58 protein-coding genes (2 of these 58 only partly in view) are annotated in these 57,001 nt (G+C 65.1%); 27 read left to right on the plus strand and 31 right to left on the minus strand.

The window, feature by feature from the left end:
• The 8 genes from KG104_RS11835 to fabF form a co-directional block, all read left to right on the plus strand.
• On the plus strand, window positions 1-295 hold the end of the coding sequence (locus tag KG104_RS11835; RefSeq protein ID WP_104053866.1) for an SLC13 family permease. The gene continues 1,067 nt to the left of window position 1, outside the view; only the last 295 of its 1,362 coding nucleotides appear in the window; its start codon lies off the left edge, out of view; it ends in the stop codon at window positions 293-295.
• Between the two features lie 46 nt (window positions 296-341).
• Window positions 342-1,559 (plus strand): CaiB/BaiF CoA transferase family protein, encoded by a 1,218-nt coding sequence (locus tag KG104_RS11840; RefSeq protein ID WP_207347112.1) that lies wholly within the window; start codon window positions 342-344, stop codon window positions 1,557-1,559.
• Window positions 1,556-3,067: a carboxyl transferase domain-containing protein gene (locus KG104_RS11845; RefSeq protein WP_207347113.1), complete on the plus strand. Its 1,512-nt coding sequence runs from the start codon at window positions 1,556-1,558 to the stop codon at window positions 3,065-3,067. Before KG104_RS11840 ends, KG104_RS11845 begins: the two co-directional genes overlap by 4 nt.
• 79 nt (window positions 3,068-3,146) lie before the next feature.
• Window positions 3,147-4,379 carry a PucR family transcriptional regulator gene (locus KG104_RS11850; protein WP_104053863.1) on the plus strand — a complete coding sequence of 411 codons (1,233 nt, stop codon included), beginning with the start codon at window positions 3,147-3,149 and terminating at the stop codon, window positions 4,377-4,379.
• A 108-nt stretch (window positions 4,380-4,487) separates the two neighbouring features.
• Window positions 4,488-5,456, plus strand: a complete 969-nt coding sequence (locus KG104_RS11855) for an ACP S-malonyltransferase (RefSeq protein WP_207347114.1) — start codon at window positions 4,488-4,490, stop codon at window positions 5,454-5,456.
• The gene (locus KG104_RS11860) at window positions 5,453-6,517 is read left to right on the plus strand and encodes a beta-ketoacyl-ACP synthase III (protein ID WP_207347115.1); all 1,065 of its coding nucleotides are present in this window, start codon (window positions 5,453-5,455) and stop codon (window positions 6,515-6,517) included. Before KG104_RS11855 ends, KG104_RS11860 begins: the two co-directional genes overlap by 4 nt.
• An 84-nt stretch (window positions 6,518-6,601) precedes the next feature.
• Complete coding sequence (locus tag KG104_RS11865) at window positions 6,602-6,847, plus strand: acyl carrier protein (protein ID WP_104053860.1); 246 nt, start codon at window positions 6,602-6,604, stop codon at window positions 6,845-6,847.
• Between the two features lie 89 nt (window positions 6,848-6,936).
• On the plus strand, window positions 6,937-8,172 hold the full coding sequence (fabF, locus tag KG104_RS11870; RefSeq protein WP_104053859.1) for a beta-ketoacyl-ACP synthase II: 1,236 nt from the start codon (window positions 6,937-6,939) through the stop codon (window positions 8,170-8,172).
• Window positions 8,173-8,307: 135 nt separating this feature from the next.
• On the opposite strand, the gene KG104_RS11875 is transcribed toward fabF, so the two are convergent.
• The 6 genes from KG104_RS11875 to KG104_RS11900 all read right to left on the minus strand — a co-directional run bounded on the left by KG104_RS11875 (window position 8,308) and on the right by KG104_RS11900 (window position 14,060).
• Window positions 8,308-8,811, minus strand: coding sequence for a DUF3145 domain-containing protein (locus KG104_RS11875; RefSeq protein ID WP_104053858.1), 504 nt, complete (start codon window positions 8,809-8,811; stop codon window positions 8,308-8,310).
• 243 nt (window positions 8,812-9,054) lie between these two features.
• Entirely contained in the window at window positions 9,055-9,942 is an 888-nt protein-coding gene (locus tag KG104_RS11880; RefSeq protein WP_237686952.1) for a tyrosine recombinase XerC, read from the minus strand.
• Window positions 9,943-10,364: 422 nt separating this feature from the next.
• Window positions 10,365-10,886, minus strand: coding sequence for a methylated-DNA--[protein]-cysteine S-methyltransferase (locus KG104_RS11885; protein ID WP_237688590.1), 522 nt, complete (start codon window positions 10,884-10,886; stop codon window positions 10,365-10,367).
• Between the two features lie 65 nt (window positions 10,887-10,951).
• Window positions 10,952-12,109, minus strand: coding sequence for a DNA-processing protein DprA (gene dprA, locus KG104_RS11890; RefSeq protein WP_237686902.1), 1,158 nt, complete (start codon window positions 12,107-12,109; stop codon window positions 10,952-10,954).
• A gap of 47 nt (window positions 12,110-12,156) precedes the next feature.
• Window positions 12,157-13,704: a YifB family Mg chelatase-like AAA ATPase gene (locus tag KG104_RS11895; protein WP_207347118.1), complete on the minus strand. Its 1,548-nt coding sequence runs from the start codon at window positions 13,702-13,704 to the stop codon at window positions 12,157-12,159.
• Window positions 13,701-14,060: a YraN family protein gene (locus KG104_RS11900; RefSeq protein ID WP_104161342.1), complete on the minus strand. Its 360-nt coding sequence runs from the start codon at window positions 14,058-14,060 to the stop codon at window positions 13,701-13,703. Before KG104_RS11900 ends, KG104_RS11895 begins: the two co-directional genes overlap by 4 nt.
• Window positions 14,061-14,371: 311 nt before the next feature.
• Between KG104_RS11900 and KG104_RS11905 the strand changes: the two genes are divergently transcribed.
• The gene (locus KG104_RS11905) at window positions 14,372-15,199 is read left to right on the plus strand and encodes an LPXTG cell wall anchor domain-containing protein (protein WP_207347119.1); all 828 of its coding nucleotides are present in this window, start codon (window positions 14,372-14,374) and stop codon (window positions 15,197-15,199) included.
• An 84-nt stretch (window positions 15,200-15,283) separates the two neighbouring features.
• On the opposite strand, the gene KG104_RS11910 is transcribed toward KG104_RS11905, so the two are convergent.
• Together KG104_RS11910 and KG104_RS11915 are read right to left on the minus strand one after the other, a co-directional pair.
• Window positions 15,284-16,036, minus strand: a complete 753-nt coding sequence (locus tag KG104_RS11910; protein WP_207347120.1) for an STM3941 family protein — start codon at window positions 16,034-16,036, stop codon at window positions 15,284-15,286.
• A gap of 58 nt (window positions 16,037-16,094) precedes the next feature.
• Window positions 16,095-16,796, minus strand: a complete 702-nt coding sequence (locus KG104_RS11915) for a 2'-5' RNA ligase family protein (protein ID WP_207347121.1) — start codon at window positions 16,794-16,796, stop codon at window positions 16,095-16,097.
• A 47-nt stretch (window positions 16,797-16,843) separates the two neighbouring features.
• Between KG104_RS11915 and KG104_RS11920 the strand changes: the two genes are divergently transcribed.
• Window positions 16,844-17,464 (plus strand): GNAT family N-acetyltransferase, encoded by a 621-nt coding sequence (locus tag KG104_RS11920; protein ID WP_104053849.1) that lies wholly within the window; start codon window positions 16,844-16,846, stop codon window positions 17,462-17,464.
• A 14-nt stretch (window positions 17,465-17,478) separates the two neighbouring features.
• Here the strand turns inward: KG104_RS11920 and KG104_RS11925 are convergent, their stop codons facing one another.
• From KG104_RS11925 to ffh, 14 genes are all read right to left on the minus strand, one after another.
• Window positions 17,479-17,802 carry a DUF2469 domain-containing protein gene (locus KG104_RS11925; RefSeq protein ID WP_104053848.1) on the minus strand — a complete coding sequence of 108 codons (324 nt, stop codon included), beginning with the start codon at window positions 17,800-17,802 and terminating at the stop codon, window positions 17,479-17,481.
• A 7-nt stretch (window positions 17,803-17,809) separates the two neighbouring features.
• On the minus strand, window positions 17,810-18,565 hold the full coding sequence (locus KG104_RS11930) for a ribonuclease HII (protein ID WP_207347122.1): 756 nt from the start codon (window positions 18,563-18,565) through the stop codon (window positions 17,810-17,812).
• A complete protein-coding gene (lepB, locus tag KG104_RS11935; RefSeq protein ID WP_104053846.1) occupies window positions 18,562-19,368 on the minus strand; it encodes a signal peptidase I in 807 nt (268 codons plus the stop codon). The genes KG104_RS11930 and lepB (KG104_RS11935) overlap by 4 nt, the downstream gene beginning before the upstream one ends.
• Window positions 19,369-19,379: 11 nt before the next feature.
• Window positions 19,380-20,102 (minus strand): signal peptidase I, encoded by a 723-nt coding sequence (lepB, locus tag KG104_RS11940; RefSeq protein ID WP_237685196.1) that lies wholly within the window; start codon window positions 20,100-20,102, stop codon window positions 19,380-19,382.
• 5 nt (window positions 20,103-20,107) lie between these two features.
• Window positions 20,108-20,467 carry a 50S ribosomal protein L19 gene (gene rplS / locus KG104_RS11945; RefSeq protein ID WP_104053845.1) on the minus strand — a complete coding sequence of 120 codons (360 nt, stop codon included), beginning with the start codon at window positions 20,465-20,467 and terminating at the stop codon, window positions 20,108-20,110.
• A 220-nt stretch (window positions 20,468-20,687) separates the two neighbouring features.
• Window positions 20,688-21,494: a tRNA (guanosine(37)-N1)-methyltransferase TrmD gene (gene trmD, locus KG104_RS11950; RefSeq protein ID WP_207347123.1), complete on the minus strand. Its 807-nt coding sequence runs from the start codon at window positions 21,492-21,494 to the stop codon at window positions 20,688-20,690.
• Window positions 21,495-22,091: a ribosome maturation factor RimM gene (gene rimM / locus KG104_RS11955; protein ID WP_207347124.1), complete on the minus strand. Its 597-nt coding sequence runs from the start codon at window positions 22,089-22,091 to the stop codon at window positions 21,495-21,497. It abuts the gene before it with no gap.
• Between the two features lie 188 nt (window positions 22,092-22,279).
• Window positions 22,280-22,522, minus strand: a complete 243-nt coding sequence (locus KG104_RS11960) for an RNA-binding protein (protein ID WP_104053842.1) — start codon at window positions 22,520-22,522, stop codon at window positions 22,280-22,282.
• A gap of 1 nt (window position 22,523) precedes the next feature.
• Window positions 22,524-22,922, minus strand: coding sequence for a 30S ribosomal protein S16 (gene rpsP / locus KG104_RS11965; RefSeq protein ID WP_104053841.1), 399 nt, complete (start codon window positions 22,920-22,922; stop codon window positions 22,524-22,526).
• A 216-nt stretch (window positions 22,923-23,138) separates the two neighbouring features.
• Entirely contained in the window at window positions 23,139-24,026 is an 888-nt protein-coding gene (locus tag KG104_RS11970) for a VOC family protein (protein ID WP_207347125.1), read from the minus strand.
• A gap of 88 nt (window positions 24,027-24,114) precedes the next feature.
• The gene (locus KG104_RS11975) at window positions 24,115-24,627 is read right to left on the minus strand and encodes a GNAT family N-acetyltransferase (protein WP_207347126.1); all 513 of its coding nucleotides are present in this window, start codon (window positions 24,625-24,627) and stop codon (window positions 24,115-24,117) included.
• 44 nt (window positions 24,628-24,671) lie between these two features.
• Window positions 24,672-25,418 carry an alpha/beta fold hydrolase gene (locus tag KG104_RS11980; protein ID WP_207347127.1) on the minus strand — a complete coding sequence of 249 codons (747 nt, stop codon included), beginning with the start codon at window positions 25,416-25,418 and terminating at the stop codon, window positions 24,672-24,674.
• Window positions 25,408-25,992: an NUDIX domain-containing protein gene (locus KG104_RS11985; RefSeq protein WP_181032501.1), complete on the minus strand. Its 585-nt coding sequence runs from the start codon at window positions 25,990-25,992 to the stop codon at window positions 25,408-25,410. Before KG104_RS11985 ends, KG104_RS11980 begins: the two co-directional genes overlap by 11 nt.
• A gap of 146 nt (window positions 25,993-26,138) precedes the next feature.
• The gene (gene ffh / locus KG104_RS11990) at window positions 26,139-27,722 is read right to left on the minus strand and encodes a signal recognition particle protein (protein ID WP_104053837.1); all 1,584 of its coding nucleotides are present in this window, start codon (window positions 27,720-27,722) and stop codon (window positions 26,139-26,141) included.
• A gap of 129 nt (window positions 27,723-27,851) precedes the next feature.
• Between ffh and KG104_RS11995 the strand changes: the two genes are divergently transcribed.
• From KG104_RS11995 to KG104_RS18215, 9 genes are all read left to right on the plus strand, one after another.
• The gene (locus KG104_RS11995) at window positions 27,852-29,261 is read left to right on the plus strand and encodes a glucose-6-phosphate dehydrogenase (protein ID WP_207347128.1); all 1,410 of its coding nucleotides are present in this window, start codon (window positions 27,852-27,854) and stop codon (window positions 29,259-29,261) included.
• A gap of 135 nt (window positions 29,262-29,396) precedes the next feature.
• Complete coding sequence (locus KG104_RS12000; protein WP_207347129.1) at window positions 29,397-30,092, plus strand: DUF6318 family protein; 696 nt, start codon at window positions 29,397-29,399, stop codon at window positions 30,090-30,092.
• An 8-nt stretch (window positions 30,093-30,100) separates the two neighbouring features.
• On the plus strand, window positions 30,101-30,994 hold the full coding sequence (locus KG104_RS18135) for a PKD domain-containing protein (protein ID WP_237686904.1): 894 nt from the start codon (window positions 30,101-30,103) through the stop codon (window positions 30,992-30,994).
• A gap of 48 nt (window positions 30,995-31,042) precedes the next feature.
• Window positions 31,043-31,720: a DUF6318 family protein gene (locus tag KG104_RS12010; RefSeq protein WP_207347130.1), complete on the plus strand. Its 678-nt coding sequence runs from the start codon at window positions 31,043-31,045 to the stop codon at window positions 31,718-31,720.
• Between the two features lie 167 nt (window positions 31,721-31,887).
• A complete protein-coding gene (locus tag KG104_RS12015) occupies window positions 31,888-32,559 on the plus strand; it encodes a DUF6318 family protein (RefSeq protein ID WP_207347131.1) in 672 nt (223 codons plus the stop codon).
• Between the two features lie 111 nt (window positions 32,560-32,670).
• Window positions 32,671-33,342, plus strand: coding sequence for a DUF6318 family protein (locus tag KG104_RS12020; RefSeq protein WP_207347132.1), 672 nt, complete (start codon window positions 32,671-32,673; stop codon window positions 33,340-33,342).
• Between the two features lie 110 nt (window positions 33,343-33,452).
• Window positions 33,453-34,118 (plus strand): DUF6318 family protein, encoded by a 666-nt coding sequence (locus KG104_RS12025; RefSeq protein ID WP_207347133.1) that lies wholly within the window; start codon window positions 33,453-33,455, stop codon window positions 34,116-34,118.
• Between the two features lie 155 nt (window positions 34,119-34,273).
• Window positions 34,274-34,897 (plus strand): DUF6318 family protein, encoded by a 624-nt coding sequence (locus KG104_RS12030; RefSeq protein WP_207347134.1) that lies wholly within the window; start codon window positions 34,274-34,276, stop codon window positions 34,895-34,897.
• Window positions 34,898-35,007: 110 nt separating this feature from the next.
• A complete protein-coding gene (locus tag KG104_RS18215) occupies window positions 35,008-35,697 on the plus strand; it encodes a DUF6318 family protein (protein ID WP_273545194.1) in 690 nt (229 codons plus the stop codon).
• Between the two features lie 114 nt (window positions 35,698-35,811).
• Here the strand turns inward: KG104_RS18215 and KG104_RS12040 are convergent, their stop codons facing one another.
• Both KG104_RS12040 and KG104_RS12045 read right to left on the minus strand, forming a co-directional pair.
• Window positions 35,812-36,150: a P-II family nitrogen regulator gene (locus tag KG104_RS12040; RefSeq protein ID WP_104053827.1), complete on the minus strand. Its 339-nt coding sequence runs from the start codon at window positions 36,148-36,150 to the stop codon at window positions 35,812-35,814.
• Complete coding sequence (locus tag KG104_RS12045) at window positions 36,147-37,442, minus strand: ammonium transporter (protein WP_104054774.1); 1,296 nt, start codon at window positions 37,440-37,442, stop codon at window positions 36,147-36,149. The genes KG104_RS12040 and KG104_RS12045 overlap by 4 nt, the downstream gene beginning before the upstream one ends.
• A gap of 266 nt (window positions 37,443-37,708) precedes the next feature.
• On the opposite strand from KG104_RS12045, the gene KG104_RS12050 reads away from it, so the two are divergent.
• Window positions 37,709-39,406 (plus strand): hypothetical protein, encoded by a 1,698-nt coding sequence (locus KG104_RS12050; protein ID WP_237686905.1) that lies wholly within the window; start codon window positions 37,709-37,711, stop codon window positions 39,404-39,406.
• A 97-nt stretch (window positions 39,407-39,503) separates the two neighbouring features.
• On the opposite strand, the gene ftsY is transcribed toward KG104_RS12050, so the two are convergent.
• The gene (gene ftsY / locus KG104_RS12055) at window positions 39,504-40,706 is read right to left on the minus strand and encodes a signal recognition particle-docking protein FtsY (RefSeq protein WP_104161464.1); all 1,203 of its coding nucleotides are present in this window, start codon (window positions 40,704-40,706) and stop codon (window positions 39,504-39,506) included.
• Window positions 40,707-40,839: 133 nt separating this feature from the next.
• On the opposite strand from ftsY, the gene KG104_RS12060 reads away from it, so the two are divergent.
• Both KG104_RS12060 and KG104_RS12065 read left to right on the plus strand, forming a co-directional pair.
• The gene (locus tag KG104_RS12060) at window positions 40,840-42,108 is read left to right on the plus strand and encodes an MFS transporter (RefSeq protein ID WP_104103976.1); all 1,269 of its coding nucleotides are present in this window, start codon (window positions 40,840-40,842) and stop codon (window positions 42,106-42,108) included.
• Complete coding sequence (locus KG104_RS12065; RefSeq protein WP_207347136.1) at window positions 42,105-42,836, plus strand: glutamine amidotransferase; 732 nt, start codon at window positions 42,105-42,107, stop codon at window positions 42,834-42,836. Before KG104_RS12060 ends, KG104_RS12065 begins: the two co-directional genes overlap by 4 nt.
• 31 nt (window positions 42,837-42,867) lie before the next feature.
• Here KG104_RS12065 and smc read toward each other — a convergent pair whose 3' ends face one another.
• Window positions 42,868-46,494, minus strand: coding sequence for a chromosome segregation protein SMC (smc, locus tag KG104_RS12070; protein WP_207347137.1), 3,627 nt, complete (start codon window positions 46,492-46,494; stop codon window positions 42,868-42,870).
• A 215-nt stretch (window positions 46,495-46,709) separates the two neighbouring features.
• Between smc and KG104_RS12075 the strand changes: the two genes are divergently transcribed.
• From KG104_RS12075 to KG104_RS12090, 4 genes are read left to right on the plus strand one after another with little or no spacing between them, the layout of a single operon-like run.
• Entirely contained in the window at window positions 46,710-47,738 is a 1,029-nt protein-coding gene (locus KG104_RS12075) for a 3-oxoacyl-ACP synthase III (protein ID WP_104054770.1), read from the plus strand.
• Window positions 47,732-50,389, plus strand: a complete 2,658-nt coding sequence (locus KG104_RS12080; protein ID WP_207347138.1) for an alpha/beta fold hydrolase — start codon at window positions 47,732-47,734, stop codon at window positions 50,387-50,389. Before KG104_RS12075 ends, KG104_RS12080 begins: the two co-directional genes overlap by 7 nt.
• Window positions 50,386-51,414, plus strand: coding sequence for an NAD-dependent epimerase/dehydratase family protein (locus KG104_RS12085; protein ID WP_207347139.1), 1,029 nt, complete (start codon window positions 50,386-50,388; stop codon window positions 51,412-51,414). The genes KG104_RS12080 and KG104_RS12085 overlap by 4 nt, the downstream gene beginning before the upstream one ends.
• A 59-nt stretch (window positions 51,415-51,473) precedes the next feature.
• Entirely contained in the window at window positions 51,474-52,292 is an 819-nt protein-coding gene (locus KG104_RS12090) for a serine hydrolase domain-containing protein (protein WP_207347140.1), read from the plus strand.
• Window positions 52,293-52,634: 342 nt separating this feature from the next.
• Here KG104_RS12090 and mutM read toward each other — a convergent pair whose 3' ends face one another.
• The 4 genes from mutM to KG104_RS12110 form a co-directional block, all read right to left on the minus strand.
• Window positions 52,635-53,621, minus strand: a complete 987-nt coding sequence (gene mutM, locus KG104_RS12095) for a bifunctional DNA-formamidopyrimidine glycosylase/DNA-(apurinic or apyrimidinic site) lyase (protein ID WP_207347141.1) — start codon at window positions 53,619-53,621, stop codon at window positions 52,635-52,637.
• A gap of 4 nt (window positions 53,622-53,625) precedes the next feature.
• A complete protein-coding gene (gene rnc, locus KG104_RS12100) occupies window positions 53,626-54,327 on the minus strand; it encodes a ribonuclease III (RefSeq protein ID WP_207347142.1) in 702 nt (233 codons plus the stop codon).
• A gap of 72 nt (window positions 54,328-54,399) precedes the next feature.
• Window positions 54,400-54,603: a 50S ribosomal protein L32 gene (rpmF, locus tag KG104_RS12105; protein WP_055240805.1), complete on the minus strand. Its 204-nt coding sequence runs from the start codon at window positions 54,601-54,603 to the stop codon at window positions 54,400-54,402.
• A gap of 2 nt (window positions 54,604-54,605) precedes the next feature.
• Window positions 54,606-55,172: a YceD family protein gene (locus KG104_RS12110; RefSeq protein ID WP_104053820.1), complete on the minus strand. Its 567-nt coding sequence runs from the start codon at window positions 55,170-55,172 to the stop codon at window positions 54,606-54,608.
• Window positions 55,173-55,385: 213 nt separating this feature from the next.
• Between KG104_RS12110 and KG104_RS12115 the strand changes: the two genes are divergently transcribed.
• Window positions 55,386-56,030 carry a YdcF family protein gene (locus KG104_RS12115; RefSeq protein ID WP_207347143.1) on the plus strand — a complete coding sequence of 215 codons (645 nt, stop codon included), beginning with the start codon at window positions 55,386-55,388 and terminating at the stop codon, window positions 56,028-56,030.
• Here KG104_RS12115 and KG104_RS12120 read toward each other — a convergent pair.
• Window positions 56,027-57,001, minus strand: partial view of a polysaccharide pyruvyl transferase family protein gene (locus KG104_RS12120; RefSeq protein ID WP_207347144.1) — the 3' portion only. The gene runs 291 nt beyond the window's last position; 975 of the gene's 1,266 nt are visible here — the last part of the coding sequence; the start codon falls outside the window, past its right edge; it ends in the stop codon at window positions 56,027-56,029. The genes KG104_RS12115 and KG104_RS12120 overlap by 4 nt on opposite strands.

The following is a 57,001-nucleotide window of genomic DNA, read 5'->3' on the forward strand; positions in this document are numbered from 1 at the left end:
TGTCTCTGCCTTCGCTTCCTCCACCGCCATCCTCGCGGCCCTGATTCCGCTGGCCGTTCCCTTCCTCGCTTCCGGAGAGATCGGCGCCGTTGGACTCATCTGTGCACTGGCCGTTTCATCCACGATCGTTGACGTCTCACCGTTCTCCACAAACGGTGCGCTGGTCCTCGCGAATGCTCCCGAGGGCATGGACAAGGACCGTTTCTACAAGCAGATCCTCAGCTACAGCGGAATCGTTGTTGTCGTTGGACCGCTGGTGGCCTGGCTGATCATGGTGGTTCCAGGCTGGCTCTAAGCCCTGACCGCCCGGCTCCACATCCCCGCTACAGAAAGAGACTTCCATGAGCTCCACATCCACTTCCCGCGGCCCGCTGGACGGCTACCTCGTTGTTGACCTGAGCCGCGCCTTAGCCGGTCCCCACGCCGGCATGATGCTTGCGGACCTCGGCGCCCGCGTGATCAAGGTCGAGACCCCCGGCACGGGTGATGACACCCGCAGCTGGGGACCGCCGTTCGTTGGCCCGGAAGACGATTTGCAGGCCACATACTTCCTCTCCTGCAACCGCAACAAAGAGTCAATCAGTCTGGACCTCAAGTCCGACGACGGCGTGGCCGTGTTGCGGGATCTGGTCCGGCGGGCCGACGTTCTAGTGGAGAATTTCCGGCCCGGAGTGCTGGACCGGCTCGGCTTCTCCCCGGCGCAGCTGCATGAGCTCAATCCCCGGCTGGTGATCCTGTCCATCAGCGGTTTTGGACACGACGGCCCCGAGGCCACCCGCAGCGGTTACGACCAGATCGTTCAGGGAGAAGCCGGCCTCATGTCCCTGACAGGTTCAGGCCCGTCGGACCCTCAGCGTGTGGGGGTGCCGATCGCTGATCTGCTGTCCGGGATGTACGGGGCCTTCGGGCTGCTGGCTGCGCTGCTGGAACGCGAGCGCACCGGCAAGGGACAGGTGGTCCGTACATCGCTGCTTGCCGCCGTCGTCGGCGTTCATGCTTTTCAGGGCACCCGGCACACCGTTGCCGGCGAAGTCCCGGCTGCTCAGGGGAACCACCATCCCTCTATTGCGCCCTACGGCCTGTTCTCTTGCCGCGGCGGCAAGGTCCAGATCAGTGTTGGCAGCGAGAAGCTGTGGGAAACGTTCGCGGCCACGTTCGGCATCGACACCTCCCGCCCCGAATTTGCCGGCAATGCGCAGCGGGTGCGCAACCGCCCTGCGGTCATTGAGGCCGTCGAAGAAGCGTTTGCGGAATTTGATGCCGAACCGCTGCTGGAGAAGCTGCGGGCCGCAGGCATTCCGGCCGGCAAGGTGCGGACGCTGGACGAAGTCTACGAATGGGAACAGGTGCATTCGCAGGGCCTCGTGGTCGACGTCGAACATCCCGTCCTGGGCAAGGTTGCCCTGCCGGGCCCGCCGCTGCGTTTCTTCGACGCTGAGGAAGGCACCGAAACCACCAACCGCAGCCACGCCGCACCGCCCCTGCTGGACCAGCACGGAAGCGAGATCCGGAACTGGCTGGCCGGCAGCTCCGAACAGGCCGGAGGCGCGGGCGCATGAGTGTCCAAACACGGCCCCGGCGTCTTAATGCCCGCGGCCTGCTGGATCTCGTGGTTGATCCCGGAACGTACGTCTCCTGGGACGCCCCGGTGACCTACACCGAGCACAGCAAGGCCTATGAGACAGACCTCGCCGCTGCGAGGGAGAAAACGGGGGAAGACGAGTCCGTGCTGACCGGAGAGGGGCTCGTGCACGGACGGCGGGTGGCTTTGGTTGTTTGTGAATTTGGTTTCCTCGGCGGATCCATTGGCGTTGCCGCGGCAGATCGCCTGACCGACGCCGTGGAACGCGCCACCCGGGAAGGACTGCCGCTGCTGGCTGGTCCGGCGTCCGGCGGTACCCGGATGCAAGAGGGCACTCTGGCTTTCCTCTCCATGGTGAAAATCACTGCAGCTGTCCGCCGGCACAAGGAAGCGGGCCTGCCCTACCTTGTGTACCTGCGTCATCCCACCACCGGCGGCGTCATGGCGTCCTGGGGTTCGCTGGGGCACATCACCGTAGCCGAGCCGGGTGCACTGCTGGGATTCCTCGGCCCGCGGGTTTACGAATCCCTGTATGGAGAGCCGTTTCCGGAAGGGGTTCAGACGGCGGAAAACCTGCAGGCCCGAGGCCTGGTGGATGCGGTGCTTCCGCCCGAGGAACTCGCACCCACCATCCACCGTGCCCTGTCCATGCTGCTCCCGGGACCCGTTGACCCCCTGCCGGAGCCGGCATCCCTGAGCGCGTCCCCCGCAGAGGTGCCGGCCTGGGAATCCATCACCATCTCCCGCAACCGGCAGCGGCCCGGAGTGCGCCAGCTGCTGCATTTTGCAGCCGCCGACGTCCTGCCGCTGAACGGAACCGGCCAGGGTGAAAAGGATCCGGGGCTGCTGCTGGCTCTGGCCCGTTTTGGCGAAACTTCCTGTGTGGTGCTGGGCCAGGACCGCCAGCGCGGTTCCAAGCAGCCGGCGCTGGGGCCGGCGTCCCTGCGGGAGGCGCGCCGGGGCATGCGTCTGGCCGAGGAGCTGAACCTTCCCCTGTTGACGGTTATCGACACCGGCGGGGCCGCCCTTTCCAAGGAAGCCGAGGAGGGCGGGCTCGCCGGGGAAATCGCCCGCTGCCTGAATGACCTGGTCGGGTTGAACTGTCCCACCGTGTCTGTGCTGCTTGGACAGGGCGCCGGAGGCGGAGCGTTGGCGCTGCTGCCCGCAGACCGTACGGTGGCCGCGCAGCACGCGTGGCTGTCATCTCTCCCGCCGGAGGGGGCGAGCGCCATTGTCTACCGTGATACTGAACACGGGGCACAAATGGCACAGGAACAGGGCGTGACGGTCTCCGCCCTGGCGGCTCACGGCATCGTGGACCACATCGTTCCGGAGGAGCCTGACGCCGCCGCAGAAGCACCGGCTTTCTGCCGGAGGATGGGCCAGGCCGTGGAATACGAGCTTGCATCCCTGCGGACGGTGCCGTCCGCGGCACGGCTCGAGCAGCGCACAGCCCGGTTCCGCAGGCTCGGATCGGCAGGGTGATGCAGGGCCGACACATACCCCGAGTTGTAGCCTTCGCACAAAATGGTGCTTGTTCGGTGAACCCCGTAAGCTCAGCTTTATGCCAGTGACTCGCAGCACAGCCGCGCCTCGACACGGGAGGCGTGCCGAACCGGCGGATCCCTCCACCGTCGAACGCCTCAAAGCCAACATTGGAAAACTATCCACTGCCACGCTGAAGCAGCTGGACGTCTCCCTGCCCTGGTACCGGGGACTGCGCCCGGATGAACGTTCGGCGCTGGGCATGGTGGCGCAGAAGGGCATCGCCTCCTTCGTGAACTGGTACGAGCGTCCGGCCTCCCCGGCCTGGGTCCTCAGCGATGTCTTCGGCACGGCACCCACCGAACTCACCCGTTCCATCAGCCTGCAAAAAGCCCTGCAGCTGATCCGGGTAGTGGTTCAGGTGGTGGAAGACCGGGTGCCCGAGCTGGCCGACGACGACGTCCAGGGGCCGCTGCGTGAAGCCGTCCTGCGCTATTCCCGGGAAGTGGCCTTTGCCGCAGCAGACGTGTACGCACGCGCTGCGGAGACCCGCGGCGCCTGGGACACACGGCTCGAGGCACTCGTGGTGGATGCCATCCTGCGCGGTGAAAGCTCCGATGCGCTGCGTTCCCGCATCGCCGCCGTGGGCTGGACCTCCACCGCACGGATCACCGTGATGGTGGGCAGTTCGCCGTCGGACACCAATGCCTCCTTCGTCAACGAGCTGCGGCGGGCCACTGCACGTCTCAGCGAAGACGCCCTTGTGGGAATCCAAGGCGAACGGCTCATCCTGGTGCTGGGCGGCATGGATGAGAGCGCCGGCTCCTACGGCCGGCTCGCGGAACTCTTCGGTCCCGGACCGGTGGTTTACGGGCCTCCCGCGGATTCACTGGTCGACGCCGGACCGTCGGCTCAGGCTGCCTTCGCCGGGCTCACCGCGGCCCGTGCCTGGCCAGCGGCACCGCGCCCGGTGGCGGCTGACGATCTCTGGCCGGAACGGGTCATGTCCGGCGATGACAGCGCCCGCAAGGCCCTGGTCCGGAGCATTTACCGGCCGCTGCTCAGCGCCTCCAACGGGCTGGCCGAGACGCTCTCCGCCTACCTGTCACTGGGGCATTCCCTGGAGGCAACGGCACGTGAACTCTTCGTCCATGCCAACACGGTCAGGTACCGGCTGCGGCGGGTCTGTGATGTCACCGGCTGGGACCCGATGCTGCCGCGCGAAGCTTTTGTGCTGCAGACAGCCCTGGTGGTGGGCCGCCTCGCGCCGCCGGGCAAAGCCGTTCCCGAGCGTTCCGCCAGCCGCTCCTGAGTCGGTTGCATGCGCTCAACCACCTTGTAGACTTCCTACAACGCCGCACCGGGAGCTTGGTCTACGCAAACACCCGGGATCTGACCGTCTCTTTGGAAAGCTTGATACGTGCTCGCAATTGTCTGCCCCGGCCAGGGGTCCCAAACGCCAGGTTTCCTTTCTCCGTGGCTTGAACTGCCCGGAGTTCGGGAACACCTCGAATCCCTCAGCGCCATCGCCGGTCTGGATCTGATCGCTCACGGCACCGTCTCTGATGAGGAAACCATCAAGGACACCGCAGTAGCCCAGCCCCTGATCGTTGCCGCCGGACTGATGGCAGCGCGGCTCCTCGTGGAACCGAAGGCACTCACCGCTTCCACCGTCGTCGCGGGGCACTCCGTCGGTGAGATTACGGCTTCGGCCCTCGCCGGCGCACTGACCGAACCCGACGCCCTGATTTTCGTCCGCGAACGCGCCAATGCCATGGCCCGCGCCGCCGCGGAAACCCCCACCGGCATGAGTGCAGTGCTTGGCGGAGACCCCGAGGAAGTTGCCGCTGCACTTGCCGCGGCCGGCCTCACCGCGGCCAATGCCAACGGCGGCGGACAAACCGTGGCAGCGGGAACCCTGGAACAGCTGGCCGCTTTTGCCGCAGCACCCCCGGCCAAGGCCCGCGTCATCCCGCTGAAGGTTGCCGGCGCCTTCCACACCGCCCACATGGCCCCGGCGGTCAGCGTGCTGGAGAACCTCCGCCCGCAGCTGCGCCCGGCCGCTCCCCTGCCCACACTGCTCTCCAACTACGACGGCGCCGCCGTGGTGTCCGGCGAAGCCAACCTGGACAGCCTCATCAGCCAGGTCTCCCGTCCGGTCCGCTGGGACCTGTGCATGGAGTCCATGGCAGCCATGGGTGTCACCGGCATGCTGGAACTGCCGCCGGCAGGAACCCTTACAGGACTGGCACGCCGCGGGCTCAAGGGCCTGCCCACCCTGGCCCTGAAATCCCCCGAAGATCTCGACGCCGCCCGGGAGTTCATTACTGAACATTCAGGCACGGCCGCCGCAGTAGCAGCAACCACCACCGGAGAAGGTAACGCGTGAGCACGCCCACCCTGAAGCAGTCCCCCGTCCACCAGTTCAGCCGGATTCACGGCATTGGTGCGTTCCGCCCCGACGTCATCGTGAGCAACGAGGACGTCTGCCAGTGGATCGACTCCTCCGATGAGTGGATCCGCCAGCGCACGGGCATCATCACCCGGCACCGTGCCGACAAGGGCACCTCCGTGGTGGACATGGCGGAAGCTGCCGGCCGCGACGCCCTGCAGAGCGCAGGAATCGACGGTTCGCAGCTTGGCGCAGTCATCGTCTCCACCGTGACCCACCCGTACGCCACTCCGTCAGCCGCAGCCGAGATCGCGCATCTGCTCGGCGCCGCCCCCGCTCCGGCCTACGACGTATCGGCCGCCTGCGCGGGTTACTGCTACGGCGTGGCCCAGGCTGACGCACTGGTGCGCTCCGGTGCAGCAGAATACGTGCTGGTCATCGGCGTGGAGAAGCTCTCCGACTTCATCGACAACACCGAGCGCACTATCTCCTTCCTGCTCGGTGACGGCGCAGGCGCCGTCGTCGTCGGTCCGGCAGATTCTGCGGGCATCGGCCCGTCCGTCTGGGGATCCGACGGCAGCAAGTCCACCACCATCGGCATGACGCATTCCATGCTGGACATCCGCGAACTGTCCCTCGCCGCCGAAGCGGCCGGCGACACCGTTGATGCGGCCGACGTCGCCGAGCGCGACACCAAGCTGTGGCCCACTCTGCGCCAGGACGGCCAGAGCGTGTTCCGCTGGGCTGTCTGGGAAATGGCGAAGGTAGCCCAGCGCGCCCTCGACGCCGCAGGAGTAACCGCCGAGGATCTCGGGGCCTTTGTCCCGCACCAGGCCAACATGCGCATCATCGACGAAATGGCCAAGCAGTTGAAGCTTCCCGAGTCCGTGATCATTGCCCGCGACATCGCCGACGCCGGCAACACGTCCGCGGCCTCGATTCCGCTGGCGACGCACCGGCTGCTGCAGGAAAACCCTGAGCTCAGCGGCAAGCTCTCCCTCCAGATCGGCTTCGGAGCAGGCCTGGTCTTCGGCGCACAGGTTATCGTTCTTCCGTAACCCGTCCGCCCCCATTCACCACACCGCTCCGCGGTTGGACCACCCCGCCGGTTCCTGCCGGCATCACGAGAAAAAGGAGCCAACATGGCTAGCAACGAAGAAATCCTGGCCGGCCTCGCCGAGATCGTCAACGAGGAAACCGGTCTGGCCCCCGAGTCCGTCGAACTGGACAAGTCCTTCACCGATGATCTGGACATCGACTCCATCTCGATGATGACGATCGTCGTCAACGCCGAAGAGAAGTTCGGCGTGCGCATCCCGGACGAAGAGGTCAAGAACCTGAAGACCGTCGGCGACGCCGTGGACTTCATTTCCAAAGCCCAGGCGTAATCCGCCGGCGGCCGCTGCCTATCCCGGCGGCGGCCGCCGCGTCAGCGCATGCATTTGAAGCTACACCAACGTTTTCGAGAGAGTGAATCATGGCCCGCAAAGTAGTCATCACCGGCCTGGGCGCCACTACGCCCATCGGCGGAGATGTTCCCACCATGTGGAAGAACGCCCTCAAAGGTGTCCCCGGCGCCCGTACCCTCGAGGACGATTGGGTAGCCCAGTACAGCCTTCCCGTAACCTTCGCCGCGCGTGTTTCCACCCCGGCCACTGACATCCTCTCCCGCGTTGAAGCCAAGCGCATGGACCCGTCCACCCAGTTTGCCGTGGTGTCTGCCCGGGAAGCATGGGCCGACTCCGGGATCGAGGACGTAGACCATGACCGCCTCGCGGTCTCCTTTGCCACGGGCATCGGCGGCGTGTGGACCCTGCTCGATGCCTGGGACACCCTCCGCGAAAAGGGCCCCCGCCGGGTCCTCCCCATGACCGTTCCCATGCTGATGCCCAACGGCCCCGCCGCCGCCGTCAGCTTAGACCTGGGTGCCCGCGCCGGCGCCCATACCCCGGTGTCTGCCTGCGCCTCCGGCACTGAAGCCCTGCACCAGGGACTGGAACTGATCCGCTCAGGCAAGGCCGACGTCGTTGTCTGCGGCGGTGCCGAAGCTGCCATCCACCCCATGCCGATGGCGGCGTTCGCCTCGATGCAGGCCCTTTCCAAGCGCAATGATGATCCGGAACGCGCATCCCGCCCGTATGACAAGGACCGCGACGGTTTTGTCATGGGCGAGGGCGCCGGCGCGCTGGTACTGGAAGCCGAGGAACACGCCCTGGCCCGCGGCGCCCGGATCTATGCCGAGCTTGCCGGCACGGCCGTCACCGCCGACGCTTACCACATCACCGCTCCCGACCCCGAGGGCCTGGGCGCCACCCGCGCCCTGAAAGCGGCTCTCTACGACGCGCGGGCACAGGCCGAGGACGTAGTCCATGTCAACGCGCACGCCACCTCCACACCGGTGGGTGACAAGCCTGAGTACACGGCGCTGAAGGCCGCACTGGGGTCCCACGTGGACAACGTTGCGGTGTCCGCAACCAAGTCACAGACAGGCCACCTGCTGGGCGCGTCCGGCGCCGTGGAAGCGGTCATGACCGCGATGGCCGTTTATGACCGCCAGGCACCGGCCACCATCAACCTTGATAACCAGGATCCGGAGATCCCGCTCGACGTCGTCACGTCGGCCCGGACCCTGCCCGGCGGCGACATTGTGGTCCTGAGCAATTCGTTTGGTTTCGGCGGGCATAACGCCGTTATCGCCCTGCGCAGCTACTGAGGCTACCTGCTGGCAGCTCATTACCGACGCAGAAGAGGGAGGACCAACAGGTCCTCCCTCTTCTGCGTTTATGTGCGACTTCTGTGTTTATGTCCGACCCAGCGTTTATGTGCGGCCAGCCTGAAACCCGGGCAGTTATCCGACCTGGTGAAGCCAGCGGACATTGGCTCCGTCACCTGCATGCCGGAAGGGTTCAAGCTCGTCATCCCATGCTTCGCCCAGGGCCAGGGACAGCTCATGATAAACAGCTGAGGGGTCACCCGCCCCGTTCTCGTAGGCGTACCGAATCCGGTCTTCCGACACCATGATGTTGCCGTGGACGTCAGTGGCGGCGTGGAATATGCCCAGTTCGGGAGTGTGGCACCAGCGGCTGCCGTCAGCTCCGGGACTCTGGTCCTCGGTGACTTCATACCGGAGGTGGGCCCAGCCGCGCAGCGCGGAAGCCAGAAGGGATCCCGTTCCCTGCGGACCGGTCCATTCCAATTCGGTCCGCAGCATTCCGGGAGCAGCCGGCTGAGGGGTCCACTTTAGATCCGTTCGCTTTTCCACGACGGATCCGATAGCCCACTCGATATGGGGGCACAACGCAGACGGGGCGGAGTGTATGAATAACACGCCGTGGGCCATCACAACAGACATTCCATCCTCCATAGCTGTAGGTACGTCTTCCCCAACGACCTTCAACCTGAGTGAAATCCTTGTGTTGCTTGTCTGACCCAGTACGAACTGCGCCTAATAAACTCTGCTGATGCCTTTCGATTCGACGAGACTTTCGTGATTCTCTGAGACTTTCGTTCGATGTGAACTTAGCCTTATTGTGCCGCAAGTTATCCGTTTGCGCCAATAATCGGTACAGCCCTTTCGGCACCTTCAATTCTGCGATCAGGCCCGGGGATGGGCCTGCTGGTAGCTCGCGCGCAATCGGTCCACGGATACGTGCGTATACAGCTGCGTCGTGGCCAGGGAGGAGTGTCCAAGGATTTCCTGCACGGCTCTCAGATCCGCACCGCCGTCGAGCAGATGAGTTGCGGCTGAGTGCCGCAGCGCGTGCGGTCCGGTGGCGCCGGTGTCTCCCAGGGCTTCAAAGAGTCCGGAGACAACTGAGCGGACCTGCCGCTGGTCAACCCGCCTGCCGCGTTGGCCCAGGAACAGGGCCGGACCGCTTTCGGCAGTTGCCAGTGCCGGCCGGCCGCGGCGCAGCCAGGCGTCTACGGCTGCTGCTGCGGGCTGCCCGTACGGAACGGTCCGCTCCTTGTTTCCCTTGCCGATCACCGTCAGCGTGCGGCGTTCCGGGTTCAGATCGTCGATGTCCAATCCGGTTAGCTCCCCTACCCGGATCCCGGTGGCATAAAGCAGCTCCACGAGAGCATGGTTTCGGACTGCGACGGGGTCTCCTTCAGCGGCGGCTGCCGCGAGCGTGTCAAAGAGGTCCCCGACCTGTCCGGCGCGCAGCACTGCGGGCAGAGTCTTGTCGCGCTTCGGTGCACGGAGCCGGAGCGCCGGGTCCGCACTGATAAGTTCCTCGCGGAGGGCCCACCCGGTAAAGCTGCGCGCAGTGGCGGCCCGGCGAGCCAGCGTAGACCGGGCCAGGCCAGCCGCACTGAGGGCACCCAACCAACCGCGCAGGACGCCCAGATCGAGGCCTTCCAGAGTCCGCACTCCCCCGGCCAGCGCATAGTTCAACAGCTGGGCAACGTCGCCCTCATATGCCCGGACAGTGTGCTCGGACCGGCCGCGTTCGCTGGTCAGGTAGCGGCTGAACCGGCGCAGGGCCCGGCTGAACTCTCCCGGCCAGGCAGGGGTCTCGGCGCGGGATGCTTCGCTCGCCTCTTTATTCACCCCTTTACTGTCCTCGCATCGCTGTCTGTCCTCAAGCAGGCACACCGGCGGCGGACTGATCTACCTCCGTCATGGCGGCGAGTTGAAGGGCACTACCCTGCGGATCCGGCATCTTCCACGTCCCGGCATCTTCCGCGTCCCGGCACTGCTTCGCCGGGCGCGGCCACGATGGGACAGCACCGTCTCCACCACATTGTTCGCTGATCTTGTTCGCTGAGGCCGCGCCAGGACATCGGCGTGTGGGTCCTCGGCATACCCGAGAACCCGCACGCCTCAGAACGACCTCACATTTTGGGTGACCGAAAGGCCGACGCCGCCGGCCAGGTCCGTGACCCAGGCCGTCACGGGACTCCTTAGGCGGGCAAACCTGCTGCCTCGGCACACTGGATGCGCAGCGCCGCGGTAGCCTCTGAGCTCTCGTGTTCCAGCAGAAACCTTTTCGAATCGATACCCGAGGAGTAGCCGGTTAGGGAACCGCGTGATCCTACGACTCGGTGGGTTGGGATGACGATGTTCAGCGGGTTGCGGGAAAGGGCGGCACCCACGCTTCGGGCTTTGGCTGCATCTCCCAGCCGGATGGCCAATTCCTTGTAGCTGCAGGTTTGGCCGTAGGGAATGGCTGACACTTCGGCCCAGACGAGGCGTTGGAAGTCGGTGCCTCTTATTTCGAGATCCAGGTCGAAGCAACAGCGGTGGCCTGCGAAGTACTCGCTGAGTTGGCGTTCAGCTTCTTCGAATCCATCCTCCACGATGCGCCCCAGTCCGTGATCGGCTGCGGGGTCGGGCGCCCCGGCGAAAACGGCTTTGAGGGATCCTTCCTCAGAGGCCAGGGTAAGGATTCCCAGCGGCGTGACAACACTCTTGTGGATTCGCACGGCAGTTCCTTTCAATAGGTGGTTCGCAATGTGGGGGTTGAGGCGAGGGTGCGGACAGTGAGGGTTTATCTGCGGCTTCTCCGCCATTTGTCAGGCCCGTCCCGGGCGGCGAGATCTTCGAGTTCCAGACGAGCCAGGCCGGCCCGGACGGAGGGCACCGACAACCCGGCGACGGAAGCCAGCTTTTCAACCGGAGATCCGCTGCGCAGCGGCAGTGCATCGAGGAGCAGCATGTCTTCGATCGTCAGCCCGTCGTGGACGGCCTGAGGTGCCTCGCGGGCGCTGCCTGCGGTGTCATCGGTCGATCCGATCGGGCCGCCCAATTCAGCTACTTCGGCCGCGTCCGTCACACAGACGGCGCTGCCGTCGCGCAGCAGTCGGTGACAGCCCGCTGAGTTGGCTGAATACACGGAGCCGGGAACTGCGCCTACTTCGCGTCCCAGTGCCGCTGCATGGTGTGCGGTATTGAGGGCGCCGGACCGCCATCGTGCTTCCACTACGACGGTCACGGCGCTGAGGGCGGCGATGATCCGGTTGCGCTGTAGAAACCTCCAGCGGGTGGGCGAGGACCCGGGAGGGACTTCCGACAGAAGGAGGCCACGGCGGACAACTTCGCGAAGGAGTTCCTCATTGCCCGCCGGATAGTAGCGGTCCACTCCGCAGGCCATGACGGCGATGGTGGGAATGCGGGCGAGGCTTGCCGTAGCCAGGGCCGCACGGTGGGCCTGGGCATCAATACCGTAGGCGCCGCCGGAAACCACGGTCCATCCCCGGGTTACGAGCCCGGCCGCGATGTCTCCGGTCACTGACGCGCCGTACCCCGTGCTGTCCCGTGACCCGACAACGGCCGCGGTCTGGTGCAGCGCCGGGATTCCCTTGCTCAAATCCCCCCGCGCCCAGAGACACAAAGGCATTCCGAGCTCCAGATCCCGCAGAGCTTCCGGCCAGCGGGAGTCCTCGGGAATGAGCAGTTCGCCTCCTGCCCGTCCAATCATGGCGAGGTCGCGGTCGGGTGCAAGATCAGTGACCCGGGGAATCCATCGTTCCAGGGCCGACGACAGGATGTTCCCCGGTGCTGAGAGGCCGGCTGTTGCCAGGATGTCCATCACGTCGCGGGTGAGCTGCTCACCGGCCCGGACTGCACCGGTGGCCACCCGGAGTGCATCGTGCGGGCCCGCTGCTTCAACGAGCGCCAGCCCAACATTGTCTGAAGGTTCGAACATCCGGGAGAGGGCAGCCCTTGTACGCAGAAGTTCCATCCCCACGCCGTTCATGCCGCCTCCCCCTGCTGCCGGAACCCCAGTGCCTGCCCGACGTCGTCGGCGTCGGGCGCTGTGTGGCCGGCCAGATCGGCAACGCTCCACGCAATCCGCAGCACCCTGTCGTAGCCCCTTGCGGTCAATGTTTGCCGGTCCATGGCTCGGTCCAGTGACGCCGTGGCCCGCGGCGGCGGTCGCAGCGGACCTCGCAGCAGATTTCCCGCCACCTCCGCATTGGTCTCATATCCCCAGTTCTTCAGGCGCGCATGCTGGACCCGGCGGGCCTCTTCCACCCGGCCTGCTATGACAGCGCTGCCCTCGGCACACCCGTCACCGGCCAACTCCCTCAGTGAGACCCGCTGCACCTGGAGCCGCAGATCAACCCGGTCCAGCAACGGCCCCGAGAGCCGGCCGAAGTATCTGCGCCGCTGCTGCGGAGTACAGGTGCAATCGATTCCCTTTCCGGACGCCAGCCCGCAGGGGCAGGGGTTCGCCGCCAGCAGCAACTGGAACCGGGCCGGATAGGTAGCTGTTCCCGCTGCCCGGTGCAGTTCGACTTTCCCGCTTTCCAACGGTTGGCGCAGCGCATCCAGGACACGCCGCTCGTATTCCGGCGCTTCATCCAGGAACAGGACACCGCGGTGGGCGCGGGATGCCGCTCCCGGACGGGCAATCCCCGAACCCCCACCGATAATGGCAGCGGATGAGGCCGTGTGGTGCGGGCTCTCAAACGGCGGGCGCCGCAGCAGCTGGGAGCACGTCCGTCCGCCGGACACCAGCGAATGGATTGCGGTTACTTCCATGGCGTGGGTATCGGAGAGGTCCGGCAACAGGCTCGGAAGCCGCTCGGCCAACATCGTCTTACCCGCTCCGGGCGGGCCCGTCATCAGCAGATGATGGGCGCCGGCTGCGGCCACTTCTACCGCGAACCGCGCTTCTGCTTGCCCTGCAATATCCGACATGTCCCGCTTTGGACGAGGAGCCGCGGCAGATTCGCCGGTTCCGCTGTCCACCCGGCCCGGGATCTGCGGGGGAAAAACCAGCCGCTCAGGATCTGCACCGAGGAAGGCGGCAACTTCGGCCAGCGAACTGAATCCGTTAACCTCGGCTCCCGGGACGAGGGCCGCTTCATCGGCATTGGCTTCCGCGACGGTGATCTCCGAGTATCCGGCCTCCACGGCGGCCATGACTGCCGGCAGTATTCCCCGCACGGGCCTCAGCCGGCCGTCCAAGCCGAGCTCGGCGATAAAGACGCGGCGGCCGCTGGCTTTGATGTCGCCTGCCGCAGCGAGAGCTGCCATCACAATCGCCAAGTCGAAACCGGAACCGCGCTTGTGGACGTCGGCCGGCATCAAATTGACGGTGATCCGCCTCCGGCTCAGCGGCAGACCCGCGTTCTTGGCTGCGGATCGAACCCGGTCCTTGGCTTCGTTCAGGGACGCGTCAGGCAACCCAAGAAGGACGAACGACGGCAGTGTCTGACCGATGTCGGCTTCAACCTCCACCATGCGGCCATCCAGCCCAACGAGTCCCACCCCGTATGTCCGTCCCAGCGTCACAGCGCAACCTCTCTCAAGTGCTCGATGATCGGTGTCCCGGCACCGTTATCAAGAACCGAAACGGCGTCCACGCGGAACGAGGGATAGTGCCGGGCGGATGCCCGTCTCCATCGGGCCGCCAGCAGGTAGAGCCGTGCCAGCTTCGCCGGCGTGATGGCTTCGAGTGGGTCCCCGTAGTCCAGGGAGGAACGGGTCTTGACCTCTACGATCACCAGCGTGTCGCCGTCGATGCCCACGAGGTCAATTTCACCGTCGGCACACCGCCAATTGCGGTCCACTACTTCGATGCCGATGGCGGTCAGATAGGCGGCGGCAAGCTCCTCACCGCGCTGTCCCAGGGTGTCCTTAGCTCTCATGTGCCCACCCTGCGCTCTTCTCGGAACGTTTGCCGGGCGACGGCCATGGGCTGTGGACGGCCCTTCCCGTTTTAGTAACGAGCGCGTCTTGGGGAGGAATTGCGCCGCACAGCAAGTCTTGTCGTGATCTTGATGCCATCTTGAGTGCGATCTGAGGATGCTTCGGCAGGATGAACGGGCCCCCCGAGAGAACACTGAAGTTTTAACCGATTGTCGAAGGAACCATGAAACAGGTCTTAAAACCAACGGCCGCTGCGGCCGCTACTGCACTATCGATAGGGGCCTTCTCTCTGGCCGTCATACAACCGGCTGTGGCAACCGGTCCCGACGACGGCGCGGGCACCGACACTTCCGTATCCCAGGAAGTCGGCGCGTACGTCTACAAAAAGAATGACCCTGCGAAGCCTGCTGCTTGGGAAAACTCTGGTCCCCAGAGCCTCCTGGCCACCCAAGAGGGTACAGACTGGTTTACGGACATAATCGGCCTGCTGCCCGACTACGTCTGCGGACCGGGCTGGGGCATCCAGCAGGACAAACTGGACATCACAGGGGCTTTCGTCTGGCCCGAAACAATTGTCTACCCTGAAGAATTTGAGGGACCGGTCACGCTGACCGATAACAGGCATGATGACCTTGAGGTCTACGGCCCGATTCCAGAATGCGAAACGGAGCCCACTCCGGAACCCACGCCCACACCGGATCCCAAGCCGACTCCGGACCCGGAGCCGACACCCACGCCGGATCCCACGCCGGATCCCACACCGGAGCCCACGCCCGCGCCGGACCCCAAGCCGACACCGGAACCAACGCCCACGCCGGACCCCAAGCCCACGCCGGATCCGACACCGGAGCCCACGCCAACACCGGAGCCCACGCCCACGCCGGACGCCACGCCGGAGCCCACGCCGGACCCCAAGCCGACACCGGAGCCAACCCCGGATCCCAAGCCCACCCCGGAACCCACCGTTCCGGAAGATGATCCGACGGTACCGCCGGTAGCCACCGACTCTCCCCGGCTGCCGAATACCGGAGCTGATTCCACGACGGCTGCTATGGCCGGAGCAGGACTGCTGCTTGCCGGCCTGGGTGCTACCGCCCTGGTTCGCAACCGCCGACGCACTGAGGTAAGCGACAGCTAACCTGCAGTCGCTCAAATGACAGGTCGGCCCCGGTGCTCTGCGCCGGGGCCGACCTGTTCCTGTCCCTGCGTCTGTTCGCCCGGGCTACGCCCCGGAACGCCGCTTCACGGCCTGATGGTAGTTTTCGATATCCCGGACCACCGTGTCAGCGGATCCCCTGAACACAAACGGTGAAAAGGTAATGTCCCATCCGCACAGGCCACGGTTCCAGGCCAGAGTGCCGGCCACGTCCTGCAGGGGAAGGGAGGCTTCGTCCTGCCGCGGCAGGGACCGTAGATGCCCCAGCGAGCGTTTCATGGAACGGTTGGAGCGCACGGAACCCCCGGCGATCTTGGGCAATGCGACGGCCGTAAACCTAGCCGCGGTATTTGCACCCCGCATCAGCCGAAGTTCATCCGGCGTGAACGACTTCACGAACCGCTCGTAGGAGTTCAGCCGGATGCCAATGACCTTTGTTCCGCTGGACCCTCCGGGGATCCGCCCGATTCCCGCAGCATCGAAATCTTCCCACGGAATAAAGCCGCCCGACTCCGGCTTGATGCCTTCTTCGGACAGGGTAAGGACCGTCGGCTGACGCAGCTTGGTCCAGAGCGCCCAGAGCCCGCCGCCACCGAAAAATAGCACGGTGACTGAGCCCATGAGCACGGAGCCCCAATCGGGAAACTTGGAAATCAAGTAGATTCCTGCCAGGACGAAGGGAACGCAGAGAAGCGCCATCCCCAGCAGGCGGAGTTTCGATACCGAGAACACCAGCGGCGCCGGCTTCGGCCGCGCCGAATTCTCCGGCCCCGGGTGGTGCAGACCGGATCCCCCGCCACCCACACCCGTTCCAGGCATTCCGTTCCCCCATTTTCCCCGAAAGCTGCTGCCGTCGCCGCTTTATACTACGACGGCGTCAGCCGGCCTCCGGATACACCACCGGCATGGACTCCAGCCGAACCCGGGCCGGGACAATACTGCCGTCTTCCGGGGCAGAACCGTAGTGCACGCCGTGCCGCTCACCGCCGTACAGCGAACCGCCGTGCACAGGTGCCGGCAGCGTCCCGGCAAAGCCGCGCGCCAACGTGATGTGGGGACGCAGAGCGGAGGCAAACATGAAGTTGGGATCCGCAGCAGTGAAGGCTCCGACGTCGGGGATCCCGCAGCTGTTCAAGAACACTTCAAGTGCCGCGTACGCCCGTTCGTGAGCGCGCAGCAGCGCCGACGACGGAAAATACTCCAGGACCAGGGTCCGTCCGTGCCGCCCAAACCGGGACAGCACGGCCGGCTCCAGCAGGATGGGTTCCCGCGGCATGGCGGCTTCGGTCGCCGCCACGTAAGCAGCCAGACGCTCTTCATACTCGTCCCAGGAAATGTTTCCGGCAGCGGAAACCACTGCATAAACATCCCGGACCTTGCCGAAATGGATCAGTGTCAGGTGGACCTGCCGCTCAGGGACCCAGCGCGGGCGGCCGCCGTCGTTCACCTGGGTACGTGCTGCCAGCGCCTGCTGGAGGGCTAGGATAAGCTCCAGCGATCCGGCGTCGGGCCGCATCTGCGCATACAACCTTCGGTTGCCGGACAGGTATCCGGACAGCGGTGACTCGGGAAGCGCCATTTCAGCAGTTTAGGAGACGCGGGTCACAGCTGCACTAGGGTGGACCCATGCCTTATGACATTCCCGTCCTCTCCGAGTCAGAGCTCACGCTGCGCCCGCACCACGAGGCCGATATTGATCCGGTCCTCTCCCGTTGCGTTGACCCGCTGACACGCCGGTGGACCACCGTTCCCCTGGACTACACGCGGGAGATGGCCGTGGAGTACGTGGCTGCCATCTCAGTGCCGCAGGAAAAGGAGATTTCCTGGGCGCTCGAGGCGGGCGGTGCCTACGCCGGGACTTTGGACCTGCGGTTCAAGGGTGCCAACTCGGGCGATCTGGGGTTCGTCACGGCTCCGGAGTACCGGGGAAAGGGACTCATGTCGCGTGCCGTCGGTCTGGCGGTGGCCTATGCCCTGGATGATCTCGGCTGGGATGTGGTGAGCTGGTCGGCCAATGCGGGCAACGTCGGCAGCTACAAATCGGTGTGGCGCAACGGTTTCCCGCCGCCCATTGCGGTTCCGCACTTTCTGCCGCACCGGGGAAAGATGGTTGAAGGCTGGGTTTCGAGCCTCGCCGCCGAAGCACCGCGGAAGCCCTCCGGGTCTTGGGCACAGTGGAACGACGTCGCCGCCAGCCTTCCGCAGCCCTCCTCGCCGCCGCTGTTCACACCGACGCTTCGGTCCTAGGGGGCTGAGCGGCTTCAGCCCAATTCGTCGGCCTTGGGAATGGTCAGGTCGTCGTTGCGCGTGAGTTCCTCGACGTTGACGTCCTTGAACGTAATCACCCGGACGCTTTTCACGAACCGGGCCGAGCGGTAGACGTCCCAGACCCAGGCATCCTGCAGGGTCAGGTCAAAGTAGATTTCCCCGTCCGCGGACCGTGCCTGCAGGTCTACGTGGTTGGCAAGATAAAACCTGCGCTCGGTCTCCACCACATAGCTGAAGAGTCCCACCACGTCCCGGTATTCACGGTAGAGCTGGAGCTCCATGTCCGTTTCATAGTTCTCAAGGTCTTCGGCACTCATATTTCCATCATCCCCCAACGACGCTCTCATGGTCCCGGGCATCCGCTTCCGGACGTGTTCCCAGCTGCCAGGACATCCGATGCAGGGGCGTGGGCCCAAACTCGTCTATCGCCAGCCGATGGGACGCCGTGGCGTATCCCTTATTCACTTCCCAGCCGTACTGAGGATGTGTCACAGCGTAGTCCACCATCATCGTGTCCCGCTCCACCTTCGCAAGTACGCTGGCCGCGGCCACACTGAGGCAGGTCATGTCCGCCTTGATTTTGATGTGCACGGGCGCCTGGCAGCCGCCGTCGTCGTTCCCGGGAAGGTCAAAAAGACTGGCCTGGCGCGCCGGTGAAAGCCAGTTGTAGTTGCCGTCCAGAAGGACGACGTCGGGGGTCAGGTCCGCGCAGATCTGGTCCCAGGCGCGGGTGCCGGCCAGGCGCAGCGCACCCATGATGCCGTGCAGATCGATTTCCGCGGCGCTGGAATGCCCCACTCCCCAGCCCCGGGCCCACTTCTTGATTTGGGGCACCAGCGTTTCCCGGTCGCTGTGTGAGAGCAGCTTGCTGTCCCGCACGCCCTTGAGCGAACGGACGGTGGCCAGGTCAACGGCCACCAGGCCCACGCTGACCGGACCGGCCAGGGCGCCCCGGCCCACTTCGTCGCAGCCTGCCAGGACCTTGTAGCCGACGGCCGCAAAGGACCGTTCGTGCCGCAGCGTGGGGGCCTTGCTTCCGGCGCCCGTCTTGGGCCGCGGCCGGGCGGACGTCGCGGTCATCGGGATCCGGCCGGAAGGGAGCTGGAAGGATCGGGGATGTTTTCGAAGACTTCCGGGTAGCTGCCGATGAAGCCGGCGTGGTTCAGAGGCCAGGCAGTCACTGCGGCTTTGCCTTCAATGTCCTCGACGTCGATGAACCCGCCGCCGGCATCCTGGAGGTGTTCACGTGAATCAGCGGAGGCGTTGCGGTGGTCCCCCATGACCCAAACCTTGCCTTCCGGAACAACCACGTCGAACGGAATGTCCGACGGCGAGGCGCCGGGATAGATGTAGGGCTCGTTCAGAGGCTCGCCGTTGACCGTGATCCGGCCATCGGCGTCGCAGCAGACCACGTGGTCACCCTCGGTGCCGATGACGCGCTTGACCAGATGCTGCTCGGAGGTGTCCGGAATCAGGCCGACAAAAATGAGGGCGTCACGGATCCAGGCGCCGGGTCCTTCGGTGGCCGGAGGAAGCTCGGGCAGCCAGCCCTGGGTGTCCTTGAAGACCACCACGTCGCCGCGGTTCAGGTCAAAGGGTTCCGGAACCAGCAGGTTCACGAAGATCCGGTCGTTGATTTCCAGGGTTTCTTCCATGGAGCCCGAGGGAATGTAGAACGCCCGGAACAGGAAGGTCTTGATGAGGAAGGACAGGAGCAGCGCGATCACGATGATGGTGGCGACTTCGCGGAGCCAGCCGCCGAAACCGCGGTGCTTGTCTTTGCCGTTCCGGCCCGGGCCTGCTGCCCGGGGACGCGCCGAATGCGCTCCGTGAACGCTGGGTCCGGGATTCCGGGTGGGCTCGTCCGGGACGTTCTGAGCCATGTGCTGTCCTCTTATTTCGCCGTGTTCCACTCGGCTCCTAACTCTAGCCGCTCAATATCCGAACTGCGCTCCAGCGGCCACAGGATGGCCGTCGCACGGCCAATGATGCGTTCCTCGGAGATGAGGCCGCCGCCCGGTGCGCCCAGGAGCGAACGCGAATCCGCTGACTCGGACCGGTGGTCGCCCAGAAGCCACAGCCGTCCCTCGGGGACGATGACATCGAAGTTCTTGTCGCTGGGAGCGTCTGAAGGGTAAACGTACGGCTCATCCAGCGGAGTTCCGTTCACGGTCAGCCGCGGCTCGTCTGCGGTGCAGCAGGTGACCCGGTCCCCGGGGAGTCCGATCACCCGTTTCACATAGACCGTGTCGCTGCCCATCAGCCCCACCCAGCGGGCCAGGGACTTCAGCGCCGCAACCGGGGCGGCATCTCCGCTGTTCAGCGGGGCGAGGGAGCCTCGGCCGTCAAAGACCACCACGTCTCCGCGCCGGATCTCACCGGAGCGGTACTCCGTGCGTGAGACCGCCACGCGGTCGCCCGGTTCCAGCAGCGGCTGCATCGATTCGGACGGAATGTAATAGACGTCCACGATAAACGCGCGGACCAGTGCCGCCAGCACAACCGCTGCGGCGAGAGCGCAGAGCACAAAACGCCAGCCCACAATCGTGGACCGGCGTTTCGTGTGCTTCCGGGAGGAGTCCGAAGATTCCCCGGAAGCGGATGCTGCGTGGATCAAGAAATTTACTTGGCGGGACGTGCGTCGCGCTTTTCCTTGATCTTGGCTGCCTTGCCGCGCAGGTCGCGCATGTAGTACAGCTTGGCGCGGCGGACGTCACCCTTGGAGACGACCTCGATCTTGTCGAGAACCGGGGAGTGCACCGGGAAGGTACGCTCCACGCCGACGCCGAAGCTGACCTTGCGGACCGTGAAGGTCTCGCGCAGGCCGTCGCCCTGGCGCTTCATGACGAAGCCCTGGAAGACCTGAACACGGGTGTTCTTGCCTTCGATGATGTTTACGTGAACCTTGACCGTGTCACCGGCGCGGAACTCGGGGATGTCTGAACGCAGCGAGGCTGCATCAACAGAATCTAGGATGTGCATTGTTTATCACTCCTGGTGAACGCCACAGGTCATTCACTTTGGTAACGGCAGGCAAGGATGCGGCCACGAAGGACTGCACAGATGCTGCCGAAGCTATAAGACCGGCGAAGCCGAGGATTGGCCGCCGGTGTGTATTCTGTTGGCCGCGCTCCCCCTGTGGCAGGTGCGGACCCAGATGACACAGTTATCTATTCTGCCACACCCGGACAAACGCCACCAATCACCCGAGGGGCAGGATCCGGTCCTTCGTCACTTCGTATCCCATGGATGCCAGCGCGGCCTTGTCGGCCTTGGTTAGCTGGGAGACGTCGAACTTTTCCAGCAGGTCCGGCCGGCGGGCTGCGGTGCGCTGCAGCTGCTGCTCGCGGCGCCACTGGGCGATCTTGCCGTGGTTGCCGCTGAGCAGGATGTCCGGCACATTCCGGTCCCTCCACGAAGAGGGCTTGGTGTAGACCGGGTATTCCAGCAGGCCGTCGGAGTGCGATTCCTCCACCAGGGATTCGGGATTGCCGACGACGCCGGGCACCAGGCGGCCAATGGCCTCCACCATGGCCAGCACGGCAACCTCTCCCCCGTTGAGCACATAATCCCCGAGGCTCACCGGACGCACATCAAAACGCTCATCGGCCCACTCCAGGACGCGCTCATCAATGCCCTCGTAGCGTCCGCAGGCGAACACAAGGTGCTTCTCTTCGGCCAGCTCATAGGCCATAGCCTGGGTGAACACGGCCCCCGCGGGCGAGGGGACGATCAGCACGGGGCGGGTTTCAGCGTCGGGGGTGACGCCGTCGCCGGTCCCCGCCTCCGCAACAGAACCCAGCGCCTGCGCCCAGGGCTCGGCCTTCATGACCATGCCGGCGCCGCCGCCGTAGGGGGTGTCATCCACGGTGCGGTGGCGGTCCGTGGTGAAGTCCCGCAGGTCGTGGACGTTGAGGTCCAGCAGCCCATCCTGCCGGGCCTTGCCGATCAGCGACAGATCCAGTGCCGCCAAATACTCCGGGAAAATGCTGACTACATCAATACGCACTTAGCGGCCGGCCTCGTTCTGAGCGTCCTTGTCCTTGCTGCCGCTGTCCTTCTCCGGCTTGTCCTTCTTGTCCTGCTTGTCCTCGGGGAGATTCAGCTCAAACAAGCCCTCCGGCGGGGTAAGCAGCACGTAGCCGCCCTCAACGTTGACCTCGGGCACGATGGCTTCGACGAAGGGAACAAAGACCTCACGGCCCTCATTGTCGTCAATCACCAGCAGGTCCTGGACGGTGAGGGTGCGCAGGCCGCTGACGGTACCCACGACGTCGTCGCCGATTCGAGCCTTCAGCCCTACCAGCTCGTGCTCGTACCAGCCCTCGTCGTCGTCCTCATCATCCAGTTCATCGATGTCGACAGAGAGCATTGCCCCGCGCAGCTCCTCAGCGCCGTTGCGGTCCACCACTTCGTCGAATCCGAGCAGAAGGATGTCCTTGTTCCAGCGGGCGCTGATGACCGTGAGCGGGCCCTTGGACGCAGGCTCGACGATGAGCTCGGTTCCGGGCACAAAGCGGTCCTCGGGGGCATCAGTCAGTACCTGGACGGTTACTTCGCCGCGGATGCCGTGCGGCTTGCCGATGCGTGCCACCTGTAACTGCATGGGGGAATCTCCTTGTATTGGTGCGGCGGGGTGCTGCAACCGGGGTTGGGCAGGTTAGGGCCCGGAAAACACATCAGGCCCCTCCACCATTATCTGGTGCAGGGGCCGGATGCCGTGAACTGCGTTCAACTGGTACTGCTATGAAAGTGCTGTGAACTGCCGATGCAGTCCGGCCGTGCCGCGGATTGTCAGCGGCGGCGGTCGGTATCCACTACATCGACGCGAACCGGCTCTCCGTTCGCGAGGGCGGCGATCACGGTGCGCAATGCACGTGCCGTCCGTCCCTGGCGTCCGATGACGCGGCCCAGATCATCCTGATGAACTCGCACCTCGAGGGTTTCCCCGCGGCGGTTGCTCTTGGCGGAAACCTTGACGTCCTCAGGACTGTCAACGATTCCGCGGACGAGATGCTCCAGCGCTTCGGCCAGCAAGTTACTCGGCCTCAGCCTCTGCGGGAGCCTCGTCCTTCTTGGCCTTCGGGGTGATGGCCTCGGGAACAATCACGGACTTCTTTTCGGGAGCCACGAAAGCTTCCTTGGGAGCCTTGACCTGGAGGGTGCCCTCCTGGCCTTCGATGTTCTTGAACTTCTGCCAGTCACCGGTGATCTTCAGCAGAACTGCAACCTGCTCGGTGGGCTGGGCGCCGACGCTGAGCCAGTACTGCGCACGGTCAGACTTGATGTCGATGTACGACGGGTTCTCGGTCGGACGGTACAGTCCGATCTCCTCGATGGCACGGCCATCGCGCTTGGCACGGGAATCCATGACAACAACGCGGTAGTGTGCTGAGAACTTCTTGCCGAGGCGCTTAAGGCGAATCTTTACGGCCACTTTAGTGGTCACTCCTGATCTGAAATGGGGCGAACCCGTACTTCTGCTCCCGTGGGGCGGGCCATAACGTTGGGGTTCAAAAAGGACAAGATGCATGCACGGAGAGAGGGGCCGCGCAGATCGAGTACCTGACCATTGTGCCAGATGAGTCCATCTTTGGCGACTCGGGTGCCGGCGGGTCGATTGCCGGGCCAAGCGCGGCAGGGAACGGCTGGATCAGCCGACAGCAACGCGCAGCCGGTTGCGCCAGGGATCCTCGAACCTTAGCTCAGCGCCCGTGTGGTGGCTGGAAATCCCGGCCACCTTCAGCCGGTCGGCCAGGCCTGCGACGTCGTCGGCGGACGGAACACTGATAAGCACCTCGCTTAGGCCCAGGGTGTCGCGGCGGGGTCCGGCGCCGCGGCTGTTCCAGACATTCATGGCCATGTGGTGGTGATAGCCGCCGGCAGAAACGAACAGTGCCTGCCCATGGAACCCGGCGGTGCGCTCAAATCCGAGGGTATCCACGTAGAACGCTGCGGCCGCGTCGGTGTCCCCCACCTGCAGATGCACGTGCCCCACGCCGGCGGCGGCCGTGCGCAGTCCGTCGAACGCAGCCTCGGTCAGATGTTCCCGGAAGTAGGTTTGCGGCGAGAGGGCAAGAGATGCCATGCGCACCTCGCGGCCGGACGCCGTGTCATCCCAGTTCCAGGTTTCCCGGGGCTTGTCATAGTAAAGCTCGATCCCGTTGCCTTCGGGGTCGGTGAAGTAGAAAGCCTCGCTCACCAGGTGGTCCGCGGAACCCACAAAGGCGGCCGGATCATATTGTGCAGCTGCCGCCACAGTGGCTGCCAGATCGGCCTGGGTCTCGAAAAGGATCGCGGTGTGGAACAGCCCGGCCTCACCCCGGGCCGCCACGCGAAGACCGGGTGCCGGAGCCAGGTGCACCACGGGAACGGCTCCGCGCCCCAGATACTGGCCGCCGTCGGCCTCCGCTATGATTTCGAGCCCGAGCGCCCCGCGGTAGTAAGCGGAGACCTTCTCCATGTCACCGACTTTGAGCATTACGGTGCCCATGGACAGATCGGCAGGCAGGAGATCGGAAGCATTTACTTGAAGGTTCATGCAATGAGTTTACTTGAAGCTTCATCTAATTCCAAGACGCACGACGGCGGCCTCATCATGTTCCGGAGCAGCTGCGCCTGCCGCCGGTCTACGTCGGATTCAGGTCCCTGCGCATCGCCACACGCAGCCCCATGTCGTCCAGTCCGAGCAGCCGCTCGTGCTCCCGCACCTCCCGCAGTTGCCCGTGCGGTTCCGGCACCTCTTCAAAGCCGCAGCTCCGATAAAACGGAGCATTGAACGGAATCTGCGCAAAAGTGCACAGCGTCATGGATCGGTAACCCTGCTCCCTGGCCCACTGCAGCGCGGATTCCACCAGCAAACGGCCCAACCCGGCACCGGCTGCCGAAGGATGCACGGAAAGCTGCTCCAGATGTGCCTGGCCGTCCACTTCCTCGATCCGGGCAAATCCCGCCGGCGGTTCTCCCGCCACCAGAATGCGGCGGGCTGAGGCCAGTTCGGCCACGGCGGCCGGCGGCGGCAGGGCGCCTGCATGCGTGAGTGAACCGTTCGAGTCGGGCCCTATCAGGCCCTCCAGCAAGGTGTCCGACGCCGCTTCAAGGGCGGGGAGCTGAACTAAATCCTCAGCGGTGGCACTGCGCACACGCGGACGGCTGCCGGGGAGACCGCCGGAGTGCCCAATCGGCATCATGCGCCCAGGGCCGCGCGTCCGCGGTTCGCCGAGAGGAACTCCCGGATGGCCTTTCGGCCGGCGCCGGTGTCCTGCGGGCGGTGATTCCCACCCACTTGCAGGTGCTCGGCGCCGGTGGACACCAGGAAATCCGCAACCTCCTCATACAGCGGTTCCCATCCTCCGGTGAGCACCAGAGTGGGGACTCCGGGAACGATTTCCAGCGGAGCTTCCCAGGGCGGAGTCTGCAGCCGCAGACGCGCGGCCGACCGTCTGGCAGCTTCATCAGCCGGAGCAGTATGGCCCGGCCGGGCGGCACGGCCTGCGGCGGCCGCGTCGGTTGCGAAGACCCGGCGGACAAATTCGCGCTCGTACTCCTCGTCAGTCATCTCCGGCGCCGCGTCAAACAACGGCTGAAGCAGTTCGCGGTGGGCCCGGGTGGCCGGCAGGTCGCGGGTCAGTGAGAAGACTGCCGGCTCGCACAGGATCAGGGAATACACGCGGCCCGGATCCCGCAGAGCCGCCAGCATGGCCGGAACGGCGCCCGCCGCATGCGCCACCAAGTGCCCGCCGTCCCCCAGGGCTTCGCGAATGATGGCAACATCGGCCTCCAGATCCGGAGCCTGAGGGGCCGCGACGTCGTCAAAGCCGTGACGCTTGAGGAACAGGCAGTCGTAGTCCAGGGCCAGTCCGTGCTGCCGGGGCCAGGCTGCAGCTCCGAAACTTCCGGCGCCGTGCACAAATACCACTCGTTCAGCGGGCAAAACGGGACTCCTGACGTCCTAGAATTCCTTCGTAACCGTCCACCGGAGGCATCATCCGACGGGAAACCGGCGGGAGAATCGGCTCGCCGCGGGCCGGTTTGCCGTCAACCAGTTCAGTCACGGTTCCCAGGTCCAGGGCTTCCACGGCGCCGGCCAGCAGGCCGGCCGTCGCAGAGCCGAAGACCTCCGTGCCCTCCCCCAGGGCAACAAAGCGGGCTTCGCGCTCACCTCCGGCTCCACTAAAGCCTGTCACCGACGTGACCAGCGTGCCGCCGTCGAACACAAAAGCGATGGAGTCTCCCTGACCGCCGCCCTGCCGGTCCCCGCCCTGAACACAGTCCAGTACCAGCAAGCGCCCGACGTCGAACCCGGCTCCCAGCGCCTCGCTCGCCCCGCGGCGTGCGGCGGAGCGGGGGTCCTCCCCGCCCTTCACCACGCCGCCGGGAAGCTCCCAGGCCCCGGTGCCGGAGCGCACCATCAAAATCCGCCCGTCCGCGGTGCGGATCAGAGCGAAGGCAGCGGTGCTTCGCTTGAACACCGACCCGTAAAAGCCGTTCAGTCCCTGTGCTGCCACCCTTGGCCTCTTCCCCTGCTGCCGGACTTCCCCAATGTGCCGCGCCGGAACCGACCGGCGCGCCGTCGTCCGGCCCGGCAGCCAGCATACGCCGGACCGTTAAACACGCACCGCCGGACTTTTGGTCCGGCGGTGCGCAGTAAAGCCTACTTGCCCAGGAACTTTTCGAAGCCCTTGGGGAGATTCAGCGAGGCAGGATCGAAATCGGCATCCTGGCCACCGAAAGCGCTGCCGGTCGGGAGCGCTTTGCGGGCTCCGGCGCGGCGTGCCTCGGCCTCGGCGCGCTCCTGAGCCGCCTTGGCCGGGTTGCCCGACTTGGCCTTCTTCTTGCCCTTGGCTGCCTGCTGCTTCTTCCGCGAGCCGCCGAATCCGCCGGGGCCGGCCATGCCGGGCATGCCCGGGATTCCGCCGCCCGAGGCCATCTTCTTCATCATCTTCTGTGCCTGCACAAAGCGTTCCAGCAGGCCGTTGACCTCGGAAACGTGCACGCCTGAACCGCGGGCAATGCGGGCGCGGCGGGAGCCGTTGATGATCTTCGGAGCCACCCGCTCGTGCGGAGTCATGGAGCGGACAATGGCTTCCACGCGGTCGATTTCGCGCTCGTCGAAGTTTTCCAGCTGCTCACGCATGCCGGCGGCGCCGGGCATCATCATGAGCATCTTCTTCATGGAGCCCATCTTGCGCAGCTGCTGCATCTGCTGGAGGAAGTCATCCAGGGTGAAGTCTTCCTGGTCGGCGAACTTCTTCGCCATCCGGGAGGCTTCGTCCTTGTCCCAGTTCTGCTCGGCCTGCTCAATGAGGGTCAGGACGTCGCCGAGGTCCAGGATGCGGCTGGCCATGCGGTCCGGGTGGAAGACCTCAAAGTCGGTCAGGGCTTCACCGGTGGAGGCGAACATGATCGGCTTGCCGGTCACGGACGCAACGGACAGTGCGGCACCGCCGCGGGCATCGCCGTCGAGCTTGGTCAGGACGACGCCGGTGAAGTTGACGCCCTCGTTGAAGGCCTGGGCCGTATTAACGGCGTCCTGCCCGATCATCGCGTCGATAACAAAGAGGACTTCGTCCGGGTTGATGGCGGCGCGGATGTCCGCGGCCTGCTGCATCAGTTCCGCGTCCACGCCCAGGCGGCCGGCGGTGTCCACAATAACGACGTCGTGCAGTTTGGTGCGTGCCTCTTCGATGCCCTGGCGCGCGACGGCAACGGGATCGCCGGTGGCGGACTCAAACTCGGAGGAGACGCCGGGATGCGGGGCGTAGACCGGCACGCCGGCGCGTTCACCGTTGACCTGCAGCTGCTTGACGGCGTTGGGGCGCTGGAGGTCAGCGGCCACCAGCAGCGGGCTGTGGCCCTGGGACTTCAGGTGCTTGGAGAGCTTGCCGGCCAGGGTGGTCTTACCGGCACCCTGCAGACCCGCGAGCATGATGACCGTGGGCGGGTTCTTGGCCAGGCGCAGCCGGCGGGTCTCGCCGCCGAGGATGCCCACGAGCTCCTCGTTGACGATCTTCACAACCTGCTGGCCCGGGTTCAGTGCCTGCGACACCTCGAGGCCAAGCGCGCGCTCCTTGACGGAGGCGGTGAAGGCGCGGACCACGGGGACGGCGACGTCGGCGTCCAGCAGCGCGCGACGGATCTCGCGGACCGTGGCATCGACGTCGGCCTCGGTCAGCCGGCCCTTGCCGCGGAGGTTCTTGAAGGTTGTAGTCAACCGGTCAGACAGTGAATTGAACACGTGCCGCGCACTTCTTTCGTCAGATCTTCGCCATGTTTGGCAGGCCCAGCTGTTAAGGGTACCAAGGCGGGTTGGAAAACTTCCGCAAAACCCTAACCGGTTGTGCAGCCCGGATGGCAGGGTGGAGCCATGAGTGAAACTTCTCCCCTGCGCACCCTTCTAATCCTCGGCGGCACCGGCGACCTCTCCAAGCGGCTGCTGCTGCCGGGGCTGGGCCAGCTGATCGGCAGCGGCCGCGCCCCCGCCGACCTCCGCGTCATCGGTTCAGGTTCACGGGACTGGGACGACGACACCTGGCAGGACCTGCTGAAAGAGTCCTTCGCCGCTGCCCGCACCGAGGCCGACGACGACGGGAAGGAAGCGCTCGACGCCGCGGTCCGGAACGGCAGCTATCAGCAGGTGGACCTGAAGGATCCCCAGCGGCTGGTAAACGACATCCGCAGCCTGGACACACCCCTGGCCGTCTATTTTGCGCTGCCTCCGGAAGTTACGCAGTCCACCGTGGCGGCACTGAAGCCCGGGGACCTGCCCGAGGACACGCGGCTGGTGCTCGAAAAGCCGTTTGCCAGCGACGAAGCCTCGGCCCGTGAGTTAAACCGGATGCTCGCGGACCTGCTGCCTGAAAGCGACGTGTACCGGGTGGACCACTTCCTGGGCATGGCCACCGTGATGAACGTCCTCGGGCTGCGGTTCACCAACCGCATCCTGGAGCCGGTGTGGAACAACCTTCACATTGACCGCGTGGAGATTGTCTTCGACGAGAAACTGGGGCTCGAGGGACGCGCGAAGTACTACGACGGCGCCGGCGCCCTGCGCGACATGATCCAGAGCCATCTGCTGCACACCATGGCCGTCATCGCGATGGGCTCTCCGGCAACGCTTGGCCAGCGGGATGTGCGGGACTTGATCGCCGCCACGCTTCGGGCATCCAGCGTGCCGCAGGACTATAAGCGCAGTACGCGCCGGGCCCGGTGGTCTGCCGGGGAGATCGACGGCGAAGGGGTTGAGGCATATGCCGAATCCCCCGGAGTTGATCCGGACCGGGAGACGGAGACGCTCGCGGAAGTGGAGATCCAGGTCGAGAACGACCGCTGGGCCGGTGTTCCTTTCATCCTGCGCTCGGGCAAAGCGCTGGGTAAAACGCGGCAGGAGGCCGTCATTACCTTCAAGCCGGTGAGCCACCTTCCTGATGGATTCACCGGTTCGGCGGGTGAAGCCTCCCGGCTGCGGATCTCCTTCGCCCCGGCCCGGCTGGAACTGGAGTTGAACGTCAACGGTCCGGACAATGTCTTCACGCTGGAGCGGACCGGGCTCAGCGCCCCGATGCACAAATCAGCCATGACCCCGTACGGCGAAGTGCTGGACGGCATCCTTTCAGGCGATCCGCTGGTCTCGGTGCGTGCGGACATCGCGGAGGAATGCTGGCGGATTGTGGATCCGGTGCTTAAGGCATGGGCGGCCGGCGAGGTTCCGCTCGAGACGTACCCTGCCGGAACCATGGGCCCTCCGGAGTGGGAATCCAGCCGTTCGGATTTGTGACCGCTCCTACCGCCGTCGTTTTGACCGCTTTGGAAATTCCTCTGGTGCACTGTGGATAACTCCGTATGCTGTCGTCCAGCCTCGTAGCATTGGCGTCACATCCAGTCCCGCACCATTTTTCCCGGGGGTAATTCGATGATCCGCACTTCTGCCCGTTCTGCTGTTCCTGCCGCACGGTTTGGAGCGCTGGGCCTGGCCGCCATTCTGGTGCTCGGCGGGTGTTCCGGAGACGGCGGCGACCCCAACGCCGAGGCAGCCGAGGCAGCCGAGAACAACTCCAGCAGCCCTTCAGTCAGCAAGAGTTTCGACCCCACGGGAAGCGCAAGTCCCTCTGCGACGCCGACGCCCACTGCCGCCGCCTACAAACCGGCAACCGCTGAGGGCCCCGCCGAGAATGTGCCTCTGCCGGTCATGCCTGAGCTTGCGAAGGAAGAGTCCGCGGAGGGACTGAAAGCCTTCGCCACCCACTGGTACGCCCTCATGAACTACGGGTTTGAGACGGGGGAGGTGGAGCCGATGAAGCAAATTAGCGGACCGGACTGCGTCGTTTGTGGCAACGTATACAGACTCCTGGGTAATGGCTACGACGAAGAAGATTGGATATTCGGCGGGGAGCTGGTGGTTATGTCGACCAAAACAAATTATGTAGTAACCAGCAAAGGTGTATACCAAGTTCTGATACAGATAAGACAAGACCCTTATGAGTTCCGCGGCCCTGGGGGCCTTTTATATGGGGAAAATGATGGCGTAGAAGGAACTACTGTTCAAATGATTGAAGCAACCTACAATAATGGACAGTGGTTCGCCCACAATGCTGTTACGATTCAGTAAGGCCCGAAATGAAACTCAAAGTTTCCGCCATTGTGGTGTTTATCGCACTTTTCCTATCTGCCGGCGCCCCAGCTAGCGCTAAAGACAACGGCGGTGGAAGCGGAGAGGGCGGGGTGGACGACGATAGAGTTTATGTTGGTGCATACTTTGAAATTCCTGGAAGCGGTGAATGGTCCCACTTTGACACGGGGGTGCCAGAGAATCTGACTGAATACAGGTTTGAGCTAAAATGTTTTGAGGGAGACGTCGGCAACATACTCTGCCTTAATGAGAATGAAAGATATTGCAAGGCTGCGGCGGGCGGTAAATTGGTCTATTGGTTCTCACGACTAAAAGACAGTGGGCAAGCCTGGAATCCTCTGAGCCCTGATCCGTCCTGCATTTACGCAGAAAAACCACGGGATATTGGCGACCAGATTCGAGAAACCATACTCACCGAGTTCCAGTCACGACCTATATTGCCGGGCACACTTGCGTTGCAGCCAAGTCCTCACACCCTGATTGGTGCGCACACAAACTTCTACGTAGAAGCGACTGAACAAGTTTTTGACTTTGCAATGTTTGAACAAGATATTCGAATTGTCGCTCGACCAACAGAGTACGAGTGGAGCTACGGAGACGGCACCGTTTACGGTCCTGCATCTCCCGCCGGAGGACCCCTCCCCCCAGGCCGCTGGGGTGAAGAGACCTCGACTAGCCATGTATACCGGGCAACGGGAAACTTTCAAGCCTCCGTCACGGTGTACTTTTCAGCGTCGTATTCGATCAACGGCGGCCCCATGGTGCCCATCGACGGCCGAGCTACGGTCCCCTCTACCCCCGTGGCCATCAGCGTGTGGAAATCCGAATCCCACAACGTCGCCGATAACTGCCGGGTAAATCCGGCTGGCTACGGCTGCTGAGTTGGCGTCACATCTCAGTCCCGCACCGTTCCTTCCGGGAGGAATCCGATGATCCGCAATTCTGCCCAACCTGCTGTTCCCGCCGCACGGTTTGGAGCGCTGGGACTTGCAGCCATCCTGGTGCTCGGCGGATGCTCCCGATCCAGCGGCGAGCCCAACGCTGAAGCAGCCGAGAACAGCTCGAGCAGCCCTTCCTCCAGCGAAAGCACCAGCCCCATGGAAAGCGCAGCTCCTTCTGCGACACCCGCCGCCGCCTACAAGCCGGCAACCGCTGAGGGTCCTGCGGAGAACGTGCCTATGCCTGTGATGCCCGAGGTTGCGAAGGAAGAGTCCGCGGAGGGACTGAAAGCCTTCGCCACCCACTGGTACGACCTGATGAATTACGGGTTCGAAACGGGGGATGTGGAGCCGCTGAAGCAGATCAGCGGCCCGGACTGCGTCGTATGCGGGACTGCTTACAGGATCCTGGGAAACGGCTACGCCAACGACGACTGGATCCTCGGCGGAACGCTGGTGACTATGTCAACTAAAACAAATTATGCGGTGACCAGCAAGGGAGTATATCAAGTCTTGATTCAAATAAGACAAGACCCTTACGAATACCGAGGACCGGCCGGAAAACTATATGAAGTAAATAAAGGCTTGGAAGCCACTACGGTGCAAATGATCGAAGCAACCTATACCGAAAATGGGTGGTTTGCCCACAACGCCGTCACTATCCAATAGGCGCTCCACAATGCGGAGGATATATATCCCATGATTGCCATTACAACCCTCTTCATTGTCGTGAATGGCGCCGCGGCGATGGTGGTGGGAGATGGAGTCGGATCAGGCGGAGAGGGCGGAATTGCTATAACGACCAGTCCCGCACCATTTTTCCCGGGGGTAATTCGATGATCCGCACTTCTGCCTGTTCTGCTGTTCCCGCTGCACGGTTGGGAGCGCTGGGTCTGGCCGCCATCCTGGTGCTCGGCGGATGCTCCGGATCCAGCGGCGACCCCAACGCCGAGGCAGCCGAGCTCAGCCCGTTAACCAGCGAGAGGGCCGAGCCGACGGAAAACGCCACTTCCTCTGCCACACCCTCACCCACCGCCACCTACAAGCCGGCGACCGCTGAGGGGGCCGCCGAAAATGTGCCCCTGCCGGTCATGCCCGAACTCGCGAAGGAAGAGTCCGCAGAGGGCTTGCGGGCTTTCGGAGAGTATTGGTTCAGCTTAGTAAATTACGGGTTCGAAACCGGAGACTCAGCCCCGGTGATGGAAATAAGCGCGCAAGACTGTGAACGCTGCAATATCTTCTATGCGGACCTTGAAGAAGGATATGTCAACGATGACTGGATTCACGGCGGGAAGATCAACATCAACTCTGCTGGAACCCAGTTTGTGAAAACGCCCCAAGGACGCTACCAGCTACTTCTATCGATCAGACAGGAAGCGGTCGCTAACCGAGGCCCTAACGGCAAGGTATTTTTCGAGCACCAGATCGATAAGACAACAACAGCACAAATAATGGAGGCAACTTATGTCTCCGACCACTGGGTCGTGAACTTGGTTGAGAACATGTAACCGCTGAAAGCATCTGACATCACTCTGTGGATAACCCAGGATGCGTTCCGCTGCCTCGTACCCTTGCTGTCACAACCAGTCCCGCACGATTCTTCGCAAAGGGGTGCTTTGATGATCCGTTCTGCTGCCGCTCCGCTCCGGCTGGGCACCCTGGGCATGGCCGCCATCCTTCTGCTCGGCGGATGCTCCGGATCCAGAGACGATCCCAACACCGAACCAGCGGTTAACGCATCCAGGAGCCCTTCAACCAGTGAGAGCCCCGACACCGCGGAAAGCGCTACTCCATCTGAGGCGCCACCCCGTAACGCCGCCGCCTACAAGCCGGCGACCACTGAGGGTCCCGCCGAGAATGTGCCTCTGCCTGTCATGCCTGATGTTGCGAAGGAGCAATCGAAGGAGGGTCTCGAGACTTTCGGAGAGCACTGGTTTGACTTGGTGAATTACGGGTACGAAACCGGGGAAACTTCACCTGTGAGAGCGATAAGCGCACCGGGCTGTGAGCGGTGCGAGTCATTCTATGCCGATGTGAATGAGGGGTATGTCAATGACGATTGGATTCAAGGTGGACACCTCAGGGTAATTTCTAGCGGCACTCAATTTATCCAGACGCCTGAAGGAAGGTTCCAGTTAATTCTGTCAATCAGACAAGATGCTAGCTTCAATCGTGGTCCGAACGGCAAGATTTATCATGAAGCCGCTGCCGATGAAGAATCCTCCGCATTCATTATGGAAGCAACGTACGTCTCCGACCACTGGGTCGTGAACTTGGTTGAGAACATGTAACCGCTGAAAGCATCTGACATCACTCTGTGGACAACTCCGGATACGTGCCGCAGCCTCGTACCCTTGCTTCCACAACCAGTCCCACACCATTGTTCGCAAGGGGAACTCTGATGATCCGCTCTGCTATCGCTCCGCTTCGGCTGGGTACCCTGGGCCTAGCAGCCATCCTTCTGCTCGGCGGATGCTCCGGATCCAGCGGCGAGCCCAACGCTGAAGCTGCAGAGAACAGCTCGAGCAGCCCTTCCTCCAGCGAAAGCACGAGCCCGATGGAAAGCGCAACTCCTTCTGCGACACCCGCCGCCTCCTATAAGCCGGCAACCGCTGAGGGGCCCGCCGAAAATGTGCCTCTGCCGGTAATGCCCGAACTTGCGAAGAGAGAATCCAAAGAGGGCTTGATAGCTTTCGGGCACTACTGGTTCAGCTTATTGAACTACGGCTACGAGACCGGAGACGCATCACCGGTAAAAGGATTAAGCACATCCGAGTGCCAACTCTGTGAGCTCTACTACGTGGATCTGGAGGAGGGGTACGAGAATGACGATTGGATCCAGGGCGGGAAAATAAGTATCTCCTCAAGTGGTTCACAGTTTGAGAAAACACCGGAGGGACGCTACCAGTTGCTCCTGTCAATCCGGCAGGAAGCAGGGGTGAATCGGGGCCCAAACGGAGTGATCTACGGTGCAGGTTCTGCCGGAGATGAACAAGCAACAGCACAAATTATGGAGGCAACGTACATCTCCGACCACTGGGTCGTGAACTTGGTTGAAAATATGTAACCACTGAAGGCTTCTGGCATCACTCTGTGGATAACCCAGGATGCGTGCAGCAGCCTCGTACCCTTGCTGTCACAACCAGTCCCGCACCATTGTCCGCAAGGGGTACTCTGATGATCCGTTCTGCTGTCGCTCCGCTTCGGCTAGGCTCCCTGGGCATGGCCGCCATCCTACTGCTCGGCGGATGCTCCGGACCCAGCGGCGAGCCCAACGCTGAAGCTGCAGAGAACAGCTCGAGCAGCCCTTCCTCCAGCGAAAGCACCAGCCCGACGGAAAGCGCCACTCCCTCTGCGACGCCAACCCCTACTGCCGCCTACAAACCGGCGACCGCTGAGGGACCAGCCGAGAATGTGCCTCTACCTGTCATGCCTGAGCTTGCGAAGGAAGAGTCCAAAGAAGGTTTGGTGGCCTTCGGGGACTACTGGTTCAGTTTGATTAATTACGGATACGAAACCGGAGACCCTACGCCGGTAAAGGAAATAAGCGCACCGGAGTGTTCAATCTGCCAATCTTTCTACGAGGACTTGGAAGAAGGCTACGTCAACGAGGATTGGATTCAGGGTGGAAAACTCAACGTTCTCTCGAGCGGTACCGAGTTCGTAAAGACACCTGAAGGACGCTATCAATTGCTTCTGTCGGTTATTCAGGAAGCAGGCGCAAACCGCGGCCCGAACGGCAAGGTCTACGGTCAGGGACCAGGTGATGAAGCATCAACGGCACAGATCATGGAGGCCACATATGATTCAGGGCGCTGGGTCGTGAACTTGGTTGAAAATATGTAAGCACTGACGGCCTCTAGCATCACTCTGTGGATAACCCAGGATGCGTGCCGCAGCCTCGTACCCTTGCTGTCACAACCAGTCCCGCACGATTGTTCGCAAGGGGTACTTTGATGATCCGTTCTGCTGTCGCTCCGCTCCGGCTAGGCTCCCTGGGCCTAGCCGTCATCCTTCTGCTGGGCGGGTGCTCCGGAGGTGAAACGGATCCCGCAGCCCAGGCTGTCGGTCAAACCACGAACAGCGCAGAGCCAAATGAAACCACTGATGCCGGTGAAACCGCCGTTCCAGCCCCGCCTCCAACACCTGCCGCTCCCGCATACAAGCCTGCGAGCGTGAAGGGTCCTGCCGAGAATGTGCTGCTGCCTGTAATGCCTGAGCTCGCAAGGCAGGAATCCAGGGAAGGTCTCGAGGCCTTCGCAGCGCACTGGTACGAGTTGGCCAACTACGGTTATGCAACCGGAGACGTTGAACCGGTACGCGCCGTCAGCGGTGACACCTGTCTTGTCTGCGACGGTTACTACCGCACCTTGGCCAGCGGGTACGTGGACGGTGATTGGATAGCCGGGGGTGAAGTCCACGTTGAAGGTGTCACCACCCCTTCTTACGACTTCGTTCCAACTGCTGATGGTTACTTCCAGGCGATCATCACGATCACCCAGGAACCTTTGGTGTATTACGGTCCGGAGGGCTACCAGGGAACCGCCAAGGGCATCGGCATTCCCCTTGAGCAAATCATGGAGGCCGAGTTCCTTGATGGTGGCTGGCATGTTAGGACCTTGGAAACGCTGGTAGTGCAACAGTGAATACGTGCGCAGGACCGGGGCGGCCGGCCCAGTCCGCAAGCACCAAACGCAGGAAGACCCCTCGGGTTGGCTGCCCCACACAGCCTTCCCAAGGGGTCTTCCTGTCCCCCATACCTACAGGGCGGAGTCCCCGCGTTCCCCGGTGCGGACACGGAGGGCTTCCTCCACGTTGACCACCCACACCTTGCCGTCGCCGGCGCGGCCGGTGTTGGCGGTGGAAACCAGCACATCCACAATGTCGTTGAGCCATTCGTTGGCCACCAGGACCTCGATGCGGATCTTCGGCAGCAGGTCCACGGTGTATTCGGCGCCGCGGTAAACCTCGGTGTGGCCGCGCTGGCGTCCGTAGCCGTTGGCCTGGCTGACGGTCAGCCCCTGCACGCCGTAGCTTTCCAGGGAGCCGCGGACGGCATCGAGTTTTTCGGGCCGGACAATGGCCGTTACGAGTTTCATGAGTTGACGCTCTCCTTCGTGGCGGTGCGGACGGCTTCGTGAGTGGGACGGAAGGAACCGCCCACACCCAGGCCGCCAAATTCATAAGCGGTTTCTGCGTGTTCGCTCAGGTCCACGCCGTTGATTTCCTGTTCCTCGGAGACCCGGAAGCCGATCGCCTTGTGGATGGCCAGGCCGATCACCAGGGTCAGGACGGCGGAGAAGAGGATCGCTACAACCATGGCAACCAGCTGTGCTCCGAGCTGTGCGAAGCCGCCGCCGTAGAAGAGGCCGCCGCCTTCTCCCTCAACCGGCAGGGCGATGAAGCCCAGTGCCAGGGTGCCCACAATGCCGGCCACCAGGTGCACGCCCACCACGTCGAGTGAATCGTCGTAGCCCAGCTTGTACTTCAGGCCGACGGCGAGCGCGGAGAGGACTCCGGCCAGCAGGCCCAGCCCGACGGCGCCCAGCGGGCTCACGTTCGCACAGGCCGGGGTGATGGCCACAAGTCCGGCAACAATGCCGGAGGCTGCGCCGAGCGACGTCGGGCGTCCGTCACGGATGCGTTCGGTCAGCAGCCAGCCGACCATCGCTGCGGCCGGAGCCGCCATGGTGTTGACCCAGATGAGGCCGGCTTCCTCGGCGGTGCCGGCGGCTCCCCCGTTGAAACCGAACCAGCCGAACCAGAGCAGGGTGGCGCCCAGCATGACAAACGGAATGTTGTGGGGCCGCTGGCTCGGGTCCTTGCCGAATCCTTTGCGCTTGCCGATGATCAGGGCCAGCACCAGGGCTGCCACACCGGCGTTGATGTGGACCACGGTGCCGCCGGCAAAGTCGATGGCTTCTCCAACCACTGAGCCGATGGCACCCTCTTCACCAAGCAGCCCGCCACCCCAGACCATGAAGGCCAGCGGGCAGTAGACCAGGGTCACCCAGACCGGCACAAAGACGGCCCAGGCGCTGAACTTGGCGCGGTCCGCGATGGCTCCGCTGATCAGGGCCACCGTGATGATGGCGAAGGTGGCGCCGAAGCCGGCGCTGATGAGGTCTTCAGTGCCGATCAGGGACTCAAGTCCGAAGGAAGTGAAGGGGTTGCCGAACAGCCCGCCCACGCCGTCGCCCCCGGTCATGGAGAAACCCCAGAGAACCCAGACAACCCCCACCAGTCCGATGGAGACAAAGCTCATCATCATCATGTTCAGTGCTGCCTTGGCGCGGGTCATGCCGCCGTAAAAGAATGCCACTCCGGGCGTCATGAGCAGCACCAGTGCCGCTGAAATCATCACCCAGACGTGACCTGCTGACAGATCCATCTTCACGTCCCTTCACCTACCGCGGGCCCTTCCCGCACCATGAACTCTGCCGGGGCAAGATTTCGGCAATGGCCCGGGGACGTTGCCGGAACATTACAAACCGCGGTTCGGTGTAAACAATCGGTGACGGAAAAGTTTCCACAGCGTTTCGCGGCTTGTCCGGCGCTCAAGAACGCGGAATTTCGCGGGCAGTCCGGACGGACTCTGCACCCCGACCCCGCCGCTAGGATGGACCCTAAGTCTCACTACCCGGAGGTACATCCTTTATGCCCGAGCAGTTTCCGCCGTCCGAGGGCCCCGCTTCCGCGGCCGACGACGGCAAGAACAAAAACCCAGGCAAGAACAAGAAGAAAACATGGATCATCTCCGGGACCGCCCTGGTAGCCGTTCTGGCCGCCGGTGCCGTTGTTGCGCCGATGGTGATGAACGACGACGCCGCCCCGGCCGCGGCCCCCACGCCCACCGGTACCCCGTTCACGGTTTCGGCGGCGCCGACACTGCCCCCTGCTCCGGAAGTCACGTACTACGACCAGGTTGGCCCGCCCGCCGGTTCGCCGCTGAATCCCGTGGAGCCGCTGAGCATCAATGTGGCGGCGGCAACCACCGGCACCGCCCTGCCCGACGGTCTGATCGGGCTCTCCTTGGAGGCCACGGATCTGGCAGACCCCTCACTCTCCGGCGACAACCCGGAGATGGTCGAGTCCATTTCCGGACTCGGCCGTCCGCTGCTGCGCTTCGGCGGGAACGCCGTGGACCGGCGTTTCTTCTGGACCTCGGCCGATGAGGCCATTCCCGGAAACCTGTCCGGGGACAAAGCCCATCCCGTCCGTGCCGTCACCCCCGCGGATCTGGAGCGGGTCAACACCCTGCTGGAAGCCGTAGACGGGCAGATCGCCCTGACCGTGGACCTGGGCAACTATGACCCGGCCCGCGCCGCGGACATGACCAAGTACGCCGCCGCCGCGTTCGGCGAGCGCCTGGTGGGCATCACGGTGGGCAACGAACCCAACGGTTTCGCCAAGACCGGGCTGCGGGACTCCGGTTACGGCATTGAGGATTACCTGACCGAGCTGAAGGCTTACGCTGCGGCGATGCATGCCGTTGCCCCGGAAGTTCCCATTGTTGGCCCGGGCACCTATGAGCAGACCTGGTGGGGTCCGTTCGCCGAGGTGGAGCTGCCGCAGAAGAAGATCCTCTCCTTCCACCACTATCCGCTGTCCTCCTGTGAAGGCGCCGATCCCCTGGGCGAGCCGATCATGGCAAACCTGACCACGCGGCATCTGCACGACCACGCCAACAACTTCCGCGGCAAAGCCATGGAGCCGGCCCTGACAGCGGGACTGGAAACCTGGATCCCCGAAACCGGTGTCTCCGCCTGCCCCGGTTCCAACGAGACCACCAAAACCCACGCCTCAGCCCTCTGGAGCGCCGACTACGCCCTGAGCGCCGCGCAGATGGGCATCTCCCGGGTCTCCTTCCACAGCTCACTGATCACCTGCCAGGGCGGCCCGCCCATGTCCGCCATCTGCACCGGCGGCGGTTACCTGCAGCCCAACGGGGCAGTGGATGAACGGGCCAACTACTACGGCATGTCCATGGTGGCTGAAATGCCGGCCGGTGAGTTCCTGAAACTGGATACCGCCGGCGGCGGACTGGCCTACCCCTACGCGGTGCGCCACGCGGACGGCAGCGTCAGCGTGGCAGTGGTCAACAACAACAATCCGGAGACCGATGCCCCCGTTGACGTCACCCTGGAACTCCCGGGGAAGGCGCTGACCGGAACCATGTCCCAGATGACGGGCACCTCCTACGCCACGCAGGACGGCACGCTGATCGACGGCGCTGCCGCCGAAGGCACGCCGGCCGCCGAACGGCTGACCGTGCCGGGCTTCGAATACGGTTCCAGCACCCAGACGTTCCCGCTCACCGCGGGCACGGTTACGGTCCTGAACTTCACGTTCTAGCCCGGAGGCGTCCCCCGTTCAAGGGGTCGTCCCACATAAAAAGGGGCTCCGCATTTCCTTTCGGAAGTGCGGAGCCCCTTTTGCGTAGTGCGGTCGCTTAGCTCAGCAGCGCATCCACAAAGCCCTCGGCTTCGAACGGTGCCAGGTCATCGGCGCCCTCGCCCAGGCCGATCAGCTTCACGGGCACACCCAGCGTGCGCTGGATGGCGACGACGATGCCGCCCTTGGCGGTGCCGTCCAGCTTGGTCAGGACAATGCCGGTGATGTTGACGACCTCGGAGAACACCTTGGCCTGCATCAGGCCGTTCTGGCCGGTGGTGGCGTCCAGGACCAGCAGGACCTCGTCCACCTCGGCCTGCTTTTCAATGACGCGCTTGACCTTGCCGAGTTCGTCCATCAGGCCAACCTTGTTCTGCAGGCGCCCGGCGGTGTCGATCAGGACCACATCCACTTCGCCGTCGATGCCGGCCTTCACGGCCTCGAAGGCAACGGACGCGGGGTCCGCGCCGTCGACGTCGGACTTCACTGTGGGCACGCCCACGCGCTGTCCCCAGGTGGCCAGCTGCTCGGCAGCGGCGGCACGGAAGGTATCCGCAGCACCCAGCAGCACGTCCTTGTCCTCGGCCACCAGCACGCGGGCCAGCTTGCCCACCGTGGTGGTCTTGCCGACGCCGTTCACGCCCACCACCATGACCACGGCAGGCTTGTCCGCGTGCCGGGTGACGGCCAGGGAGCGGTCCATGGTCGGGTCAACAACCTTGATGAGCTCCTCGCGGAGCATCTGGTGCACTTCCTGCGGGTCGCGGCTGCCGGAAATCTTCACCCGCTCGCGCAGGGCGTCCACCAGTTCCATGGTCGGTTCGGTGCCGAGGTCCGCCAGGAGGAGCGTCTCCTCGATCTCGTCCCAGACATCCTCGTCAATCTTGTCGCTGGACAGCAGCGCCAGCAGCGCCTTGCCCAGGGCATTGTTGGACTTGGACAGGCGGGCGCGCAGGCGGGCCAGGCGGCCCTGCACGGGGTCGGGGGTTTCCAGCGCCGGAGCTTCGGGGGCGGGCGCGGGCGCCGCCTCCAGGTCGCGCAGGTCATCGGGCACGACGACGTCGGTCTCCGCCGGGGGCGCGTCCAGGACGTCCGTGCCGGCGGCATGCGCGCCTGCTCCGGTCACCGGATCATTGGCGTCACGGGTGGTGGGGTACATGCCCTTGGGGGTGCGTCGGGTCCGGACCAGCAGAGCTGCCACAGAGCCGACGACCGCAAGAGCGATGACCACATAGATCACAATCGCAAGAGTCTCATTCACGCTCTTTAGCATGTCATACCGGTGTGTTCCCGGGCACCCGTTTGCGCGTGTGTGCGAGCGCACGCAGGATCCCGCCGTCGACCTCCCGGATACGCATCCGGGAGCGGGAACTGTCTGAGAGAATCAGAGCATCATGGTCCGACCTCCCCGTCTCGCGATTCCGCGGGAAATCAAAGTCCTTATTGCCGCCGCCTTTGTCATCGCCCTGGGTTTCGGCCTGGTGGCACCGGTGCTCCCGCAGTTTGCGCAGAGCTTCAACGTGGGCGTTGCCGCATCCTCCGTCATTGTCAGCGCGTTTGCCTTCACCCGGCTGGTTTTCGCGCCTGCCGGCGGAGCGCTGCTGGAGAAGTTTGGCGAGCGCCCGGTCTACATTGCGGGGCTGCTCATTGTCGCCGCCTCCACCGGGGCGTGTGCCTTCGCTGAAAGTTACTGGCAGCTGCTGGTCTTCCGCGGGCTGGGCGGCATCGGCTCCACCATGTTCACCATCTCGGCCATGGCGCTGATCATCCGGCTGGCCAAACCCTCGGTGCGCGGCCGGGTCTCCAGTGCGTATGCCTCCTCGTTCCTGCTGGGCAATATCGCCGGGCCGCTCGCGGGCGGGCTGATGGCCGGCTTTGGACTGCGCGTTCCGTTCCTCGTCTATGCAGGCGCCCTGGTGGTGGCAGCCGCCGTCGTGGCCCTCCAGCTCAAGGATGCCCGGCTGGCCGACGGCGAACCCAAGCCCGCGGCGCGTCCGGTGCTGACCGTCCGCGAGGCGCTCGGTGATTCCGCCTACCGGGCCGCGCTGGCTTCCAGCTTCGCCAACGGGTGGTCTTCATTCGGCGTCCGCAACTCGCTGCTGCCGCTCTTCGCCGCCGCTGCCCTGTCCGCCGGTCCGGAGATCGCCGGCATCTCGCTGACCGCGTTCGCCGCCGGAACCGCCGTCGTCCTGACCTTCTCCGGCCGGCTCGCCGACAGCTGGGGCCGCCGGCCGCTGGTGCTGACCGGGCTGGCCGTGAACGCCCTGGCCACCGCCGCCATCGGCTTCAGCACCAACGTCCCCATGTTCCTGGTGGTTTCCGCCATTGCCGGGATGGGCACCGGCCTGCTGAACCCGGCTCAGCAGGCCGCCGTCGGCGACGTGGTGGGCAATGACCGCAGCGGCGGTAAAGTGCTGGCCACGTTCCAGATGGCCAGCGACAGCGGCGCCATTGTGGGACCCATCCTGGCCGGGCTGCTCGCCGACTCGCTCGGCTTCAACTGGGCGTTCGGCGTGACCGGAGCCATCGTGGTCATGGCATGTTTCGCCTGGATTGGCGCCCGCGAAACCCTGGAACCTGAAACGTCGGCCCCGGTTCCTCCGGCACAGGGTACGACGCCGGACACCTCGGCAGGGCCCGGCGGCACTACGATCAAGGAATGAAGCCTTTCCTCCTGCTGGCCTCCCGGGCCGAAGACGACGCCGCTGCCGAAGAATATGAGGCGTTCCTCCGTTTCGGAAACCTGGAACCTGACCAGCTGCAGCGGATCCGGCTCGAGGCCGGCCCCCTGCCGCGCCTCGATCTGGACGACTACAGCGGAATCATTGTCAGCGGCAGTCCGTTCAATGCCAGCGATCCGGACAGCGCCAAATCCGAGCTGCAGCTGCGGGTCGAAAGCGAGCTGGGCGCGCTGCTCGACGACGTCGTCGACCGCGATTTCCCCTTCCTGGGCGCCTGCTACGGCGTGGGGACGCTGGGCCGGCATCAGGGCGGCGTTGTTGACCGGCAGTACGGCGAGGCGATCGGCGCCGTGGACATCAAGCTCACGGCCGACGGGCGGCAGGATCCGCTGCTCGACGGTGTTCCGGATTCCTTCAGCGCCTTTGTGGGGCACCGCGAGGCCATCTCCGTGCTGCCGCCCAACGCGGTGAACCTGGCCGGGTCCTCCTCCTGCCCGGTGCAGATGTTCCGAATCAAGGAGAACCTCTACGCCACCCAGTTCCATCCCGAGCTGGATGTTCCGGGCCTGCTGACCCGCATCACCGTGTACCGGCATGCCGGCTACTTCCCGCCGGAGGAAGCCGACGCCGTCCGGGCCTCCGTGCGCCACGCCGATGTGGGAGTGCCGCCGCTGATCCTGCGCAACTTCGTGCGGCGCTACGCCCGGTAGGCTGCCGGGCCGAGTGTCGGCAGAGACAGCGTCAGCCGGCGGCCTTGTCCTTGTCCTTGTCCAGCCGCTGACTGATCACGGTGGAGACGCCGTCGCCCTGCATTGTCACCCCGTAGAGTGCATCAGCGACTTCCATCGTCCGCTTCTGATGCGTGATGACGATCAGCTGGCTGGATTCCTTCAGCTCCTCGAAGATGGTGATGAGCCGGCCCAGATTGGTGTCATCCAGCGCCGCCTCCACTTCGTCCATGACGTAGAACGGTGAGGGCCGCGCCTTGAAGATCGCCACGAGCAGGGCCACCGCGGTTAGGGACCGCTCCCCGCCGGAGAGCAGCGACAGCCGCTTGATCTTCTTGCCGGCGGGCCGGGCCTGGATCTCGATGCCGGTGGTCAGCATGTCACTCGGATCCGTCAGGACCAGCCGGCCCTCACCGCCCGGAAACAGGGTGGCGAACACGCGCTCAAACTGTTCGGCCGTGTCCCGGTAGGCCGCGGTGAAGACTTCCTCCACTTTCCGGTCCACATCCTTGATGATGTCCAGCAGATCCCGGCGGGTGGCCTTCAGATCCTCCAGTTGGGTGCTGAGGAACGTGTGCCGCTCCTCGAGTGCGGCAAACTCCTCCAGGGCCAGCGGATTGACCCGGCCCAGGGCGGCCAGGTCGCGTTCGGCCTGCTTGAGCCGCTTTTCCTGTGCCGCCCGGTTGTAAGGGACACCGGTGGTGAGCGGATTTCCGTCCTCGTCCACCGGCGCGTGCAGGGCAGCCCATTTGTCGCCGGACGCCTCCGCCGCACCGGGGTCCGGGCCGACCGGCACCGGAACCGGCTGGTCCGGCCCGAACTCCGCCACGAGATGTTCCGGTGTCATCCCCAGCTCCTCGATGGCACGGGTCTCCACGGCCTCCACGCGCAGCTGCTGCTGGGCGCGGGCCAGTTCATCGCGGTGCACCGAGTCGGTCAGCCGGGCTACCTCAGCGGCGGCGCTGGCTGCTGCCGTCCGGACCTGCGCCAGTTCCGCGTCCCAGGCGGTGCGTACCGCTTCGGCGGAGCCCCGCTCGGCTGCTGCCGTTTCCAGCGACACGTTGAGGTAGGCCAGCACGGTCTGCGCGGCTTCCGCCACCGCGGTGGCCTTCGCGGCCTGCAGGGCACGACGGCGGGCGCGCACCTCTGCGGCGGCGCGGGCACGGCGTTCGCTGTCCGCCGCGCGTTCCAGGCCTGCTGCCCTGCCTGCCACGGCTTTGTACTGCTCTTCAGCTGAGCGCAGGGCCAGGCGCGCCTCGGTTTCCGCCCGCCGGGCAGCCGCTGCGGCGAGCGCCAGGGCCTCGCGCTGTTCCGTGGACGGTTCCGCCTCAGCCGGCGCCTCCCTTGCTGCAGCCAGGCGTGCCGCTGCAGCTGCCAGGGCTTCCTGTTCCGCCGCAAGATTGGCCTCGGCCGCGGTGACGAGCTGCTTCAACCGTTCAGATTCACCCACGGCGGAGCGCAGCGCCGAACCCAGCGTTCCCAGCCGCTCCGCGACGGCGGCGAGCCGGGCATCGGAATCATGCAGCCCGGCCAGGGCCTCATCGGTGCGCTGCTGGGCGGCGTTCCGACGGGCCACAGCTCCGGCCAGGGCAAACCCGGCCTGTTCGGACCGGGCCGCGGCAGCCCGGATCCGCGCCTCGGTTTCCTCCACTGAGGCCTGCAGTTCAAGCAGCCCCGGGGCTGAGGCGGACCCGCCCCGGCCGGAAAACACCGACAGAACGTCCCCGCCGGACGTCACGGCGGTGAGTTCGGGATGTTCCACCAGCAGCTCGGCCGCATCGGCCAGGGACGCCACAACCAGTGTGTCCTTCAGCAGCCACCCGAGTGCCGGACGCAGCTCCTCGGGCGCGTCAACGGCGTCCAGGGCCCAGACCGCTCCCTCAACCGGTGCGGGCCGCCCGGAAGCAGCATCTGTCTCCCCCGCCGGAACGGACGCCAGCACCACATCCACCTGCCCGCCGTCGGCCTCCTTGAGGTGGGCCAGGGCGCGGACCGCAGCGGCAGTATCGGCCACCGCAACCGCCGACGCCGCGGAACCCAGGGCCGCCGTAACGGCGCGTTCATATCCGGTCCGGACGGTGAGCTGCGCGGCGAGCGGGGCCAGCACGCCCTCCACGCCGGCCTCCAGCAGCATGGCGGAACCGTCCCGGCGGTCCAGGCCCACCCGCAGGGCGTCGCGGCGGGCGGTCAGGGTTTCCCGTTCCCGGTCGGCCTCCTGCTTGGTGCGGCGCAGCTCCTCCAGTGCGGCGTTGGCCTGGTCCAGCTCGGCCTGCGCTTCTTCGTACTCGGCGTCCAGGCTCTCTTCGCTCTCCTCAGCTCCCGCTGCGGAGTTCTCCAGCACGGTGAATTCCTGCTGTGCCTGCCGGCGGCGCTCCTCTCCGGCGCTGATGGAAGCACGCAGCCGGCCCAGCTCCGCTTCGGCGGCATCCACCCGGGAGCGGGCCGAGCCCACGGCTCCGGCGATCCGGGCCAGGCCTTCGCGGCGGTCCGCTGCCGCCCGGAGCACGGCAGCCAGGCGCTGTTCTTCGGCGGCGGCATCCTGCTCCGCTGCAGCACGGACTTGTTCGGCCTCCGCCAGGGCGATGCGGCGTTCCTCGATTGCCTGCTTCAGTGCGCCGGCCTCGGCGCGGACCCGCTCGGCCTGCGCCTGCAGCCGTTCCGGATCCTGTCCGGAGTCTTCCCGGTGGTCCGAGGATCCCAGCAGCCGGCGCCGTTCCTGTGCCAAAGCGATCAGGGACAGGTACCGTTCCCGCTGGGCAGACAGCGCATACCAGGTGTCCCGGGCGGCATTGACCTGCGGGGTGGCCTGCGCGGCGAGGGTCTCCAACTCTGCTTGACGGGCCCGGGCGGCAGCCAGCGCGGCGGCGGCTTTGTCCCGGCGGGCCAGGAGCTCGGCCTCCTCTGCCGCGTCGCGGGCCATGGCGTTGTTCAGTGTCACCAGGTCATCGGCCAGCAGCCGGGCCCGGGCGTCGCGGACGTCCTGCTGCACGGTGCGGGCACGGCGGGCGACGGCGGCCTGCTTGCCCAGCGGCCCCAGCTGGCGGCGCAGCTCCGAGGTGAGGTCAGTCAGGCGGGCAAGGTTGGCCTGCATGGCGTCCAGTTTGCGCACGGTTTTTTCCCGCCGGCGGCGGTGCTTGAGGATGCCGGCGGCCTCCTCAATGAACCCGCGGCGTTCATCGGCCCCGGCGTGCAGGATCCGGTCCAGCTGGCCCTGGCCCACTATGACATGCATCTCACGTCCCAGGCCGGAATCGGAGAGCAGTTCCTGGATATCCAGCAGCCTGGCCGGTGCACCGTTGATGGCATATTCGGAGCCGCCGGAGCGGAACAGGGTCCGGGAAATGGTGACTTCCGAGTATTCGATCGGCAGGGCGCCGTCGGCGTTGTCGATGGTCAGGGACACCTGCGCCCGGCCCAGTGCCGGACGGCCGCTGGTGCCGGCAAAAATGACGTCTTCCATCTTCCCGCCGCGCAGGGTTTTGGCTCCCTGCTCCCCCATAACCCACGCCAGCGCGTCCACCACGTTGGATTTTCCGGAGCCGTTGGGCCCCACCACGGCAGTCACTCCGGGTTCAAACTCGAAGGTGGTGGCTGATGCGAAGGACTTAAATCCACGCATGGTCAGCGTCTTCAAATGCACGGGGGCCAATCTTTCCTACTGAGGGGTGATTCCTTAAATCTACTTGGTGCCTGAGACTTAACTGCAGTACTCGCAGAGCGTAATCACGGCCTGCACGTCCCTTTGGCCTCAGGGGGAACGTAGGATTCTCTAAGGAATAAGTGAATCAAACCGTGGATGCAGGCTGCCTCCAGCCCGCCAGCGCGATCACTTCAGCAGGAGACAAGGCAGGCATTTTGACCGGGAACTTCAACTTCCAGCACAACAACACGGCTCTTCTCAGCGTCACAAGCGTTGAAGCACCGGTAGTTATGACCTCAGCCGAATTCGATGAACGGCTGGCGCCGTCGTTGAAACGGCTAAGGCTCTCCAAACGGCTGCTGGAGCGGGTGGCCGGTGTCAGTGAACGGCGCTGGTGGTCCCCCGGGACCAATTTTGACGACGCCGCCATCGAAGCGGGCGCCAAGGCGATTGCCGAGGCCGGCGTCGAACCGTCTGAAATCGGGCTGCTAATTAACACCTCGGTCACGCGGCGGAACCTTGAGCCCTCCGTGGCCGTGAAAATCCACCACCAGCTCGGGCTGCCGTCCTCCGCCCTGAACTTTGACTTGGCCAACGCGTGCCTGGGCTTCGTCAACGGCATCACCATGGCCGCGAACATGATCGAATCCGGCCAGATCAAGTACGCCCTGATTGTTGCCGGCGAGGACGCGCAGGGCACCCAGGAAGCCACCTTCAAGCGGCTGAACAGCCCCGATTCCACCCGCCAGGATTACCTGCGCGAGTTCGCCACGCTCACTCTGGGCTCCGGCGCCGCTGCCGCTGTGATTGGACGCGCCGACGACCATCCGGGCTCGCACCGCATTGTGGGCGGAGTTTCCCGGGCCGGCACCCAGCACCATGAACTGTGCGTAGGCGGTGTCGACGGCATGTATACGGACACCAAGGGCCTGCTGGACGGCGGTCTGGAACTCGTGGTGGACGCCTGGAACGAGGCCCATGATGACAAGGGCTGGGATTGGCGTTCCATGGACCGCTATGTCACCCACCAGGTCTCCAACTCGTACACCAACGCCATCATCAAGGCCGTGGACCTGGTCCGGGAACGGGTTCCCATCACGTTCCCGCGCTGGGGCAACGTGGGACCGGCATCGCTGCCGATGACCCTGGCCCAGGAAGCCCGGACGCTGAACCCGGGCGACCGGGTGCTGTGCATGGGCGTGGGCTCGGGCCTGAACACCACCATGATGGAGATTGCGTGGTAGCGCAGCTCTGGCCCGGTGTCCCGGAATCCTGGTCTTCCTTTGTCCAGGTGCCCTCGACGGCGGCCGTTGACCGTCCCGAAACCGTTCACAAGTGGCATGTGCTGGACAACGGCCCGGAGCTGGCCGCCCGCGGCGTAGAACCCGCCGGCACCCTGCTGTGCGTCCACGGAAACCCCACCTGGTCCTACCTCTGGCGCAGCCTGCTCGCTGCCGGCTCTGAAGCTGAGCAGCCGTGGCGGGTCATCGCCGTCGACCAGCTTGACATGGGCTTCTCCGCCCGGACCGGCGCCTTCCGCCGGCTCGAGGACCGCATCACGGACCTTGGGGACCTCACGGACGCGATGGGCCTGACTGGCAAAGTCATCACCGTGGGCCATGACTGGGGCGGTGTCATCTCCCTGGGCTGGGCGCTGAAGCACCGCAGCCAGCTCGCCGGGATCATCCTGACCAACACCGCGGTGCATCCGGCCGGCTTTGATGTGCCGCCCGCACTGCGCCTTGCCCTGCATCCGGCCGTCCACGGCTGGGGCACCCAAACCACTGACGCGTTCATCCGGGTCACGCACTCCCTGGCCCAGCCGGCGCTGGCTCCGGACGTACGGGCCGCCTTCGCCGCACCGTACCGCGGCTCCGCCCGGCGGAAGGGTGTCGCCAACTTTGTCGCCGACATCCCGGCCGACTCCACGCATCCGAGCTGGCGCACCCTGAACCGGGTGGCCGACGGCATCAAGCGCCTCGACGTGCCCGCGCTGTTGCTGTGGGGCCCCAAGGACCCGGTCTTCTCGGACCGCTACCTGCGGGACCTGATGGACCGCCTGCCCCAGGCCGACGTGCACCGCTTCGAAGGTGCCAGCCACCTGCTGCCCGAAGACGTGGACATCACCGCCCCCGTGTTCAGCTGGCTGGAGAAGGGCCCGGGCACCGAAAACCGGGAAATCCGCAACCGCAATGTTGCCGGCCTGTCCGTCTTCCGGCCCATGCTGGCCGAACTGGACGAGCGCGACGGCGACTCCTCCCCCGCCGTCGTCGACATGGCCCCGCTGGGCGCACCGGCCGGCACTCCGCCGGCCACCCTGTCCTGGGCGGAGCTCGCGGCCCGGGTCAACCAGCTGGCCGCCGGGCTGTCCGCCGCCGGCGTCCGCGCCGGGGACCGCGTCAACCTGCTCGTGCCGCCGGGCATTGAACTGACCTCGCTGATTTATGCCTGCCTGCGGCTGGGCGCCGTCATCGTGGTCGCCGACGCCGGACTGGGCACCAAGGGCATGGGCCGCGCTATCAAGGGCGCCGGACCGGCATACATCGTCGGCATCGAACGTGCCCTGACCGGTGCGCGTCTTTTCGGCTGGCCGGGCATCCGGATCAGCGCCGAAACGCTGTCCCCCGCCAAGGCCCGGCTGCTGGGCGTCAAGCACTCCGTGCCCGAACTGATCGCCGCCGGCAAGGACGCATCGGCTGGCAAGGACCCCGACGAGCCGTGGCTGCGCACCGATCCCGACGCCGATGCCGCCGTGCTGTTCACCTCCGGCTCCACGGGCCCGGCCAAGGGCGTGGTGTACACGCACCGCCAGCTCACCGCCATGCGCGATGCCCTGAAGAACACCTATAACCTGCGGGCCGGCACCTCGCTGGTGGCCGGGTTTGCGCCGTTTGCCCTGCTGGGTCCGGCGCTGGGCGCCACGTCCGTCACCCCGGACATGGACGTCACCTCGCCGCGCACCCTCACCGCTGCTGCATTGGCCGACGCCGCTGCCGCCGTCAACGCGACCACCGTGTTCGCGTCTCCGGCGGCTCTGGGAAATGTACTGGCCACCTCGGCTGACCTGACCGAGGACCAGCGCAAGGCACTGCAGCAGGTGGAACTGCTGCTCTCCGCCGGAGCTCCCATTCCCGAACCGCTGCTGGCACGGGTCTCCGCCCTGACGCCCAACGCCGAGCTGCACACCCCGTACGGAATGACCGAAGCACTGCCGGTGACCGACATCAGCCTGGACGAAATCCGGGCCGCCGGTGCCGGCAACGGTGTCTGCGTGGGCACCCCGGTGTCCGAAGCGCAGGTGGCCATCGCCGCCCTGTCACCCGAGGGAACCGTTGGCGACACACCGCTGGTGGAGCCGAACCTCACCGGCGAAATCCTGGTCTCCGCCCCGCACGTCAAGGACCGCTACGACCGCCTGTGGATCACTGAGTCCAAGAGTTCGTCGCTGCCGGGCTGGCACCGCACCGGCGACGTCGGGCATCTGGACGAGCAGGGCCGGCTCTGGGTGGAAGGCCGCCTCGGCCACATCCTGACCACGCCCGGCGGCGTGGTCACCCCTGTCGCCGCCGAACAGGCCGCGGAGTCCGTGGCTGCTGTGGGCCGTGCCGCCGTCGTCGGCGTGGGACCGGCCGGAGCACAGGTACCGGTGGCCGTGCTGGAACTGACCGACCCCGTCCGCCGTCCCGGTACTGCCCCGCAGGATCTGGCCGCCGCGGTGCGGACCGCTGTCGCCGCCGGCGCCGGACTGGAGCTGGCGGCGGTCCTGGTGCTGCCGGCCATGCCCACCGACATCCGGCATAATTCCAAGATTGACCGCACGGCCCTGGCGGGCTGGGCGGAGACGATCCTGGCCGGCGGAAGCGCCAAGGTGCCGGGCACGGGCGGACGCAAATGAGTTCTGTTCCCACTCCTGCTGCACCGCGGCGGGTCCTGGTGACCGGTGCCAGCGGCCTGCTCGGCGGCGCCGTGGCCCGGCTGCTGGCGGAGAAGGGCCATACGGTCCGGACCCTGCAGCGCACACCGATGTCCGGGACCGGGACTGTTGGTATGGAGTCCGTCGCCGGCTCCGTCGCCGACCCGGCGGCCGCAGCGCGCGCTGTGGCGGGGATGGACGCCGTCGTGCATCTGGCGGCGAAGGTTTCCTTCACCGGCGAGTGGCAGGACTTCGTGGACACCAACATCACCGGAACGCGCACGCTGATCGATGCGGCGAAGGGTGCCGGGGTCCGGGACTTCGTGTTTGTCTCCTCTCCGTCGGTGGCGCATTTCGGTGAGCCCATTGCCGGCGCCGGTGCAGGTACGGCCGACCCCGAGCGGGCACGCGGCTTCTATGCCCGGTCCAAGGCCGCGGCTGAGCTGCTGGCGCTGGCGGAGGATTCGCCGTCGTTCCGCGTGGGAGCCATCCGCCCGCACATTGTCTGGGGGCCGGGTGACACGCAGCTGGTGGAGCGGGTCATCGACCGCGCGCGGTCCGGCCGGCTGCCGCTGCTCAACGGCGGCACCGCGCTGATCGACACCACGTACATTGCCAACGCCGCGGCCGCCATTGTCCGCGGACTCGAACGCATGGACCACGCGCACGGGCAGGCGCTGGTGGTGACCAACGGCGAGCCCCGCCCGGTGGGGGAACTGCTGGCGGGGATCTGCACCGCCGCCGGCGTCACCCCGCCGGCGTGGAGTGTTCCGGGCTGGCTGGCCCGCGGCGCCGGATCCGTGATCGAACGCGCCTGGCTGGCCGCCGGAACCCGCGGACTGGTGCACGACGAGCCGCCCATGACGCGTTTCCTCGCCGAGCAGCTCTCCACGTCGCACTGGTTTGACCAGCGCCGCACCCGCGAAGTGCTGGACTGGACGCCGGAGGTTACGGTGGAGGACGGCATGCGCCGGCTCGCTGCCCACTACGGCGGCGCCTCGGCCTAACTGCGCCGGCTGCGTCAGCCAACCGTTACGTCACGACCGCTTCACTGCAGAGGAACCCCATGGACAGCGTCAAGGTTATTGAGAACTGGCCGGTCGAGCATGCCGCCGCTGCCGTCATTCTGGCTGACGGCAGCGTGGCCGGCACGCATGGCGACGTCGAACGGCGCTTTCCGCTGGCCTCGGTCACCAAGCTCCTGACGGCGTACAGCATGCTGGTGGCCCTTGACGAAGGGGCGCTGGAACTGGACCAGCCTGCCGGGCCGGAGGGCTCCACCGTGCGGCACCTGCTGGCGCACTCGGCCGGGTATGACTTCGCCGACCGCACCGTCCGCTACGCACCGGGCACCCGGCGGCTGTATTCGAACGCAGGCTTCGAGGTGCTGGGCGAAACCCTGGAGGAAGCCACGGGCATTTCCATGGCCGACTACCTCCGCGAGGGTGTGCTGGCTCCCCTGGGCATGACCTCCACTACGTTGGAGGGTTCCCCTGCTGCCGGCGCGGTCTCCACCGTGGCCGACCTTTCCCGTTTCGCCGCCGAACTGCAGAACCCGGCGCTCACGGCTCCCGGCCGTCTGGCCGAGGCAACCACCGTGGTGTTCCCAGGCCTGGCCGGGGTCCTTCCCGGTTTCGGCCGGCAGAAGGAGAACGACTGGGGGCTGGGCTTCGAGATCCGCGATTCCAAGTCTCCGCACTGGACCGGTGCGAACAGCTCTCCCCGGACGTTCGGGCACTTCGGCCAGTCCGGCACATTCCTGTGGGTGGACCCCGACGCCGGTGCTGCCGCCATCGCCCTCACGGACCGGGACTTCGGTCCCTGGGCGGCCGAAGTCTGGCCGCCGTTCACCGACGGCGTTCTCGCGGAGCTTCGCGGCGCCTAGCTTCGGTTGATCCGGGCCGGTGAGTGGTGGCTTGCACTTGGCGGGGAATCCTTCGTGCAGCTAGCGGGCTTATTGCGGCTTCTCGGAAATTCATCGTGCAGCTAACGGGCTCATTCCCGGTGTCCCGAAATCCTTCGTGCAGCTAACGGGCTCATTCAGGCGATTTTCGCCATCTTGATCCCCTGATCTGCACGAAGGATTTTTCAAAGCCCCGTGATCTGCACGAAGGATCGAAACCGGGTGCAGGTGGCGTCCGTTGTACAGATAACGGGCCTAAGTCCGCCTGATAAGCCCGTTATCTGTACTACGGACAGTGGCGAGCCGCCAGGCCGTAAAAAGCTCCTACCAGCGGCCGTTGCGGGGCCTCGGCTGGCAAACCGGACAGCTGTACGAGGAACGGTTCATGAAGGAATCGCGGCGGATCAGCGTGGAGAGCCCGGCGGCGGCACACCGGGGACACGGTTCACCCTCGCGGCCATAGGCGTTCAGGGACCGGGAGAAGTAACCGGATGCCCCGTTGACGTTGACGTACAGGGAGTCGAAGCTGGTGCCGCCGGCGGCCAGCGCCCGGGTCATGACATCGCGGGCGGACTCGACCAGGCGCAGCGCGTCGGCACGGCGCATGGTGTCGGTCGGCCGGGCAAAGTGCAGCTTCGCAGACCAGAGGGCCTCATCCGCGTAGATGTTGCCGACGCCGGAGATCAGGCCCTGGTCCAGTAAGGCACGCTTGATGCCGGTCCGACGCCTGCGCAGCCGGGCGTAAAACTCGTCAAAGGAGAACGCCGGGTCCAGCGGATCACGGGCAATATGGGCAGCTTCCTCCGGAATCAGCGGCAGCTCAGTCTCGGACAAACCGCCGGGAGCTCCGTCGGGAGTCGGCAGCAGGTCGGTGAGGAAGACTCCCCCGAAGATCCGCTGGTCCACGAAGCGCAGCTCGGAAGGCATGGGGGTCCCGTCGGCAGTCACCGCGGGGCTGAGCGTAAACCGGACTTTGAGGTGTTTCTCGTCGGGCAGGTGCGGATCTTCCATCAGCAACTGTCCGCTCATGCCCAGGTGCGCCATCAGCGCCAGGCGGGGAACGCCGTCGTCGTCCGCGTCCTGAACAGCGTCGACAACGGAAGCTTCCACCAGCGGCATCCACAGGAATTTGCCGCGGCGCACGACGTCGGTGACCACCGCACCCTCAAGGTTGCCGACAAGGTCCTCGGGACCGGCGGCGTGGCGCCGCACGGAGCGGGGATCGAGGATGTCGACGCCGGTGATGGTCCGGCCGCGGACCCATGAGGCCAGTCCGCGGCGGACCACTTCCACTTCGGGCAGTTCGGGCACGGAGCTAGGCTCCGGCGGCCGTGCTGCCTGAGGGGCAAATAATCTTCCAGGTGGCGGCGGCAGCTTCCTGCTCCGCTTCCTTCTTGGAGTGTCCCACGCCGGAACCGTACGGCTTGTCGCCGATGTTGAGCACGGCAACAAAGCTGCGGGAATGGTCGGGGCCGGAGCCGGTGACCTCGTAGTGGATATCGCCGAGCTTTCGGCTGGCGGCGATCTCCTGGATGCTGGTCTTCCAGTCGGTGCCGGCGCCCAGGGCGTCGGCGTTGCGCAGCAGCGGACCGATCAGGCGCATCACCATGGCCCGGGCGGTTTCCATCCCGTGGCAAAGGTAGACGGCGCCGATCAGGGCTTCGGTGGTGTCCGCCAGAATGGAGGACTTGTCCTTGCCGTTGGTCAACTTCTCACCCTGGCCCAGCAGGATGTACTGTCCCAGTTCAAGGTCGCGGGCCACGCCGGCCAGCGCGCGTGTGCTGACGACGGCGGCCCGGCGCTTGGCCAGGTCACCCTCGGACAGGTCCGGGTTGTCCCGGTACAGCGCGTCGGTGACGGAGAAGCCCAGGATGGAGTCACCCAGGAACTCGAGGCGTTCGTTCGTGGGGATGCCGCCCTGCTCGTAAGCGTAGGAGCGGTGCGTGAGGGCAAGACGAAGCGTCCCGGCGTCGATATCGACACCGAGACGCTTCAGAAGCTCTTCAGTATTCTTCACTTTTTGGTTCTGACCCGAAAAGCAGTATTCAACTCCCGGTCCGGAGAACCGCACCGGGAAAGGAACACTGTTTTAGACGTCCGCTACCTTGCGGCCCTTGTATTCAAGGAACAGCGCGGTACCAGCTGAGTCGGTCACGACCTTGGCCTGGTGAGGCAGGCTGTAGGTAACGCGGCCGTTCTCAACGGTCTTCACCAGGTTGGGGGCAGTTGCCTTCCACTGGGACCGGCGTGCACGCGTATTCGAGCGGGACATTTTCCGCTTGGGAACAGCCACGACTAACTCTCTTCTCTCTCGTCTGACTCTGTACTTGTTGCCGCAGAATTGTCTGCGGCGCTGCCAGCCAGCCCGGAGAGGGCTGCCCAGCGAGGATCCACTGTTTGGTGGTGGTGACCCGGATCCTCCTCAAGGCGCGCTCCGCATTCGGAGCAAAGGCCTTCGCAGTCCTCCCGGCACACCGGCTGGAACGGCAGGGTGGTAACCACTGCGTCCCGCAAAACCGGCTCAAGATCGATGACATCTCGCTCGATCCGGTGTTGCTCTTCTTCCTCTTCTGTTCCGAAAGACTCAGCGTCCTCGTAGTAGAAGAGTTCCTGCACATCGACTTCTTCGTCGTACGCGATGGGCTTCAGGCACCGTCCGCATTCTCCCTGAACGGGAGCGATGACGGTTCCGGATACTAAAATCCCCTCGTGCACGGCTTCGAACCTCAGGTCCAGATCGAGATCTGCTCCTTCCGGCACGCCGATAAGCGCAACACCGAAGTCCTTCGGTGCCGGAACATGTTCATGCATAGTCCGCATGACTCCCGGGCTGCGCCCGAGATCCTTGACACTAATGGTCAAGGGCGACGAACCCGGATTAATCCGCGACTGAACGCTAATGAGAACTCCTGTAGAACATAGACCGACATATCATCTTAGCCTGATACGGCCGATTCTCTCAAACTGCGCCGCACCAGGCACCAAATCGGGCCGGGCACGGGCTGCTCATTCCAGTTTACAGGCCAAGCGGCAGTCGGTTTACCGGGAGGCGTCCTGCTCGCATAGGCTGACGGAATGCCGTCCTCCCTCCGCGCCCTGCCGCACCGTCTGGTGCTCCGGCTGCAGCGCGGAGTTCCCCGGAGCGTGGATGCGGCGGTGGGCGGCGTGGTTTCGGTCCTGCTGATCTGGCTTTTCGCCGCCGCCAACCTCTTCTTCTATCCGCAGGCCGCTTCCGCAGACGGCCCGGTAAGGGCGGACGCCGTGGTGGTCCTTGCCGGCGCAGCCTCCGAGCGCTTTCCGGTGGGGCGGGAGCTGATCCGCGATGGCGCAGCCCCGGAACTGGTCCTCTCCAGCACGGAGACCCCGGGAAACGTGATGACGGATCAGTACTGCGACTACATGGCGGGCGACACGGTCACCGAGGACCCCGCCAGCGCCGCCGTGACCTGTTTCTTCCCCGAGCCCATGACCACGCGCGGCGAGGCCCGCGCCGTCGCCCGCCTGGCCGCGGACAACGGCTGGGATGAGCTCATTGTGGTCACCTCGCGCTATCACCTGCTGCGGGCGGAAACCAACATCAGCCAATGCACGACGGCGAAGGTCACCATGGTGGCGTCGGAACCGGATCTGTCGGCCAAGCAGTGGCTGGACAGGTTTGTGGAGGAAACCGGCGGGCTGGCGGCCGCGCTGCTGCGGCCGGCCTGCGCCAGCGCGATCTAAGCCTGCCGCGGCAACGGAAAAGCGTCCTGCAGTGCGTCCAGCGAAATACGCAGCCGCGGCAGAGACGCGTGGCGGGCGAGACGCACCGGATCCAGCGCGCGGGCCTGGGCGGCGGTAACGTCCACGCGGGTGACGGCGGATTCCTCCAGGGTGGTGAAGAAGTCCCGGAATTTGAAGGTGTCCCCCGCAATCACGGCGTCGCTGATTCGCACCCAGACCCACGGCACCCCGTAGGCCTGCGCCACAATGATCCCGTGCAGCGAGCTGGAGATGCAGGCCCGGGATCCGGCGATCTCCCGAACCACCTGTTCCATCCCCTGCCGGGCATCCACAACATGGACGCCTGCGTCCCCGGAATCCGGAAGCAATCCGCGGTGGTCCAGATGCGGCACCAACGCCACCCTCCCTTGGGACGGCTGCCCGTCCGGCACCGGCATGAAACGCGGCAGCAGCAGCGCAGGATCGCCGTAAACCTCAGGGACTGTCCAGCCCAGCTGCGAACGCAGCTCGGCGCCGGTGAGTGCGCCGCGCACGGCATGGACCCGAACCCCGTGCAGTCCGGCCAGGCGTTCAATTACCGCGGGCTCCGGCGTCCGCATCAGGCCCGTGCCCCACACCCGGGTGCCGTCCTGTTCCAGCCAGCCCGCCGTGGAGCCCACGGTGAGCAGCGGCGGAACGTCCAGCTGCCGCCGCCATCCGTTGACCGGTTTCAGGCCGCTGATCTGCCGGACCAGCCAGGGGCCGACGGCGTCGCCAAAGTTCGCGCGCTCATCCCACCACAACAGATTGACGCAGCCTTCCGGGACCTGCCGGACCCCGGAAGCCACGGCCGCCGACGGTGCCAGCATGGCCGGGAGCCGCCGCCGGACATCTTCCAGTGCCACCCACTGCTGTTCGGGCGTGGCATCCGGCGGCAGGTAGGCCATCAGGTGGCGCTCGGTGCCGGGTCCCGCCGGAGACTCCTCGTCAAG

Source organism: Arthrobacter sunyaminii (assembly GCF_018866305.1).
Lineage (GTDB): Bacteria > Actinomycetota > Actinomycetes > Actinomycetales > Micrococcaceae > Arthrobacter_B > Arthrobacter_B sunyaminii.

Bases quoted from the DNA above. Each gene is read 5' to 3' on its own strand.
- KG104_RS11925 (WP_104053848.1), bottom strand. From the start codon at position 17,802: ATGAGTGCCGAAGACCTTGAGAACTATGAAACGGACATGGAGCTCCAG.
- dprA (WP_237686902.1), bottom strand. From the start codon at position 12,109: ATGTTCGAACCTTCAGACAATGTTGGGCTGGCGCTCGTTGAAGCAGCG.
- KG104_RS11920 (WP_104053849.1), top strand. From the start codon at position 16,844: ATGCCTTATGACATTCCCGTCCTCTCCGAGTCAGAGCTCACGCTGCGC.
- KG104_RS12085 (WP_207347139.1), top strand. From the start codon at position 50,386: ATGAGTTCTGTTCCCACTCCTGCTGCACCGCGGCGGGTCCTGGTGACC.
- KG104_RS12025 (WP_207347133.1), top strand. From the start codon at position 33,453: ATGATCCGCTCTGCTATCGCTCCGCTTCGGCTGGGTACCCTGGGCCTA.
- KG104_RS12060 (WP_104103976.1), top strand. From the start codon at position 40,840: ATGGTCCGACCTCCCCGTCTCGCGATTCCGCGGGAAATCAAAGTCCTT.
- KG104_RS12115 (WP_207347143.1), top strand. From the start codon at position 55,386: ATGCCGTCCTCCCTCCGCGCCCTGCCGCACCGTCTGGTGCTCCGGCTG.
- KG104_RS12015 (WP_207347131.1), top strand. From the start codon at position 31,888: ATGATCCGCACTTCTGCCTGTTCTGCTGTTCCCGCTGCACGGTTGGGA.
- KG104_RS11995 (WP_207347128.1), top strand. From the start codon at position 27,852: ATGAGTGAAACTTCTCCCCTGCGCACCCTTCTAATCCTCGGCGGCACC.
- lepB (WP_104053846.1), bottom strand. From the start codon at position 19,368: ATGGCTCAGAACGTCCCGGACGAGCCCACCCGGAATCCCGGACCCAGC.
- KG104_RS18135 (WP_237686904.1), top strand. From the start codon at position 30,101: ATGAAACTCAAAGTTTCCGCCATTGTGGTGTTTATCGCACTTTTCCTA.
- KG104_RS12065 (WP_207347136.1), top strand. From the start codon at position 42,105: ATGAAGCCTTTCCTCCTGCTGGCCTCCCGGGCCGAAGACGACGCCGCT.
- KG104_RS12045 (WP_104054774.1), bottom strand. From the start codon at position 37,442: ATGGATCTGTCAGCAGGTCACGTCTGGGTGATGATTTCAGCGGCACTG.
- KG104_RS11850 (WP_104053863.1), top strand. From the start codon at position 3,147: ATGCCAGTGACTCGCAGCACAGCCGCGCCTCGACACGGGAGGCGTGCC.
- KG104_RS11910 (WP_207347120.1), bottom strand. From the start codon at position 16,036: ATGCCTGGAACGGGTGTGGGTGGCGGGGGATCCGGTCTGCACCACCCG.
- rplS (WP_104053845.1), bottom strand. From the start codon at position 20,467: ATGCACATCCTAGATTCTGTTGATGCAGCCTCGCTGCGTTCAGACATC.
- KG104_RS12000 (WP_207347129.1), top strand. From the start codon at position 29,397: ATGATCCGCACTTCTGCCCGTTCTGCTGTTCCTGCCGCACGGTTTGGA.
- KG104_RS11900 (WP_104161342.1), bottom strand. From the start codon at position 14,060: ATGAGAGCTAAGGACACCCTGGGACAGCGCGGTGAGGAGCTTGCCGCC.
- KG104_RS11865 (WP_104053860.1), top strand. From the start codon at position 6,602: ATGGCTAGCAACGAAGAAATCCTGGCCGGCCTCGCCGAGATCGTCAAC.
- KG104_RS12090 (WP_207347140.1), top strand. From the start codon at position 51,474: ATGGACAGCGTCAAGGTTATTGAGAACTGGCCGGTCGAGCATGCCGCC.
- KG104_RS12020 (WP_207347132.1), top strand. From the start codon at position 32,671: ATGATCCGTTCTGCTGCCGCTCCGCTCCGGCTGGGCACCCTGGGCATG.
- rimM (WP_207347124.1), bottom strand. From the start codon at position 22,091: ATGCAGTTACAGGTGGCACGCATCGGCAAGCCGCACGGCATCCGCGGC.
- KG104_RS11930 (WP_207347122.1), bottom strand. From the start codon at position 18,565: ATGACCGCGACGTCCGCCCGGCCGCGGCCCAAGACGGGCGCCGGAAGC.
- KG104_RS11915 (WP_207347121.1), bottom strand. From the start codon at position 16,796: ATGGCGCTTCCCGAGTCACCGCTGTCCGGATACCTGTCCGGCAACCGA.
- KG104_RS11875 (WP_104053858.1), bottom strand. From the start codon at position 8,811: ATGTCTGTTGTGATGGCCCACGGCGTGTTATTCATACACTCCGCCCCG.
- KG104_RS12010 (WP_207347130.1), top strand. From the start codon at position 31,043: ATGATCCGCAATTCTGCCCAACCTGCTGTTCCCGCCGCACGGTTTGGA.
- KG104_RS12030 (WP_207347134.1), top strand. From the start codon at position 34,274: ATGGCCGCCATCCTACTGCTCGGCGGATGCTCCGGACCCAGCGGCGAG.
- fabF (WP_104053859.1), top strand. From the start codon at position 6,937: ATGGCCCGCAAAGTAGTCATCACCGGCCTGGGCGCCACTACGCCCATC.
- KG104_RS11840 (WP_207347112.1), top strand. From the start codon at position 342: ATGAGCTCCACATCCACTTCCCGCGGCCCGCTGGACGGCTACCTCGTT.
- KG104_RS11845 (WP_207347113.1), top strand. From the start codon at position 1,556: ATGAGTGTCCAAACACGGCCCCGGCGTCTTAATGCCCGCGGCCTGCTG.
- KG104_RS18215 (WP_273545194.1), top strand. From the start codon at position 35,008: ATGATCCGTTCTGCTGTCGCTCCGCTCCGGCTAGGCTCCCTGGGCCTA.
- KG104_RS11970 (WP_207347125.1), bottom strand. From the start codon at position 24,026: ATGAACCTTCAAGTAAATGCTTCCGATCTCCTGCCTGCCGATCTGTCC.
- KG104_RS12050 (WP_237686905.1), top strand. From the start codon at position 37,709: ATGCCCGAGCAGTTTCCGCCGTCCGAGGGCCCCGCTTCCGCGGCCGAC.
- KG104_RS12040 (WP_104053827.1), bottom strand. From the start codon at position 36,150: ATGAAACTCGTAACGGCCATTGTCCGGCCCGAAAAACTCGATGCCGTC.